Here is a 51,074-nt window from a genome sequence, read left to right on the forward strand (position 1 = left end):
AATAGTTTGTGAAGAAGTATTTGCTCCAATTGTTAGCCTTGTAAAAGTTAGTAGTTTCAAAGAAGCGGTAGAGAAAATGAATAATTCCCTATACGGCCTCCAATACTCAATCTTTACAAACAGAATCGACTTAATGCAAAAAGCAATTGATGATTTTGAAGCAGGTGGAGTTATAATTAATGATATTCCAACTCTTAGATTTGATATCCAACCATATGGAGGAATGAAATTCTCTGGAATCGGAAGAGAAGGAGCTAAATATGCTATTGAAGAGTTTACGGAGATTAAAACAATAATTATTAAATAGTTAAGCGTAACCCACAACCAGCTCCTCTTTTTATTTTTATATCTTGTGGGAGTTTTACATTTAAAGATAGACCATCTATCTCTTCAATGGAGTTAACTTTAAAAAAAGTAACTCCCTTAGCTCTTAATTTTTTAATCAAACTACTTGGAAGAGATTTTCCTATCAATAAATCAATATTATTAACTTCCACTTCAAATTCCAAATTAAAACTAGGTAAAACTTTACCATCAATTAATAAATCAGCTGGATAATCCGATATTTCCTTATCTTTTATTAACATTGCTACTTTCATCTAACTCCTTTAAAATATATTTACTAAATGCAAAACTAGCTGTAAATGCAGGAGACACTGCATTTAATATATGAATTTGATTTTCTTTTTTTTCTACCAAAAAGTCCATAACTAATTCTAAAGTATTTTTATTAAGTAACTGTGCCCTAATTCCAGGAGTCATAGGTTTAAATTCTCCTCTAAGTTTTTTAACAAGCTTTTTAGCTTCGTTTACAAGATTTTCTGGTATATAATATTTCATCTCATACATTGCTAAATCTCTAAATCCAAATGCATTTGTAAAGAAAAGTTTTGCTTCTAAACTTAAAATTTCTAAAAATTCATCTAATTTGAATCTATTAAATCCAGTATAATTTTCTCTCCAAAAAGCAGGAATTGCTGTTGGTCCTATTTTAATAGTATTATCAGCCATAAGAGTAAAATGAACTCCTAAAAATGGGTTTTTGATATTTGGGACCGGATATATTTGAGTTTTTATTTTATCAGGACCTAAGTATTTTCTATAAAGTCCTTTAAATGGGAGCATTGTATATTCAAGTCCCACTCCAAATTTGTGAGCTATTTTATCAGCATAAAGACCTGCTGCATTTATTAAAAAGTCATAGCTTTCTTGATATTTTTCAAAAGGCATATTAAAAATAAATTTTACTCCACTTTTTTCAAGTTCATTTCTTAATACTCTACATACAACTTTTGGATCAACTGTTGCTGTATTTGGAGAAAAAAGAGCATATTTATAAGTTTTTGCATTTGGATCAATTTTTTCGACTTCTTTTTCAGTAACAATATATGCCCCAGCATTATTAGCAATACTTCTTTTTGCAAGTTCAAATAAAGTTTGAACTTCATCTTCATTTTTTGCAACTACTAGTTTGCCTGTTTCATTTACGTTGATATGATGAACCTTGCAAAACTCTTTTATGAGTTTATTACCTTCAGCTGTAAGCTTTGCTTTTAAAGAATCAGTATTGTAATAAAATCCTGCATGTAAAACTCCACTATTTTTACCACTTGCATGAAATGCTTCATGAACTTCTTTGTCAATTATTGTTATTTCATCATTTGGATACTTTTTCCTCCACTCATAAGCTAACGTCATCCCTATAATCCCGGCACCAACTATTAATACTTTTCTCATAGCTTTCCTTTAAAATCCTAAATTTATTATCTTCCAAAGTTTTTCTATTTCATTATCACTAAAAAGTAGACTTTTTTTTTCGTTAAATAACAAATCTATTTTTTCTTGACAAAATCCATTTTCATATATACAATTTTCATGAGCTGGTAAAAAAGCCCTAGCTAAAGCTATTTTATTTGTAATTTGATTTTCACATAAAAAACATATCTTTTCTTTATGAAGTCTTCCTTCTTTTTCAAGTAATTTTACATAACTTTCAATTAAAAGTCTTTTTGCATCTCTTTTAGAAATTTTTTGTGTAATTTCTTGTAACAGTTCATAATAAAAACTATCAAGCTTAGTAACATCAAATAAATGCTTTTCTAATAAACTTATAAAATTTTTATAATAAAGTAGCCTCTTTAGATCAAACAAAAAATCAAATGGTATTTGAGTAACATTTCTTAATCTTTTTATAGTAGCCTTTGGAGTTTCTTCTACAATAAAATCAATTAAATAACCTACATTTATATAAGAATGTCTCGCACCATAAAATCTATAAAGTGTTAAAACTTCATTTTTTGTCAAAATCTTAACAATTAAATCTTCTTCTCTAACTTTTATAGTTTTTAATATAAATCCTCTCATTTCATAATTATACCTAAATTTAACATTAAGATTTTTTTGATATAATTTGACTATTTGTAAAATAGGATTAATAACCTCTTAAAGGAATAATATGTCAAAAATGATTGATTTTAAAGATAATTGTGGTTTTGGTGTAATAGCAAATATCAAGGGACTCCCGACTCACAAAATGGTAAATGATGCACTTACAGCACTTGAAAGAATGATGCATAGAGGTGCAATTGCAGCTGATGGTAAATCAGGTGATGGTAGTGGACTTTTATTTTCTCTTCCAAAAGATTTCTTTAGAAAGGTTGCAAACTCTTATGGAGTTGATTTACCTGAACAATTTGGTATAGGTGTAATTTTTTTAAAAAATGAAAATCATAAAAAAATAGTAGAAGAATTTTCAGAAAAAAACGATTTAAAAGTAGTTTTATGGAGAGAAGTACCTATTAATACTAACGCTTTAGGTGAATTTGCCCTAAAAACACTTCCAAAAATTTATCATGCATTTATAGTTCCAAACTCAATAATTGCTACTAGAAGATTTGAAGAACTTTTATATCTTACAAGAAAAGAGATTGAAAATGCAATTGAAGATAAAGATTTTTATATTCCAACATTTTCAAGCAAAAAGGTAGCCTACAAAGGGCTACTTATGCCTAATCATATTAAAGAATTTTATCCAGATCTTGCTGATAAAGATTTTAAAGTCTACTTTGCACTGTTTCATCAAAGATTTTCAACAAATACTCTTCCTGAGTGGAGATTAGCTCAACCATTTAGATTTATTGCACACAATGGAGAAATTAATTCAATTCAAGCAAACAGAATTAACGCTTTAATAAAAAGTGAATCTTTAAAATCTCCAATATTCTCAAAAGAAGAACTAGATAGACTTTTACCTATTATTAAATTTGATGAAAGTGATTCAAGCTCTCTTGATAGAATGATGGAATTTTTAATTATGAATGGTATGGACTTTTTTAAAGCTGTTCGTGCTCTTATTCCTATGCCTTGGCAAAATGCTCCATATCTTGATAGTGAACTTAAAGCATTTTATGAATACTTTTCAACTCGTTTTGAGGCATGGGATGGTCCAGCAGCTGTTAGTGTAAGTGATGGAAGATATATAGCAGTAGTACTTGATAGAAATGGACTTAGACCTGCAAAATACATCATTACAAAAGACAACAATATACTAATTGCAAGTGAATATGGAGTTTTAGATATTGCAGATAATGAAGAAGTAATAGAAAGAGGCAGACTTCAATCAGGACAAATGATTGGAGTTGATACAAAGTTTGGAATAGTTCTTAAAAATAAAGATATTCATGATTATCTAAAATCAAGTAATCCATATACAAAATGGCTAAATGAAAATATGGTTTACTTACAAGAATATATTGAAAACCCATATGCCATTGATAAAAAAATAGAAGTTGATGATTTAATATATAAACAAAGATATGCTGGTATTACAAAAGAAGTTATCAATACTATAATAAAACCAATGATTGAAGATGCAAAAGAACCAACTGGCTCTATGGGAGATGATACACCACTTGCTTGTTTTAGTGATTATCCATTTAGAAGCTTTAATGATTTCTTTAGACAAAAGTTTGCTCAAGTTACAAATCCACCAATTGATCCATTAAGAGAAAAAATTGTTATGAGCCTTAATACTGGTTTTGGTGAAGTTCATAATATACTTGACGAAGCACCAGAACATGCTAAAAGAATAAAAACTACAACACCTATTTTAACTCAAACAAAACTTGAAGTGCTTAAAAGTTTTGGTGATGAAGAATCTCCTAGATTTGAAAAAGATTATAAAAACGCAAGCTACTCAACTGCATATAAAGAAAATTTAAAAGAAGCTTTAGAAAACTTAACTGACAAGATAGTAGATGATGTAAAAAAAGGTGTTAGAATTATATTTTTACAAGACTACAATATAAATAAAGAATATAAATCAATTCCTATGACAATGGTAATAGGAAGACTTCATAAAAAACTTCTTGATAATAAAGTAAGACATTTAACAAGCATTGTAGCTGAAACTTGTGAAGTTATTACACCTCACGATGCTGCTGTAATGATAGCATACGGAGCAAGTGCAATTTACCCTTACCTTCTATTTAAAACTGTATGTACTCTATGTGAAGATATGAATATAAACAGAGATGATGCTCTATTTAATGTACATAGTGCACTAAATAAAGGATTACTTAAAATTATGTCAAAAATGGGTATTTCAACTGTTGCGAGTTATAGAAACTCAGCGCTTTTTGACATTATTGGTCTTAGTGAAACTTTAAGAGATGAATGCTTTATAGGAAGTAAAACTCTTCTTCCAGGTCTAGACTATGAAGATATAGAAGAAAAAATTAACAAAAAACACCAAGAAGCATTCAAAGAAGATAAATTAATAGCTGGTGGTATATATAAATTCAGAAAAAATGAAGAATATCATGAAATTTCACCTGAAGTTACACGTGCATTTGCAAAAATGCTTGAAGGGAAAAAAGAAGATTATGAAGCTTTTAAAACTTTAGTAGAAAATAGAAAACCTACTTATATTAGAGATTTCCTTGATATTAAATCTGATAGAAACCCTATTTCAATTGATGAAGTAGAACCTCGTGAAAATATTATTAAAAGATTTGTTGGTGCTGCAATGAGTATTGGAGCACTAAGTAAAGAAGCTCATGAAGTTTTAGCTGAAGCTCTAAATAGACTTGGAGCTAGAAGTAACTCAGGTGAAGGTGGTGAAGATAAAGTTAGAAATAAAACAATAAAACAATCTAAAATTCGTCAAGTAGCTTCAGGTAGATTTGGAGTAACACCTGAGTATTTAGTAAATGCAGAGGAAATTCAAATCAAAGTTGCTCAAGGAGCAAAACCAGGTGAAGGTGGACAGCTTCCTGGATTTAAAGTTACAACTTATATTGCAAAACTTCGTCACACTACTCCTGGAAAAACACTAATTTCACCTCCACCTCATCATGATATTTATTCAATTGAAGATTTAGCTCAACTTATTTTTGACTTAAAACAAATTAATCCTGAAGCAAAAATCAGTGTAAAACTAGTATCAACTGCTGGAGTTGGAACAATAGCAGCAGGAGTCGCTAAAGCATATGCTGACCATATTGTAATAAGTGGAAGTGAAGGTGGTACAGGAGCAGCTGCTATAACATCAATTCGCCACGCAGGAAACCCATGGGAACTTGGTCTTATTGAAGCACACAATTCATTAAAGCAAAATCACTTAAGAAACTTTGTAAGTTTAGAAACCGATGGTGGACTTAAAGTTGGAAGAGATGTAATAATTGCAGCACTTCTTGGAGCTGAGTATTATGCATTTGGAACAAGTCTTCTTATGGCAGTTAGATGTATATTCTGTAGAAGCTGTCAAACAAATAAATGTCCTGTAGGAATCACAACTCAAGATGAAGAATATAGAACTAAATTTAAAGGTGCAGTTGAAAAAGTTATGAACTACTTAAACTTTCTTGCTGAAGATGTAAGAGAATATTTAGCAAAAATGGGATACAAATCACTAGAAGAAATTATTGGAAGAAATGATTTACTTAACGTAAAAAATACTAATAAGACCCAAAAATTTGACTTTACTAAACTATTTGAACATACAGAGGGTTCTAATACAAAACAAAAAGAAAACGAACCATTTGATAAAAATGAATTCGAAAAAGAATTGCTAAAACAAGTAATGGAAACTATTAAAAATCCAAATCATAAATCTGTTGTAAAAGCGAAAATAAATAATCTAAACAGAAGTTTTGGTGCTCTAACAAGCGGTGTTATTGCAAAATACTATGGTGATAAGGGATTAGAAGAGGATAGTATTGTTTATAAACTTACAGGTATTGCTGGACAAAGCTTTGGAGTATTTTTATCTCGTGGTATGACACTTGAACTAAGAGGTGTTGCTAATGATTATGTTGGAAAAGGAATGGCTGGAGGAAAAATTATAATAATTCCGCAAAGACCTGGTTCAGCTGCTGGTAATACATGTCTATATGGTGCAACTGGTGGAAAACTTTTTATAGCTGGAGAAGTTGGTGAGAGATTTGCTGTTAGAAACTCTGGTGCTGTTGCAGTTGTAGAAGGCACAGGAGATCATCCTTGCGAATACATGACAGGTGGTGAGGTAATAATTTTAGGAAAAACAGGTATAAATTTCGGTGCCGGTATGACAGGTGGTGTTGCGTTCGTATATGACAAAGAACATGAATTTATTGATAAAATCAATCCTGAACTTATTGAAATTAGAAGAATTGATATAGATGAAAATGAAAAACCAAAACTATATCTTAAAAAAAGACTTATTGAATACTATAATGCAACCGGAAGCAAAAAAGCTAAGTTTATTCTAGATAATTTTAGAAGCGAAGTTAGACACTTCTGGCTTGTAACTCCAAAAGACAATAGACCTCCTCTTGATCCAAACGATATGGATTAATTCCTCTTTTGGAGGTTTTTTATGAAAATAGCTCTTCATGTGCCTTGCTATATAAACGAACTAAATCCAGAAATTGCAAAAAAAACTCTTTTGATTCTTAGACATTATAATCTAGAAGTAGTTGTTCCAAGAGAACAAACTTGTTGTGGCCAACCTTTTATTAATTCAGGTCAGCCTACTACTCTTCCTCAAGAGTTTAATGAAATATTCAAAAGTTATGATTATATAGTCTCTCCCTCAAGTAGCTGTACCTCAACTATAAAAAGTCAAAATTTAGAAACTAGCAAGAAAATATATGAATTAGTTGAATTTTTACATGATATTTTGCAAGTAAAAAATATAGCAAAAAATTATCCAAAAAAAATAGCCCTTCATAACTCTTGTCATAGCTTAAAGCATTTATCAGAAGGCTCCCCTAGTGAGCTAAACATTCCATATTTTAATAAAGTAAAAACTGTCCTTGGTGGAGAAATACTTGAAAGTAAAAGAGATGAGTGTTGTGGATTTGGTGGAGTATTTAGTCTTAAAGAAGGCTTTATTAGCTATATAATGGGCAGAAGTAAGCTTGATGATTTAATAAAAACCGGTGCAGAAGTTATTACAGGAGTAGATTTTTCTTGTCTTATGCATTTAGAGTCTATTGCTAAAAAAGATGGTGATAAAATTGAGATTAAACATATTAGTGAGATAATTTGGGAGTGTTTGGATGAAACACTATGAATTAGCTATAAAGTTCTATAAAAAGCAAGGTCCAAGACACGATAAGGCACTATGGACAATTAGACAAAAAAGAGACAAAGCAATAAAAGAAGTGGATGAATGGGAAAGTTTAAGAGATCAAGCAAGCAGTATTAAAGACTATGTAATTAACAACTTAAAAGAATTAGTAGATGAATTTATTACAAATACTAAAAAAGAGGGAATTGAAATTTTTTTTGCAAAAGATGCAACAGAACATAATAAAATAATTTTTGATCTTCTTAAAGAAATAAACGCTAAAAAAGTAGTCAAATCAAAATCAATGTTAACGGAAGAGTGTGGACTTAATGAATTTTTAGAAAAAGAAGGCATTGAAGTAATTGATACTGATTTAGGAGAGAGAATAGTTCAATTAAGAGGTGAAAAACCATCTCACATAGTTTTGCCTGCGATTCATACTACAAAAGAAGATGTAGCTGAGATCTTAGGTGAAGATAATACAGACCCTACTTTTCTAACTCATAAGATGAGAAAGCTTTTAAGAGAAGAATTTCTTAGTGCAGATGTAGGAATTAGTGGAGCGAATTTCCTAGTAGCAAATAGAGGATGGGCAGTAGTTTGTACTAATGAGGGAAATGCTGATCTAGGAGCAATTTTACCAAAACTTCACATAATAAGCGTTGGTATAGAAAAAATTGTACCCAGTATGCAAGATTTAGGAGTATTTTTAAGAATGCTCGCACGCAATGCAACTGGACAAAAAATCACTACTTATACTTCAATTTTTGGTAAAAAAAATAATGGAAAAAGAGTAATTATTTTAGTAGATAATGGAAGATTCGATAGATTAAACACAGAATTTAAAGAAACATTAAAATGTATAAGATGTAGTGCTTGTCTTACTACATGCCCTGTATTTAGAAGAAGCGGAGGGCACTCATATAGATATATAATTCCAGGACCAATTGGAAGTTTATTAGCACCTCTTGTTAATAAAGAAGAGTTTGCTGATTTACCTTTTGTTTGCACACTTTGTGGAAGTTGTGATATGGTATGTCCCGTTAAAATACCTTTTAACAAACAGCTTGTGAATATGAGACGGTATGTAAATGAGATTCCAAGTTCCAAGTTCCAAGTTCCAAGTAAAATTGCAGAAAAAGCAATGCATTCGCCTAAAATGTTTAAACTATTTAGCACTATACTTAGACTAACTCCAAAACCTATACTTGAATATGCGATTAAAGAATGGTCAAAATATAAAGCAATGCCACTAATTCCAAAAGAGAGGTTTATAAAATGAGTAGCCAAGTTCTAAATAAGTTCCAAAAATTTATAGAAAATCTAAAACTTGCTGGTGGAGAGGTTTTAGAAGAGATTCCTAATAACTGGTATGTTACTAATGCTCATTTTGGAGTAGCTGAAAATGGAGCTGTTTGGGTTAGTGAATATACAGATAAACTCTTTTTAAGCGAAAATGTAGTTGTTAAAATGCCTAAAAAAATAGTTGCAACAATGCATGAAGCAATGGACTTAATTGATACTCCTGGTGTTTTTATATCAGGTCCTAGCAAAACTGCTGATGTTGAAAGTTTTTTAGTATTTGGAGCACACGGACCTAAAAGGTTTGGAATATTTTTTGAGTAACTATCTATACTCTACCCTATTTCTACCTTTACTCTTTGCTTCATACAATGCTTCATCAACTCTTTGAATCAATGATTCAAATGAATCATTAATTCCAACAGACGTAATACCAATTCCAAAAAGCATATACTTCTATTTAAAAACTATGACTATATTAGAATTGGTATAATTATTCAAGTCTCTTTTGACAAACAATAAATCTCCATTACTTACTACTTTGTATTTTAAAACTCTTTGCATTACTCCCCTCATTATTTTACTAAAATAGTCGACTAATAAACTTGATATTTAATAAAATTTTAGCTATATTCAATAAAAAAGGGAAATAATGGAAAAAAAATTTGAAAACTTAAGCCAAGAAGAAAAAACAAAGGCAATAGAAGAGGTATTAAAAAAAGATATTTTACCAATGCTTGCATTTGATGGAGGATATGCAGAAGTTATTGATGTAAAAGATGCACAAAACAATGAAACTCATGTATTTATAAGATATGGTGGTGCGTGTGCTGCTTGTAGCAGTGCTGGAGGTGCAACACTTTTTGCTATTGAAGAAACACTTAGAAAAAGACTTGATAATGACAAAATAAGGGTTTTTCCAGTATAATTTCAAAAAAGGCTTTTTATGTCTATTAAAACCCTTAAAATTTTTCTTTTTGTAGCTATTTTAATTAATTTTTATCTCTCCTTAACTTTAACTCCTCTTTTTAATCTAGACGAAGGTGCATTTAGTGAAGCTACAAGAGAAATGCTTATTAATCATAATTTTATCACTACCTATTTAAATGGAGAACTTAGATTTGATAAGCCTATTTTAATATATTGGCTTCAAGCTATAAGTGTTAGTATTTTTGGTATAAATGAATTTGCTTTTAGATTGCCTAGTAGCATAGCCGCTACTTTTTGGGCCCTTGGAATTTATCTTTTTACAAGAAAACTTTATGAAGAAAAAACCGCTATTTTTGCTTCATTTTTTATGGTAACAGCACTTCAAATAGGTCTTATAGCTAAAGCTGCAATAGCTGATAGCTTACTTAATATGTTTATAGCTTTTTCAATGTTTAGCCTTTTTATTTATATAAAAAATAATCAAAAAAAATACCTTTATTTTGCTTTTACATTTATAGGATTTGGGTTTTTAACAAAAGGTCCAATAGCTATTTTAATTCCTCTTGCTACTTATTTTTTTTATTCTATAATAAAAAAAACTTTTAAAAGTTTCTTAAAAGACTTATTCAATCCAATTGGTATTATAATTTTTTCTCTAATAGCCCTTCCTTGGTATATTTTAGAATATTTAGACCAAGGTAATAAGTTTATTGAAGGTTTTTTTCTAAAACACAATCTTGCAAGATTTGAAACTAGTTTTGAAAAACACAAAGGAAGTATAATATATTATATTCCAGTTATTTTAATAGGATTACTCCCTTGGACTAGCGTTTTTATTAAATATTTAACAAACCTAAAAAATTATTTAAAACAAAAAGATGATTTTATTTTATTTGGATCTATATGGTTTATATTTGTATTTATTTTCTTTTCATTATCTGGTACAAAACTACCTCATTACGTAATTTATGGTTATACACCTTTATTTATTTTTATGGCTTTGGCATTTAAAGAGATAAAAAGTGAATTTTTACTCTCACTTCCTATTATTTTATTTTTAATTATTTTAATTAGTATTCCTTTCTTTTTACAAAAAAATATAGGAATGTTTGATGACTTTACAAAAACAGCAGTTATCACTCTTTTACCCTTATTTAATAAAACTTATTTTGCTGTTTTGTTAACTCTTTTATTTTTATCAATTTTTAAGTTTACTAAAGAAATAAAAGCAATTATTTTAGGGTTCTCTATGACAATTATTTTAAATTATATTGGCTGGATTTATGCTCATGTTAGAGCAATTCCAGTAAAAGAAGCTGCAAATTATGTAAAAAAACATAATATTAAAAAAGTAGTAATGTATCGCTTAAATACTCCTTCATTTAACGTATATGCAAAAATGCTAGTAGAAAAAAGAACTCCAAAGCCAGGTGATATTGTCCTTACAAAAGTTACAAATCTTAATGGATTAAACTTTGATATGCTATATAAAAGTGGTGTAATAGCTCTAATTAAAGTAAAACCAAAAAACAATAAAGAGCTTCCTTTTAATTATAAAAAGGATAGAGAATGAAAATTTTAGTCATAGGGGGAGGCCCTGCTGGAGCCACAGCTGCAAGGCTCTTAACAAAAAAATTTGATGTAACTTTAATCCAAGATAAAAATTGGGATAAACCATGTGGAGGAGGAGTAAAAAATTGGATATTTGACGAATTTAATTTAGATACTTCTTTAATAGAACATCTATTAGATAAAGTTCAAATAGTTTATAAAAATGAAAAAATAACTATCCCTCTAAAAGGCAAAAACTTAAGTTTAGTAAAAAGAGAAGAATTTGATTCATATTTAAGACAATTGGCTAAAAAAGAAGGTGTCGAACTTTATTTTGGTAAATTTAAAAAATTTGAAAATAAAAAAGCTGTAATTTATATTAATAATCAAAAAGTTTTATTTGATTTTGATATTTTAATAGCAGCTGATGGAGTAAATTCCTCGGTTAGAAAAGCCTTAAACCTTCCACCAGTACCAAAAACTATAACACATTATGCAAAAGTTAATACATATAAAACTAATACATGTGAATTTTTCTTTGACAGAAAACTTGGGGGAATATATTATGGATGGGCTTTTCCACACGAAAATTTAACTCATATTGGAAGTGTTGATGCAAAAAGTTTTGAAAATTTATGTAAATATTTAAATGTTAATATAAAACCAAAAGGCTATTTTATACCAACTTGGCAAGAAAATATAATTATTCAAAAAGACAATATCTACTTTGTAGGAGATGCAGCAGGACAAGTTATGCCACTTTCTTTTGAAGGAATTTATTATGCAATGAAATCTGCTAAAATTTTAGCAAATTCTATTATAAATAATCTTGACTATAAAAAAGAATGGAATAAAGTATACCTTAAAAAATTTAAGTTTATGAAGTTTATGGAAAGTTTAAATAAAACAAAATTGAGACACTTTATAATAAAGGCTCATAAACTAAGCTTTGTTAAAAATTTTAGTGTCTCACTTTGGACAAATGAAAAATAGTTTTTCACTTTTCATTTTTCATTTTCCATATCCTAAAACTCTCATCCATAGCTTTAGTAGGAGAGCCAAGATATGGAAAATGGCCATATTTTAAACTAAGCATACTTTTACCATCTTTTCCCAAATAGTCTAAATATAAAGCACTTGCAAGTCCAGTTCTATCGGCACCTGCTTTGCAATGGATTAAAATTGGTTTTTTGGAATTTTTTATAATATCTACTATTTTTTGCATAGTCTCAATACTTTGGACTTGTTTATCGCTTATTTTAAAGTCAATTAGGGTTATATTATGTTCTTTACAAAAATTTTTTTCATATCTATACCACTCTTTATTTGGTTTTGCTCCTCTTAGATTAAGTATAGTCTTAAAGTGATATTTTTCATAAATAAAAGGCATATTAAATTCATACAATTGAGCGCTTCTATAAACCCCGTCTATTACCTTATGAAAATTCCCCGAATATCTTAAGTATCCTATCCAAAAAGCTACAAATACCAAAATTACATAAAGAAATGTTACTAAAATCTTTAAAATTTTTTTCATTCTCAATTCTCCATTCTTCATTCTCAATTTTAGCTATAATTTTATCAAAAAGGAAATAGATGAAAATTTCAGTGGTAGTCCCACTTATGAATGAAGAAGACAATATTAAGTACTTGATTAAAGAAGTAGATAATGCTTTAAAAGACCTTAATTATGAACTAATTTTAGTAGATGATGGAAGTACTGATAATACTGTTACAGAAATAAAAAAACATATGAATGACAAAACCAAACTTGTTATACTTAACAGAAATTACGGACAAACCTCAGCAATGGCTGCTGGTATTGAAGTAGCAAATGGAGATATTATAGTTACAATTGATGGAGACTTACAAAATGACCCAAGTGATATTCCAATGATGATAGAAAAACTAAATGAAGGTGTAGACGTAGTTGCTGGAATTAGAGCAAAAAGAAAAGATGAACCTTTTAGAAAATTCTTAAGTAAAATAGCAAATAAAATTATCAGAAAAATCACAGGTGTTAAAATTAGCGATTATGGATGTACATTAAAAGTTTTTAAAAAAGATGTAGCAAAAAATTTACAACTTTATGGTGAACTTCATAGGTTCATCCCAATACTTGCTCAAATGTATGGAGCAAAAATTACTGAAGTACCCGTTAAACATCATGAGAGAAAATTTGGCAAAAGCAAATATGGTTTTAATAGAATTTTTAAAGTAATAAGTGACTTGATGTATCTTGTATTTATGCAGAGATTTGGTCAAAAACCAATGCACTTTTTTGGAACAATTGGATTTATAATGTTTAGTTTAGGAAGCTTAATTGATTTATATCTTTTTATTTTAAAACTATTTGGCGAAAATATTGGAAATAGACCTCTCTTAACACTTGGGACTATGCTAATACTAGGTGGTATTCAATTAATTACTACTGGATTTTTAGCAGAAATAATGATTAGAACATATTACGAAAGTCAAAGTAAAAAACCATATGTTATAAAAGAAATAATTCAAAAGTGACAAATTAAAAGTGAAAAGTGTAAAATTATTAATAAAAATTATTTTTATAATATCAGCCTTTTTTATCATTTCTCAAAAAATTAATATTCAAGAACTAAAAAATATAAAACTTCAATATCCATTCTTTCTTCTTTTAGCTTTTATTACTTTTAATATTTCTCAAATAATCTCGAGTATTAGAATTCATATGTATTTAAAAAATATAAATGTAACTCCAACCTTTAAAAAACAATTAATGTTATATTATGTTGGAATGTTTTATAATACCCTGCTTCCCGGTGGAATTGGAGGAGATGCATATAAAGCTTATAAATTTCAAAAATCATATAATCAAGGATACAAAAAAATAATAAAAGCCTTGCTTATTGATAGAATTTCCGGGCTTTTTGGTATTTTTTTTATAATAGGGATTTTAATTTTGTTTTCAAGTTTTAAAAATTTTTTATGGTTAGCTTCTTTTATTATTTTAGCACCAATTACACTTTATCTCATTCACAAATTTTTCTTTGTTGAGTTCGATTTTAAACCGTTTTTTCATTCAATTATTATTCAATCCTTACAAGGATTAGCATTTTTATTTATTTTATATTCACTTGGTGTTAATTATTATTTAGTGGATTTTGTAATTCTTTTTTTTATTTCATCAATAATTAGTGTAATTCCAATATCAATAGGAGGATTAGGTCTTAGAGAATTAACGTTTCTTTATGGACTTGAACTTTTAAATTTAGACCCTACTACTCTTATAGTTGCAGCATTTTTATTTTTTATAATTTCTATAATCTCTAGTATAATTGGTATAATGTTTCTAAAAGGAGTAAAAAATGTTTAATACACCAATATTCAAATTAGATAATATTTCAGTAAAAATTGAATACAAAAATCCAGCAGGAAGTATCAAAGATAGACCTGCTCTATTTATACTTAAAGATGCATTCTTAAATGGTTTTCGTGAAGTTGTAGAAGTTACAAGCGGAAATACTGGAATTGCTCTTACATTTTATGCTAAAAAATTTGAAATTAAACCAACTATTTTTATGCCAAAAAGTTATTCAATTGAAAGACAAAAACTATTAAAAGCATATGGAGCCAATTTAATTTTAACAGATGGAAATATAAGTGATGCTTTAAAAGAAGCTGAAAATTATGTCAAAAAAACAAATGCATATTTTGCAAAACAGTTCGAAAACCCATTAAATCCAGCATCTCAAGAAATTACAGCACTTGAGATACTAAATCAAATAAATAATATAGACTATTTTGTATGCGCAGTTGGAAGCGGAGGAAGTATTACAGGTATTGGAAAAATATTAAAACCATTAGGTGTTAAAATTATAGCAGTTGAAAGTATTAATTCTCCAGTTATTTATAATAAAATAAAAAACAAAAACCTTCCTATAAAACCTCATAAAATTCAAGGTATTGGTGCTGGATTTATTCCAAAGATTTTAAATCTAAACTTAATTGATGATGTCATTTTAGTTGATGATGAAGAAGCTATACAGTTTATGAAAAAAATGCCAAGTCTAGGCATTACAGGAGGTATTTCAACTGCTGCAAACATTCTTGCTAGTAAACAATTAAAAGGAAATATTGTAACTTTAGCACCTGATGGAATTGAAAAATATTTATCTATACTTTAACAAACAACTTCTTATGTTTTAAAACTTTTGGAAGATATCTTCTTCCTTCATCAGTTGGAAGTCTTTTAATAAGCCTATAATAAACTTCTCTTGGTGATAAATTATTAATAATAGAAATTGCCCTATCTCTTCTTAAACTAAAAACTTTAAATACATTACCAATTCCGGAATTATATGCACAAATAGCTAAATATTCTCTAGAAATAGGATTTTTTACTTTCGTTAAGTATCTGTAAAACAATATATTCAAATATGCAGTGCCTATATTTATGTTATTCTTTGGAATAAATAAAAATTCTTTACTTGGAATTTTTTTATATCCATAAACTCTTTCATATCCTTCAATTCCAGCAGTAGTTGGAACAATTTGCATAAGTCCAAATGCTGGAACATAACTTACTGCATATGGATTAAAATCACTTTCAGTCTTTATAATTCCTAAAATTAATGACTTATTAATTGAATATTTTTTTGAGTAAATTTCTACATAACGTAAATATTTTTTCTCTCGAATATTAGTAGAATTTTTAGCTAAATTAAAATTAACATAATAAACATATCTATTTCTTCTAAATCTTTTTTTTAATTTATGCCTTATTAACCAAGTAGCATATCTATTAGCTCTCCATTTATATAATACAGGTTTTTTCTCAAAATCATAAATTTGATATGCTAAAAAAGGTTTTCCATTTAAAGAAACTTTATCGCTAAATAGATCTACACTTCTTGGATCTTCTGGCATTAACATAGTGTTTACTAAAGCTTTTTTCATATATTCTTTTTTAAAAGTTTCAACAGTTATAATACCTTTTTCAAAATTTATTATTGCACGAGCTTTATAGTGCTGGGTATATTTTACGAATGTAGTTGTTGAAGGTTTTTTAGGATTTGGCCAAATTGAAATTGCTTTTGTAAACTTCTTTATTTCTTTATTAAAATTTCTAATAAAATATTTTATATCCTTTTTTAATGCATTTGGATGTGCTATATAATATTTTTCTTTTTGTTTTACAAAAGTGCGCAAAGCATAAGAGGGATTTTTTGAAATTGTTGCTTTAGTTATATAATGGTAATCACTAACACTACATCCAAGAAAAAATAATATTAAAACATATTTTAAAATAACAACCCTTTGATATTATATAGAATTATATATTAGAGTATATTAAGTGGAGCCGGCGAAGGGACTCGAACCCCCGACCTGCTGATTACAAATCAGCTGCTCTAGCCAGCTGAGCTACGCCGGCAAGTGGTGAAATTTTATCAAAAGAAATTATCATTTTCAAGATTTTTAATATTTAATATAAAGACTGTCATAATAAAAATAGTATAATACATAACATTTAAAATTAATTAATAAAAACATAAAGTTTTAGAGTCAAACACTTAATTAAGTATTAATAGTAATGGCTCCGGCGGTAGGACTCGAACCTACGACCCGACGGTTAACAGCCGTCTGCTCTACCGACTGAGCTACGCCGGAACATTTTTTGTAATGAAATTATACCAAAAAAATTTTTGAATACAAGATTTTTTTTGAAAATTTGAAAAAATTAGTTTAGTATATAACACCAATTCTAATTTAGTAAAAGGTACTGACTAAATAAAGCGAAACAATTGTAAACTTTAGCGAAAAAAGCTCTAAATTAATCATACCAAACCCGTTAGGGCGGCGTAGCCATTTGAGATTTTTAGCTTTACTTTCAACTTTTAAATTCTTACTATTAGTTTAAGTTCTATATTCAGCATTTATTTTTACATACTCATAGCTCAAATCACATCCATATGCCGTAAATTCTCCATCCCCTAAACCTAAATCAACATAAATCTTAAATTCACTTCTTTTCATAATTTCATGAGCTTTTTTCTCAGTTTCGCTATCAAAAAGAATTTTTCCTCTATCATAAACTACTACATCTTCAAATACTATTTTTAGTTTTTCTTCATCACACTCAATTCCACTTGCACCTATTGTAGATGCAATTCTTCCCCAATTTGGATCTTCACCAAACAAAGCAGTTTTTACAAGTAAAGAATTAGTTAAGGCTTTACCCGCAATTTTAGCTTCTTTTTCATTTTTTGATCCTGTAATTACAAAAGCAACTGTCTTACTAGCCCCTTCTCCATCTTTTACTATATCAAGTGCTAGTTTTTGCATAACTTGTCTTAGTGCTAGTTTAAAAGCCTCTCTTTCATAATCTCCTTCTCTTGTAGTCATTAAAAACACACTATCATTTGTAGAAGTATCTCCATCAACACTTATTGCATTAAAAGTAATTTCATTAATTTCTCTTAAAATTTCATTCATATCTTCTTCTGGAATATTTGCATCAGTAGTTATGAAGCAAAGCATAGTAGCCATTGCTGGATTTATCATACCAGCACCCTTAGCTACTCCCCCTATTCTAAACTTCCCAAAATCACCTTCAACTTCAAAAGAAATGAGCTTTGGGAAAGAGTCTGTAGTCATTATAGCTCTTGCGAATTTATTTGAATCTTTATCATTCAAATCAAACTTATCAATTGCTTTTTTTATTTTATCTTTATCAAGTCTCACACCAATAACACCAGTTGAACTCATTAAAGGATTAGTAACTTTAAACTTTTCAGACACATAGTTCATTAATTCTTCTATATCTTTTATACCATCAGCTCCTGTTAATGCATTTGCGTTTTTAGAATTAGCTAATATAAAATTAGTCTTAGTTATTTTATTTTGTAATACATACTTTATAGGAGCCGCTTGAAATTTATTTGTAGTAAAAATATATACAATATCCATTAATTTATCACTTCTTATAAATCCAACATCTAAGCCATCTTTTTTAAACCCTGCATTAACTCCACTAGCATATATTCCATTAACTGCACAAATTCCACCTTCTATTGGCGTTATTCTAAATTTCATATCAATCCTTTATCTATTTGATATATTGATATATTGGTTATTAGAGGTACTAGAGGTATTAGAAGTATTAGAGGTATTAAGGGTTCTAAAGGAATAATCTTTACTAACCTCTACAACCTCTATAACCTCTACTAACCTTTATAACTTACTTATTTTATATAAAATCTAGTTCTTTTGGTTTTATAGTGCTTCTAATAATTTTTCTGGCTTTTCTCATATCACGGGCAGTACCTATTATCAATAATAAATCTCCTGGCTTAATAGTCACATCTCCTTTGGGAATAGGAATAAACTTTCCACTCTCTTCTTTAATACCAACGACAGCTACATTAAAAAGTTCTCTTAAATGAGCTTCTTTTAGTTTCTTATAAGCTATCCATGATTTTTTACTTACTGTAACTTCTTCTAAATCAAGTGGTGTATCAATAGAATATACAAACTCTTCTAAAATATTTTTTACATCTGGGTCTACTGTAATTGCCGTCATTCTTTTTGCTATAAGTTTAGTAGGTGAGAGAACTTCATTTGCTCCTAGTCTTTTAAGCTTTTCTATTTCCTCTTCCGTATTAACAACAGATAAAATATAATAAGGATGTCTTTTTAGGTCTTTTTCATAAAGTCTAACACTACTTATTACTGCAATATTATCAGGAACATTTTTTGAAAGTGTAATTACACCTTTTGCACTACTTAAGTGAGATTTTTTTAATGCTAGCAGTGTATGAGGTTCAGCTTTTACATAAAAAGGATATTTATATTTTTTTGCAATTTCTTCTAAATTATCATTTGGATCTACTACTACAAATGGTATATGAGTATTACGAAGTTCTTTAGCCAATTCTATTGTATACTCATTATGATAACAAATAACTACATGGTTTTTAAGTCTAGCTATCTTATAAAGCATTCTATTCTCCTTAAGTAGCGCTAAAAGGCGACCTTTATTAATTGTATCAACTAAAACCCCAAGAACATATGAAAAAACAGCAAATCCTGCAATTATCAAAAATATTGTAAAAATTCTACCAAGTGGAGAAATTGGAGAAATTTCACCAAATCCTACTGTAGTAAAAGTAATACCTGTTTGATAAATAGCATCCATTAGTGAAAAATGATCTATCCATATATATCCAAGAGTACCAAAAAGCATTACTAAAATAGTAAGAATCATAGGAGCACGAAAAGGTTTTAATTCAGACCAAATTTCAGGAGACAAATCAACTTCAGGTTTTTTACTTCTTTCCCAATGTAGAAATTTTGCAAGTTTTTCAGCAAAAGAATGTTTATTTTTATAATTTTTCATAAATACCCCAAAAAGGGGAAGCTTACACTGATTTTTTCAAGCTTTTAAGGCAGCTTGTACAGATTTTAACTCTTTTTCTAACACCGTCTATTTCAATTCTTACACTTTGAATATTCGGGTCAAATTTATGTCTTGTTTTTCTGTTTGAGTGGCTCACTCTATTTCCAAACTGAGGACCTTTACCACAGATTTCACATCTTCTTGCCATAATCGTCCTTTTTTTCAATTTTAAGTTTGAAATTATATCAAAAAAACTTTAATTCTCTTTTATATAATTTCCTTTTAAAAAGGAATTAATGTAGTTCTTCATTTAACTTAACTTCACGTCTGCTTCTAAATGCAATCATTTTACCTTTTGTTGTATCAAATCTATAATGTATTCCATTAAGACCTGCTAACTCAAGTCCTTTAAAATACTCTTTATATTCTACATTCCATTCAGGATTTACCTCTTTTATTTTATTATACTCGTCTTCACTTATCCAAATTTTAGTACCTTCAAGTACTGCAATTCCAGCATCAACAATACATCCATCTCCTAGTGGAATTCCGGTAACTGAGTTTGCTCCAAGAAGAGTATTTCTTCCAATTGTAATTGGATTTCCATTTGTACCGCTAAGAACTCCTAAAATAGAAGCGCCTCCACCTACATCCGCTCCTTCTTTTACAACTGCACTAGAACTAATTCTTCCTTCAACCATTACAGGACCTTCAGTCCCAGCATTAAAGTTAATATAACTAGCTCCTGGCATTACAGTAGTTCCAGGGGCTAGTTGTGCTCCAAATCTAACTTTTGCAGTATCCAAAATCCTAATATTGTCTTCTGGTACTATATGAGATAAGTATCTAGGGAACTTATCTACATACTCAACTTCTGGATACGCATCACGAAGTTTTAACTCAATTTCATTTGCTCTTAAATAATCTAGTTCAATAGGAACATTTCCAACCCATGCGCAGTTGTGTAAGATTCCAAAAGCACCATTTAGGTTTATACTTCTTAAAGGCACTTTTCTAGTTGAAAGTGCATATAACTTTAAATACACAGATTCAACACTTTTTGGAGCAGCATCTTCAAAAAGAAAACAAATTCTATAATTATCATAAATATCATCACTAAAAATATCTTTTAATACTTTTAATACTTGAATATTTTTATGCTTTTCTCCTACTGCTTCAGATACCAGTTCTTCACCAAAATAATTTAATGCAGTTTCTACAAACTCTTTAGTAACAGGTGCAACAAACTCTGTATCATTAAAATCAATTTGTACACCATTTTCAATTAAACTTCTAATAAAGACAGCTGCACTTCCAAAATTTTCATTCCAATTTATAACTGGATATGTAGCTTGAAGTACTTTATCATGATTAAGTTGTCCTAAATCAACTCTTGCTATCCCAAATGCAAGAGGTTTTCTAAAACCATTTATATTTTCAACTAACTTTTCAAACATTCCTATCCTTTTTTTGCTAAATTATACCAAAATTATCTTTATTCAACAGTAACTGATTTTGCAAGGTTTCTTGGCATATCTACATCGCAGCCTTTCCTAATAGCAACTTCAAGTGCAAGTAACTGCGTTACTACCATCATTTCAAAAAACTCTACCATAGGATGAGAGGTATCATTAATTTTTATAAAATCATCTGTCATTTCAATATATTCACTTGAAATTGTTAAAATCGTAGCATCACGACTAGCAAGTTCTTCTATATTTGATTTAGTTTTTTCGTAAAGTATATTTTTGCTAAGAAGTGCTACTACAAAAAGCTGAGGGTCTGCTAAAGCAATAGGTCCGTGTTTCATCTCACCTGCCGGATAGCCTTCTGCGTGAAGATAACTAATCTCTTTTAGTTTTAAAGCCCCTTCTAGTGCTAAAGGATAAAAAATATCTCTTCCTATATAAAAAAATCCATGTCCATGAAGGTATCTTTTTGAGAGTCTTTTAATTTTTTCATGAAGTGAATTATCTACTTTTGTAACTTCAATAGCTTCATTTATTATTTCATATTCATTAATTCCTGCTAAATAATTACTAAGCATCCATAAAGTCATTACTTGTGTTGCAAAAGCTTTTGTAGAAGCTACACCTTTTTCTATTCCTGCCCTAAGTAAAATCGTCCTATCAGCCTCTCTTACTATAGATGAATTGTCTACATTGCAAAGAGCTAAAGTTTTAAGACCTGCTTTTTTTGCCATTTTAAGAGTTTCTAGCGTATCAGCCGTTTCACCACTTTGAGAAATTACTATAAATAATGTATCTTTACTTAAAATTGGATCTCTATATCTAAGCTCACTTGCTACTTCAACATCAGTTCGTATTTTTGCATATCTTTCTATCAAATATTTTCCAACAAGTCCTGCATGATAACTTGTCCCACATGCACTAATTATAATATTGTTTATTCCATCAAAAAACTCCTTATCAACTTCATCAAATTTTATACCATCTTTAGTATTGCGCCCTAGTGTATTTTCTTTTAAAACATCATATTGTTCATAAATCTCTTTTTCCATATAAAATCTATATCCTGCTTTTTTAGCTGATTCTTTGTTTGAAGGCAAAGATTTAAAAAAAGGTGAAATTTTTAATCCATCTCTAAACAAATAAATTTCTTTATCAACAAATCCATACTCTCCATCATCAAGATAATGAGCATTATTCGCGTGTCCTATAAGAGGAGCATCTGAAGAAGCAAAATATATTTTATCATCATTTTTTGCTACAATAAGAGGAGAGCCTTTTTTAGCAAAAAATATTTTATCTTCTTCTTTTGTAATTAATAAAATTGCATAAGCCCCTTCTAACTTTTTGAGTGTCTTTTTAAAAGCTTCAAAAGCATCACCATCATAATAGTATTCAAACAATTTCACAATTACCTCTGTATCAGTCTGAGATATAAACTCTACTCCAACACTATCTAAAAATTTCTTTAACTCTTGATAATTTTCAATAATTCCATTATGAACTACTGCACTAAATTTGCCTCTATGTGGATGAGCATTTATCTCAGTTGGTTTTCCATGTGTTGCCCATCTTGTATGTCCTATACCATATTTAGGTATATTTAAATTAATTTTTTGTAATTTGTCTTCAAGATTTTTAAGTTTTCCAACCGCTTTTATTATTTTTATATCGTTTTTATCTTTAACTGCAATTCCTGCACTATCATATCCTCTATATTCTAATTCTTTTAACCCATCTATCAAATATTCTATTGGATTACTAACCCCTATACATCCTACTATCCCACACATTACTTACCTTTAAACTCTTTTTCATAAAAATAATTAGTAGCTTCTATAAACCCATCAACGCTTCCACAATCAAATCTTTTTCCTTTAAACTTATATCCTATTACCATCCCATCTTTTGCTTGTTTAAGTAGAGCATCAGTTAATTGAATTTCTCCCCCTTTTCCTGGCTTTGTCTCTCTTAGCAAATCAAAAATATCAGGAGTTAAAATATATCTTCCTATAATTGCTAAATTACTTGGAGCTTTATCAATATCTGGCTTTTCCACCATATCCTCTATCATCAAAATACCATTCTCAATTACTTTTCCGAATACTATTCCATATTTGTTCACTTCATTTTTAGGAACTTCTTCAAGTGCTACAATTGTACATTTAAACTTTTTATATAGCTTTACCATCTGAGCTAACACATCTCCTTCACACAAGTCATCTGCTAAAACTACTGCAAAAGGATTATTCCCTATAAGAGGTTCTCCTGTAAGGACAGCATGACCAAGTCCTAACATCTCTTTTTGTCTAACATATGTAAAAGTACATTTATCTATCATTTCATTCGTTTCTTTTAAAAGTTTTGCTTTACTTGAGTCTCTTACTTTTTCTTCAAGTTCTGGTGCTTTATCAAGATAGTCCTCAATTGCTCTTTTGTTTCTTCCCGTTACAAACCCTATTTCAAAAATACCTGCATTCATACACTCTTTTATTCCATAATGAATAAGAGGCTTATTTACTACAGGCAGCATCTCTTTTGGTACTGATTTAGTCGCAGGTAAAAATCTCGTTCCATATCCTGCTGCCGGGAAAAGTGCTTTTTTTATCATCCTTTCTCCTTTAAATTTAGTTCACATCTAAGAGCCAATTCTATCAGTTTTTCTGCAAGCTCTTTACTTTTATCTATTACATAAACATTACGGTTTTTATAAAATTCTTTTTCTTCTTCTATATCAGTTAAAACAATAACATTTAAGTTTGGATTAATATCAAGTAAATTTTCTGCAATTAAATGGGTATGATCTTCATTTAATGTAGTAATTATAACAGCACTCGCATTTTCTACATTCAAACTCTCTAGTACCTTTTTATTTGCAGCGTTACCAAAAATCACATTATCCCCATTTTTTAATCCCTCTTTCACTAATTCTATTTGTTTATCAATAGCAACATAGGGTATACCTGTTTTAGTTAGTTTTCTTGCAATTCTTTTACCAATTTTATCATAGCCTATAAGAATTATATGTCCTTTAACCTTAGCAGAAGTAACATTAAACTCTTCAAACTCTTGAATATCTTTATCAAAAATATCTGCTATTTTATAAATATACCTTAGAATAAAAGGAGTTAAAATCATCGAAATAACTACAACTACTACAAGCTTTTGTAAAAGAGGACTTTCTACAAGATTATATTTTCCAAGTAATGCAAAAATTACAAAAGAGAATTCACCAATTTGAGAAAGAATAAAAGCACTTTTTATTGCTATACGGTTATGTTTTACAAAAAATTTTAACATCAAGTAAATTAATAGTGCTTTTATTCCCATAATAGCAATAGTTATTAATAATAATGTAAAAAAATTTTCAAATACAAAATGTATATTTACCATAAGACCAACTGAAATAAAAAACACTCCTAAAAGTAAATCTCTAAATGGCACAAGGTTTGCTTCAATTTGATATTTATATTTAGTCTCACTCAAAACCATACCAGCAAGAAATGCTCCAAGAGAGTAACTTAGTCCAAAAAAATGAGCAATTTCTGCTGCAGTAAGTACTACTAAAAGTACTGTTGCCATAAAAATTTCATCTGATTTTGTTTTAGTTGCATGAGATATAACAAATGGTGCAATTATTTTCCCGTATATATACATAAACGCACCTAAAGCTATAAAACCTCCTAATGTTTTTAAAATAAGCTGAGTAAGGTTAGCATCTTTATTTACAATAATAGAAATAGCTATAAGAATTGGAATTACTGCTATATCTTGAAAAAGCAAAATTCCAAGAGAGACACGTCCATAAGGCTTTGATATTTCTCTACTTTCATTTAAAAGCTTTAATACAATAGCTGTTGAACTAAGTGCAATTGCTGCCCCAATAATTAATGCTATTCTTATATCCATTTTAAAAACAAGCCATAATATTAAACCAAAAAAAGCTCCTACAATTGTCATCTCAGCTATACCAAATCCAAACACCTCTTTTTTCATAGATTTTAGTTTCTCAGGAGAAAACTCAAGTCCAATCATAAACATCAAAAAGACAATACCAAGTTCGGCTACTATTTCTATAGTATGCTTATCAAGATTAAAAATATTTGAAATGATAATACCAGTAAAAATATATCCTATAATTGGAGGAATTTTTAATCTTGCAAATGGGATATTAAAGCTCAGTGCAATAAAAAGTAAAATAATAACAATTAAAATAGGACTAATCATTAATTACCTTTATATGAACCTTTCTCTCTCTTGGACCATCAAATTCCACTAAATAAATTCCTTGCCATTCTCCTAAAACAACTTCTGCATTTTCTACAATAAGTGTCAAATTACTTCTTAAAAATGCAGCTTTTAAATGAGCTCTTGCATTTGAATGACTATATTCTCTAAAAGGAACAATATCTTTAAGCATACCAAGCAAGTCTCGTTTTAAAGTTCCATCACTCTTTTCAAAAACAATTACACTAGCAGTAGAATGAGGACAAAAAACACTAACTATTCCACTTTTTATACCACTTTTAATAACTGCTTCTTTTATCTCTTTTGTAATATCAACAACTTCTGATTTATAATTAGTTTTTATGCTTATTGTTTGCATTATGCTCCTTTAAAAATTCTTTTAATAGTTTATATTCTCTTTTGTCAAAGTATCTTGTTTTTGCCGTTGGAAGAGCATTTAAGGCAATCCAACCGTATGAAAGTCTTTTCAAATCCAAAACATCTCTTCCAAAATGTGCAAAAAACCTTCTAAGCTCTCTATTTTTGCCCTCACCTATCGCAACTTTTAAAGTAGAATATTTTGGATTATTTTTAATAATTTGATAACTAATAAAAGGTTTTAATTTAATTTTTTCTTGAGTAGTTTTTTCATGAGCACCTTCTATGCCAACTTCAACTCCATTAGTCATAGCTTGTTCCATTTCAGGAGTAATATCACCTCTTATCCTTAATTTATAAACTCTAGGTAAGTCTGAGTTCATTAAAGCATCAGCAACTTTTGGCGAGTCTGTTAATATCAAAAGCCCTTCACTTGCAAAATCAAGCCTTCCTACCGGAATAAAATGTTTATATTTTTTAGGAAGTGAATCATAAATTGTTTTTCTACCTCTATCATCTTTTTTTGTTACAAGTTCACCTCTTGGCTTATTGTATACAATACAAGTATATTTTGTACTTTTTTTTACAGGTCTATTATTTACTGCAACTTTATCTCCAGTCCCAACATTAAACGCCGGATTTGTTACTACTTTACCATTTACTTTAACTCTACCATCAAATATAAGTTTATCTGCTTCTCGTCTAGAGTAAGTCGTATGATGGCTTATAAACTTATTTAATCTCATTTCTATCCTTTATATAAATTTCTTTGGCTTTTTGGCTACTTAATGCCAGCTTCTACTAAGTCATGAATATGAATAACTCCTATTACCTTTTTATTATCATCAATCACAGGTAAAAGTTGAATTTTATTATCTTCCATAAATTTCAAAGCATCACTTGCTAAGACGCTTGGTTTTATAGTTTTTGGATTAATTGTCGCAAATTTGATTGCTTTTTCATTTAAATCAAAATTTTCTTTCATCATAGCTCGTCTAAGGTCCCCGTCACTCAAAACCGCTTTAACTTTTCCATTATCTAAAAAAAGAATATGACCAATTTTACCCTCAGTCATTTTAATAATTGTCTCTTTTAAGCTATCTTCATCATTAGCTACAGGGAAAGATTCTTTCATTAAGTCTTTAACCTTTACAAAAAGTCTCTTTCCTAGACTTCCACCTGGATGAAATGAAGCAAAGTCCTCTTTTGTAAAGTTTCTTTTCTTCATCAAGCAAACTGCGAGAGCATCACCCATTGCAAGAGTTAGCGTGGTTGAACTTGTAGGTGCTACATTTAGTGGACAGGCTTCTTTGTCTACATGAATATTCAAAACTACATCTGCATATTTTGCAAGAGTAGAATTTTTATCTCCAGTCATAGCAATCAAAGGCACATCGAATCTTTTTATATGAGGCAAAATTTTTATAAGTTCCTCACTTTCTCCAGAATAACTAATAGCCAAAACAGTATCTATTTTTGTGATCATACCAAGATCACCATGAAGAGCCTCAGTTGGATGAATAAAAAAGCTTGGGGTCCCAGTACTTGCAAGAGTGGCTGCAATTTTACTACCAATAAGACCTGATTTTCCAACTCCAGTTACAATTAATTTTCCTTTAGTATTGTAGGCTATTTCAACTGCTTTTTCAATGCCACTTACATCTGCTTTTAATATTTCATTAGCTTCAATATAAAGTACTTCTTTTGCAATTTTTCTAAAATCCACCTTTAGCCTTTTTTACTAAAATTATATCAAAATAGTTAATTTTAAATAAATGTAACTTTTTTACACACTATTTTTTTAACACCACAGTCTAAATGTAACATTTCGTAATTAATAGATTAAAATTTCAATAAAAAAGGAAGTATTATGAGCTTTATTGAAGAATACAAAAAACATACAGAAGAGAGAGCTAAACTTGGAATTCCACCACTTCCTCTAACTGCAAAACAAGCAGCTGAGCTTGTAGAACTTTTAAAACAAAACCCTATTGAAAATGAAGAATATTTAATGGACCTTTTCCTAAATCACATAAACCCTGGTGTTGACGAAGCGGCATATGTAAAAGCTGCTTTTTTAAATGATATTGTTCAGGGAAAAGCAAGTAGCCCTGCAATTTCTCCAAAAAGAGCAGTTGAAATTCTAGGTACTATGCTTGGAGGGTATAACGTAAAACCTCTAATTGATGCATTGTCTCTAGATGAAGAAATTGCAAAAGAAGCTGCAAATCAACTTAAAAATATTCTACTAGTATATGATGCATTCCATGATGTAGAAGAATTAGCAAAAGCTGGTAATCAATATGCAAAAGAAGTATTAGAAAGTTGGGCAAATGCTGAATGGTTCACTCATAAAAAACCTCTTCCTGAATCAATTAAAGCAGTAGTTTTCAAAGTACCTGGAGAGACTAATACAGATGACCTAAGTCCTGCTAGCGAAGCATTTACAAGAAGTGATATTCCTTTGCATGCACTTAGTATGCTAAAAGCAAAAATGCCAGATGCAATTGAAAAAATCAATGAACTTAAAAAAACTGGTCTTCCAGTAGCATTCGTTGGTGATGTTGTTGGAACTGGTTCAAGTAGAAAATCAGCAGCAAACAGTGTAATTTGGCATATTGGTGAAGAGATTCCTTATGTACCAAATAAAAAAAGAGGTGGTATTGTAATTGGTGGAGTAATTGCACCAATCTTTTTTAACACTTGTGAAGATGCAGGAGCACTTCCAATCGAAGCACCAGTTGATAAACTTGAAATGGGTGATGAAATTGAAATTAGACCATATGAAGGAAAAATTCTTAAAAACGGTGAAGTTGTAAGTGAATTTAAACTTAAACCAAATACTCTTCCTGATGAAATAAGGGCTGGTGGTAGGGTTCCATTAATTATCGGTAAAAACCTAACAAAAAAAGCAAGAGAGTCTCTTGGAATGGAACCAGAAGCGGATATCTTCATCAGACCTGAACAACCAGCAGAAAAAGAAGGCGTTGGATATACTCTTGCTCAAAAAATTATAGGTCGTGCTTGTGGAATGGAAGGTGTTAGACCTGGAATGTATGTTGAGCCTACTGTTACAACAGTTGGAAGCCAAGATACAACTGGTGCAATGACAAGAGATGAAATTAAAGAACTTGCAGCACTTGGATTCAATGCAGACCTTGTAATGCAAAGTTTTTGTCATACAGCTGCTTATCCAAAACCTGCTGACATTAAACTTCATCATACTCTTCCAGATTTTATTACAAGTAGAGGTGGAGTTGCATTAAAACCTGGTGATGGTGTTATCCACTCATGGCTAAATAGAATGCTACTCCCTGATACTCTTGGAACAGGTGGTGACTCACATACAAGATTCCCAATAGGAATTAGTTTCCCAGCTGGTTCAGGACTTGTTGCATTTGCAGCAGTTACTGGATCTATGCCACTAAATGTACCTGAAAGCGTATTAGTTAGATTCAAAGGAGAACTTCAACCTGGAATTACTTTAAGAGACTTAGTTAACGCAATTCCATATTTTGCAATTAAACAAGGTTTACTTACAGTTGAAAAGAAAAACAAAAAGAATATCTTCAACGGAAGAATATTAGAAATTGAAGGTGATATTATTAGAAAACTAACAATTGAACAAGCATTTGAGCTAGCTGATGCAAGTGCTGAGAGAAGTGCAGCAGCTTGTACAGTTGATGTAAGCGAAGAACAAGTTGCAGAATATTTAAAATCAAATATCAAGCTTCTTGAAGAAATGATTAAAGCTGGATATGAAGATAAAAGAACTCTTCAAAGAAGAATTGACAAAATGAAAGCATGGTTAGATAAACCTGAACTTCTAAGAAGAGACGAAAATGCAGAATATGCAGCAGTAATTGAAATTGATCTAAATGAAATCACTGAGCCAATTGTTGCTTGTCCAAATGACCCAGATGATGTTGCAACTTTATCTGAAGTATTAGCAGATTCAAATAGACCTCACAAAATTGATGAAGTATTTATTGGAAGCTGTATGACAAATATAGGACACTATAGAGCAGCAGGTGAAATACTTAAAGGCGAAGGACAAGTTCCTGTTAGACTTTGGATTGCACCTCCTACAAAAATGGATGAAAGAGAACTTATAGAAGAAGGATATTATGCAATCTTTGGTCAAGCAGGTGCAAGACTAGAAGTTCCTGGATGTTCACTTTGTATGGGTAACCAAGCAAGAGTTGCAGATAATGCAAATGTATTCTCAACATCAACTAGAAACTTTGATAACAGAATGGGTAAAGGTGCTAAAGTTTACCTTGGAAGCGCAGAACTTGCAGCAATTACAGCTCTTCTTGGAAGACTTCCAACAAAAGAAGAATATCTTGAAATTATGGAGAAAAAAATAGCTGGAAAAGAAGATAAAATTTATGACTATCTATATTTCCACAAAATACCTGGATGGCATCTTGAAGAGAGAAATAGATAATTTCTCTTCTTTTTATTTTACCTTTTTGATAAAAAAAATGGCTTTAATAAAAGAATTTAAATTAACTAATAAAAACATCAATATATCTTCTGAAGTAGTAGCAGATTATTCATTTGATCAAAATTTTTTCGAAATAAGAACTTATAAAAAAGGTGATATAGAGAGAAAAGAAAGCACTAAACAAAATATACAATTAAATAAGCAAAAAGCCAAATAATTAATTGCTCTCTTGAATAATTTTATAAATCAATCTTAACTTATCTTTCACTATATGTAACATTTAAAGATAAATACCTAAAAAAGAAAAACACTCCAATTAATACAACATATAGTCCGATAACTTTGAAAGATTTATTAGTAGTAGTAGCAATTAAAAGTTCTCTTATAAAAAAAATTATACTAGCATCTATCATATAACGAATTTTAATTCTTTGTTTTTTAAAAAACACAAAAAGCATTTGAGTTATTTCAATTATTACCATAAATTCAAGTATTAAAGACAAAACTTTATAAAAATCATACTTCATAATTAAAATAAACCCAAAAATAATACTTGCTAAAATAATATCAGCATATTTTTTAAACATCACCATAATTCCTTTTTTATCAGAATTATGGTTAAATTTAATTACAATTTAATAACAATAAAATATTGCACAAATCCTATCATACCACCAAGAAAAGCACCCGCAAAATTTATAAACGAAAAGTGTTTTTTCATCAAAGAAAAAAGCATTTCTTCAAGGGTTTTTTCATCAAAAGAAGCAACTTTTTCTTCTACAATTTTATCAATATGAACTTTTAAGAAAATTCTTGGGACTTCTTTTTCTAAAAATTCAAAAATTTCTTTCTTTAAAACCTCTTTTACTTTATCTTCGCTTATTAGTTCATTAATTTGTAAAGAAAATTCTAGATTATTTAAAACATTTTTTAACAAATCTTCATTTACAAAGCTTGCAAACATTGGGAATTTTTCTTTTACAATTTTTGAAATTATTAAAGAAAATTTATTAATGAGTTCTTCCTTTGTCAAAAATTCATTTATGTCTTTATTCAATAACTCTTCAATTTTACTATCCAAAAACTCACTAATCTCTTCTTTTACTTCATAACTAGTTATAATCTTTGTAATTTCTTCTTCACTTAAAATATAGTCCTTTACAACAACTCCTACTTTTTTAGCAAGAGCCTTTTTTTCTCTTGGAATTACTCCTTGAGGAAAAATGGTCAAGTTACCAACTTTTATTTTTTTATAAGGTCTAAAAAGCATTTTTATTGCAATATAATTTGTTATATATCCAATAGTTGCTCCAATACCTACACTACCTAAAAGAGCTAAGCTCATCCAAAAATCTTCTTATACTTATCTTCATCAAACCCTACTACTACTTCACCATTATCAAGTTCAATTACAGGTCTTTTGATAAGTAAATTCTCTTTACACAGCCACTCTTTTTTACCTAGTTCATCAAGGTTTAACTCTTTTAGTTTTAATTGTCTATATTTTGTACCCCTATTATTAAAAAGCACATCAATTCCAACTTTTTTTATCCATTCTTCTATTTTGTCACATCCAACTGGAGTTTTTTTGAAATCAACAAACTCATATTCAATACCTTTTTCATTGAAAAATTTCAAAGCTTTTTTAACACTCCCGCAAGTTTTTATTCCATATACTTTCATTTCTTCTCCTTAATTTCTTTTACTTTTCATTTTAATCTTTTATTGGTTTATAATTTAATACTTCACTAATATAAAAAAAACCTCCCTTTAAAGCTTTTGCATTAAGTCCAACTTCTTTAGCTAGTTTTTCAGCTTCATATACTTTATCTCCTCTTAAGTCCATAATTCCATATTTTTTATTCTTATCTAGCATCATTAATTTACTTGCAAAATATTTATCAAAAGGAATATTAATAGAATTTGGATATTTTCCATAATATTCAACCTCTTCTTCATCTCTAATATCAATAATTGTTAAACTTTTAACCTCTTCATAATCAGGAAATGGGTCTTTTTTGGGTTCTACATAATTTTGTGTTTTATTCTTTAAAAAATTTAGCATCAATATCCTTTATAATTATTTACAACTTTAATTACCCTATCAACATCACTAGACTCCAAATGTTCTCCTATTGGCAAAGATACCAAAAATTTATCCTCTTTGCAAGCTTTAAATTTCTTACAATCAAAGTCTAAATGCTCATATGCTTTTAATTTAGGAAGTGCTATTGGATAGTGAATTCCTGTTTGAATACCATTTTTATTCATATAATATATAAATTTTTCCCTATTTTCTACTTGAATTACAAAAAGATGCCAAGCATGATAGATATTATCTATAACCTTTGGAAGTTTAATTAAAGGGTTTTGAATCTCACTTAAATATCTATTTGCAATCTCGTTTCTTTTCTTTAACCACTTATCTAGATATTTTAGTTTTACATCTAAAATTGCAGCTTGCATTCCATCAAGTCTTGTATTTCTACCTTCAAACTCATGATTATATTTTTCACTTCTTCCATGATTTATATATTTTCTAATTTTTTTAGCCAGTTCATCATCATTTGTAACAACTGCTCCTCCATCTCCATAAGCTCCAAGATTTTTACCAGGATAAAAACTAAAAGTAGCTACATCTCCAAAAGTTCCACACTTTTTAATACTTGGAACTTGAAACTTGGTTACTTGGCTACTTATAATTCCTGCTCCATGTGCCTGAGCACAATCTTCTATTACTTTTAAATTATACTTTTTTGCTATATCTAAAATCTTTTTCATATTTGAAGGATGTCCATAAAGATGCACAGCAATTATTGCAGAAGTTTTATCGGTTATGTTTTCCTCAATGCTTTTTGTGTTTATTTGATAGTATTTATTACAATCTACAAATCTAACTTTTAAATCATTCCTTGTAATAGCTTCAGCAGTAGCAATAAAAGTATTAGCAGGAACTATTACTTCACTACCCTTTGGCAAATCAAGCGCCCAAAGAGCAACTTCAAGTGCGTCTGTACCATTACCTACACCTATTGTGTGTTTAACTCCAATATATTTAGCAAAGTTTTCTTCAAACTCATTAACAAATTTTCCACCAACAAATGCTGAACTTTCAATAACTTCAAAAATAGCTTTATCAATTTCTTCTTTTATATTTTCATATTGTTTTTTTAGATCCAAAAATTTAATCATCAATTTCCCTTAAAAATCTTGCAGGATTTCCTGCATAAATTCCACTTTTGTTTATATCTTTTGTAACAACACTCCCAGCACCAATAACTACATTATCACAAATTTTAACTGGCAAAATTGTAGCATTACTTCCAATTGATACATTATCTCCAATAACAGTTTCTTTCCATTTACTTTTATCTCCTCCAGCAGGTTTTCCATCTTTAAACAAATCATTTACAAATATAACACTATGACCTATAAAACAACTCTCTCCAATAGTAACAAATTCACATATAAAAGTATGCGACTGAATTTTTGTATTTTTTCCAACTTTTACACCCTTTTGAATTTCACAAAAAGGGCCAACAAAAACATTGTCTTCCAAAACACACTCATACAAATTAACAGGCTTTACTATCTTAACATTTTTACCAAACTTAACATTTCGAATCTGAGCTTCATAAAATATTGGTTTCATAAAACTCCTTTATCTCTTGTGCAATGCTTTTTAAAGTACAGTCTCCTTTACAAAAAAATCTTTTATTATTAAACTTTTTACCAATATTTTTTTTAATATATCTATAAGCCGCATCAACATCATTTGTCCAAAATAACAGATTATTATCAATTAAATATTTATCATGAATTAACCAAATTGATCTCATTGAAATTGTGGGGATTCCAAAATATACAGCTTCAAGAGTCATAGTCCCCCCACCACCTACAAAAAAATCAATAAATGGATAAAACTCATCCGGATTTAATTTTTCTTCAATTACATAGGCAAAAGGAAACTCTTTTTTTAAATACTCACTCTCATATCTTGGCATTATTACAATATTAAAATCTTCATGTTTTAATTTTTTAATTAATTCATAAATAAAAGGCTTTTTCTCTTTTATATAATGAGCTTTATACTCCTCTTCTCGGATCAAAATAGTATACCTATTTGGAATATTAAATCTATTCCTAAAATTTTTGCTTTCATCTTTTTTTATATCTTTCATCCACAAACATACATCAATAAAATCATAACTTTTTGCATTTATATTATTTTTCTCAAAAATCTTTTTTGGAATTACAAATGGATAGTAAGTTTTTTGTGCAAATGGAAGAGTTAATTTTGATACAGGAGTAAGATTATAGTGAATCTTTTTATAGTTAGGTTCTAATACAATTGGAGTATCATAAAAAGTAATTATTGGAATACCAACTCCATAAGCAAATTGTGTACTATCTACAACTGCTCCATTAATTAAAAGTTTTGGGTATCCAATTTTTTCAAATAGTTCTAAAAACTCTTCCTGCCTTTTAAGTCTTGATAAAAATTTTTCTTTTTTACTACTTCCTCCATAATTGCCAACGATATGATAATTAAATCCATAACTATCTAAAATCTCTTTAACCTCTTTATAACTATCAGAATACCTTGCAGTAATTATAACCTCATCTAAATATGGAATAAGTTTTGCAAAAAAGTGAGCATATTTTGGAGTTGCAATATCAATCCAAATCATCTTCCTATTCTCGCTTTTTTTAACTCTAATTCATCAATAACAATCTCTTTATTCTTCTCAATACTCTCATACATAGCATTCATAACTTTAACTGACTTAACTCCCTCTTCCATCTCACAAATTCCCCGCTTATTAGTCTTAATTGACTCAATCACATCCTTATAAAACTCTATATGCCCATAACCATAAACATTATCTGGATTTTGAGAAAATTTTTTTACATTAATCTCTTCTTCAACCTCCCACTTTACAATCTTATTTGCAGCAAATCCACCAATTTCTACCATACCTTTACTTCCTAAAACTGAAATGCTTCCTTCAATATCTTTTGGTCTTGTAGCAGTTGTTGCTTCAAAAGTTCCAAGAGCACCACTCTTAAATCTTATTGTAGCAACTGCAGTGTCTTCTGCTTCTATTTTTGCAAAAGCATTAATACTTTTTGCATAAATACTCTCAATATCTCCTACGAGATATAATAGTAAGTCTAAATGATGAATTGCTTGATTAGCTATAACTCCTCCATCAAGTTTCCAAGTCCCTCTCCAACTATCCATATCATAATATTTCTGTGTCCTTGCCCACCTCACACGAGTAGTTGCTAAAAAAATTTCTCCTAATTTTTTACTTTCAATAATCTCTTTTAATTTTTTTATTGGTAAATTAAACCTGTTTTGCTTAACCGTAAAAATTTTAACTCCAAGTTTTTTCGCTCTATCCACCAAATCTTCCGCTTCAAAATATCTCAAAGTTATTGGTTTTTCAATAATTAAGTGCTTTTTAAACTCTAAAATATCTAATGCATGAAAATAATGCATTCCACTTGGAGTAAGAATTGAGATTATATCAATATCCTCCTTTTTTAACATCTCTTTATAATCTTTATAATATGGTACTCCAATTTTTTTTGCCCTCTCTAAATTAATATCACAAACTGCTACTAACTCTAAGTCATTCTCTTTTATTGCTTCTAAATGTTTTTTGCTTATTCTTCCACATCCAATAATTGCAATTTTAAGATTTTCTCGCAATAACACCAATACCACCTTCTAACACAACAAATTTTTCTATTTTAAATTCAGGAACATTTCTAAAAAACTCTTTAACTTCTTCTACAGAATATCTATCAGCAACATCTGGATAAAACCAATCAAACATCACATTATGATTATCTTCAAAACTCATATGTTCATTCCAAAAAAGTTTTAAAAATTTATAATAAATAAGCCTTTGTAAATTATATTTACCTTTTTTTATATCCAAATATGGTATATCTTCTGGTACTTCTATTTCATATTTATAAAACTCTTGTGCTAACTTTGTTAAAGGCTTTAAAGCTTCATCAGCCTCTTCAGGAGTTAATTGTCGCATCTTTTTTCTAATAAATTCATCAGTAAACTCTCTAATAGGTGTTGCTTTTTTATAAAAATCTACAAACAAAATACCATCTTTTTTTAAAACATCTCTAAAAACTTTCAAAGCTCCAAGTGGGTCACCTGTATGTTGAATAATTGCATGACATAACACTATATCAAAACTCTCATTCTCAAAAGGAGGATTTAATAAATTAGCTCTAAAATATTTTATATTATTAAACTTGTTTTTTAAATGTTCTCTTGCTTTGTATACTGATACTGATAAATCAGTTGCATAAACTTCCTTTGCATACTTTGCATAAATATACTCCATTCTCCCGCTACCAATTGCTGGGTCCCATACAATTTTATTTTTTATGTAGTTACTAAACTCTTCTTCATCCATCGCATATCTATCAAATAAAAGCTGTTTGGTATATTTTAAAGATCCTTCATTATGTCCTGTATTTCTTATAGTCCATTGATACCCAAAAGCTTCAATAGTATCTTTAATCTCTTTCTTATATTCCTCTTCAGTTAGAAAAAAACAATCAATTACCCCTTTATAAACTGGATACTCAACTAAACAGCTAGTGCAAATCAATTTTTCTTTATTTAAATATTTTTCAAAATCTATCTTTGAATTGCATTTCAAACATCTCATATACATTTTATTTCCTTTTTCAATTCATTAAATATTGCAAGTCTAAATTGAAACAAATTTTTCCCCCACCATTTTTTATCCGGAGCTTCAAAGCCAATTTTATCAAGTCTATAAACTATTTTTTTTGGTAAAAATTTTTTAGCAAACTCTCTTAAAAAATATTTACTAAGTCCATTCCTAAATCTATAATTTATCGGCAAATTTAAGGAAAACTCAATAATTCTATAATCTGTAAAAGGAGTTCTATTTTCAATTGAAAAAGCCATAGCATTTCTATCTTCATACCTTAAAAGTTGTGGCAAATTCAGTGAAAAAACTTCATCTTTTAAAGATTTTTTTATATTAGAAGAATACTTTTTTAAAAGTAAATCATAATTTGGTTCATAATTATTCAATAATTCTCTTAGTATCAAAAAATTTTCTTTATTATCTTTTTTTAATAGTTTTAGTTTTAAAAATTTCGGAAGCAAAAGTTTCTTTCCTATCTTCAATTCTTCTAGCGCTTTTTGTTTATAAATTTTTACTCTATTAATAAATTCTTTCTCATTTTTTGCAATAATCCTCGCAACATGATGATAATATCCTCCAAATAACTCATCAGCACCCTGTCCACTTAGCATAACTTTTACTTTTGCTTTTTTAAAAATATAATATTGATTATAAATAGAAAGACTTCTAAAAATATCAAATTGTGTTTTTATAAGTTTTCTAAATTCTTGTTTATCAAATTTTGGAGTTAAATATTTTATTTTTAAATTAAGTTTCTTTTCTAAAATTTTTATATAATAACTCTCATCAATCGTTTCATCTTCAAAAACTATACTATAAAAATCCATATCTTTTGCATAATAAGCAATTATACTACTATCAATTCCCCCACTAAGCATCGCTCCAACACGTACATCACTTCTTAGCCTAATATTAACTGCATCTTTTATTAAATGTTCAAATTCTTCTAAAGATTCTTTAAAAGATTTTATTTCTCTTTCTCTTAAGGAATACCACTTATTGATTCTTATTTTATTATTCTTTAAATTAAATTCAATATAATGACTAGGTTTTAAATTATAAATATTTTTATAAACAGTAAACTCATCATCATCATTTATTGAAAATAAAATCGCATTGCCAACTTTTTGAACATTAAATCCACTAATAAATTTCTTTAACGTTTTAATCTCACTTGCAAAAACAAATCTTTTTCCATCGAAAAAATAATAAAATGGTTTATTTCCAACTCTATCCCTTGCACAAAAGAGCTTTTTTCTTTTTTTATCATAAATACAAAATGCAAAATCTCCATTTAATTTATGTAAAAAATCCTTTCCCCACTTATCATACGCATAAAGCAAAACTTCAGTATCAGAAGTTGTTTTAAAATTATATTCATTAAGTTCTTTTTTTAATTCTAAATAGTTATAAATTTCTCCATTATAAACTAAAACATAATCTTTATAAAAAAATGGCTGTTTTGCATTAGCAAAGTCTAAAATTGATAGTCTATTATGAAAAAGAGATACAAACTTATCTTTATATTCTCCATAATCATCTGGTCCTCTATGGATTAAACTATTATCATAAAAGAAATCAAAATTTGCTCCAGCAATTCCACACATTATATTCTCTCAATCACCTTTACATAATAATCTCTATCTTCCTTAATAGCTTCTCCATGCCTCATATCATATTTCCATCTGTTAAGCATCCATTTTTTCTCAGAAATTGAAGGTTTTGGAATTTCTGTTGTTTTTATAAAGTCAATATCGTACCCAAAAAAATCACATAATTCTTTGAAACTAAATTCTCCCACATCAAAAAATTCGGCATACTTTTTTGAAATTTTCACATTCATAAGCATACCCATTTTTTCTAAATCTTCTTTTGTCACTTTCTCTAAAAGATTTGCATTCACAATTTTTCCAAAACTTTTCACATTCCACTCTTTTAATTTTATTGAACAATATTTTCTATAATTATTACTTAAATACCATTCTCTTAATTCTTCCGTAGATATAGTATAACCTATTTTTTTAAAAATATTTTTTACAGTCTCAAACGGATTTTTCACTAACTCTTCATATTTAACGACTATTACTTTTTCATTTTTCATATATTTTGCTAGTTTGGCATTATCTACAAGCCAAGTCAATAAAGAGATATAATCAGGAAAACCTCTTCTTTTTAATGATTTGTATACAAAAATTGGATTTCTTACTATTGCTATAAAAAAAGAATCAAAATGGTCTAAAAACTCTTTTATTGTATTTAAATTTTCAGGAGTTTTTTCAAATAATATGCCATTTATATCTTTTCCTCTTAAAGCTAAATATTTTAATTTAAAAATATTTACAAATTCTTTTAAACTATTTGAATTTTCTAAAATCTCTTTAAACTCTTTTAAATTAAGTCCATATTTATGCAAAAAATTAAAATAAATTTTGCCATAACTATGCAGAAAAGACAACTTAAATCCTCTATCAATATTATTTTTATAATACTCAAAGTCCCTATAAATGTTTTTATTAGCAAAAATTTTAGTCTCCTCCCCACATACACTAAAAGAAGTACTATCAAGTAAATCTGCAAGCAAAGTACTCCCACTACTTGGAACAGAACCTACCAAATAAAAATTCATCTTAAATACCTTTTATGTATCCAAATATATTTTCAACTTATTTTTATATTACAATAAATTTAAAAACTCTCCTTTGTCAAACTTATTTACAATCTTTATTCTTTTTTTAAAAATCTCTCCAACATCTTTTCTATATTTTTCATCTCTTATAAACTTGTTTGCTAATTCTACATACTCTTTTTCATCATCAGCTAATAGTTTTTTATCAGTTATTTTACTAAGAGAATTAATAAATACATCAGGATAATATTTTTTCATTCCAACAACTACTCCTCCTTTTGCCTCAAACTCATTCCTACTTTGACCTTGGAGTAAAGGAAAACTATCCAACCACACATCAATAACCCATCCAAAAATATGAGGATTAATATGACCTGTAAATATAAATCTATTTTCATCAATATTATATTTTTTCAATTTTTCTATTATTTTTTCTTTATTACCAACTCCACATGCTAAATAAATAGTATTTGGATTCTCTCTCATAATTTCAGCAACAACTTTTAAATACTCATTACTATCTATTTTTATAAGTCTTCCTATTGTTCCAAGAATTACAGTATCCTCTCCAAATTGTTTTAATAAACTTTCTTTTAAAATTTTCCCTCTTTGTTTATCTTCCTCATTCCCTACTAAAAATTCTTCAGCTATAGGTACATTAAAAATACTCCATTCAAATTCTGTGCATTCTTGAGAAAAGTGAGAAATTCTTAAATCAATGTTTTCAATTTTACTTGTGCAATTTCCATGTGACCAAAAAATTTGTTTTGGCGCACTTCTATTTGAAAAAATAAAGTTTGGTATATCATATCCAAATCCACTAATTAAATAATCAATCTTATCTTCAATGATTTTCTCTCTTAAATGAAGAGCTTTTTGTAGATGTGGATAATAATATCCATAATTTTTAAACATTTCATAATTTGAATAATATTTAATTCCCATATTTTTCAAAATATTAATCCAATATTCATCATCTTGACATTTATCAATATAATTCATAGAATACACATAAATCTCATAATTGTTTCTAAAATCCTCATTTTCAAGTAATGCTTTAAATAAAGAATAAATAACCATAAACGGAGAATTTAACACTACTCTATCAAATAAAAATCCTATTTTTTTCTTTTTTGTAGAAACTCTTTTTTTTGGTTTAGATAGGTTATACTTTTCTCCCCAATTTTTATAAAAAATACTAGCTGGTTTTTCTACTTTTTCACTAAATACTCCCCATTCATCAATCGTATGAATATTATTTCCATAAATATGATAAGTAAAAAAATGAACATACATCTCCTCTTCTATCATATCTTTTTTTATTAGTATATGAATTAAATTCACTAACTCATCAAAAATTTCAAGCCAAATTTTATTGTTAAATATACTTGGTGAGTTCCAAAGCATAGATAATCCATTAACAAAAATGCTTCTTCTCTCTATTTCAGAAAAAGTAAAGAAATCTACAATTAAACTTCTAAAAGAGTCTATTAATATTTTTTCATCTAAATAATTTTCCGTTAAAAAATTTATAAAAATTTTTACTTCTTTATTATTCATATACGCAAAATGCGATAAAGTAAGCCCTTTTCTTATATAATCAAACAATCCTTTTTTATACATTCCATTTAAAATATCTAAAATAAAAATCACATTATTTAATAAAAATTTTTCTTCTTCGCTTGCTCCATCATAAAAATATTTATTTAAAAAATTTCTTTGTTTTTCAAGATAATTATTTTTTTTAATAGAAATATTTTGAAATTTAAAAAAAAGATTAATATAATAAGAAGGAGGAATGTCTCCATCTTTAAAATATAAATCCTCTACTCTTCTTTGAATTAGACTTGCTAGTTCTTCATCAAATTTTATATTTTCTTGTATTATTTCATTTATTAAAATATCCAAATCTTCTTTATATCTAATTTCCATTATGAACCTTTTATAACTATAAGCAAAAACAATTCCATAAAATTTTATCAAAAATAACCGATATAAAAAACAAAAAGGTACAAAATGTCTATTTTTGAAAAAAATATAAAAGCTCTTTTTGATAAAAATCCAATACTTGCAAGCAAAATTTTTGGAAGTAGTAATAAAAAATTTGAAATTTTTGCTCATCAAAATGATAACGCTAATCTTAACTTTATAGATATCAAAAAAAAACTACCATTATATGAAACAATACCTCTTCAAGAAATAGAAACAAAACTAAATGAACTAAATGATAAATATAAAAACTACCCCGTTTTATTTTTTTTTGGTATAGGAAATGGTATTTTATTAAAACTACTTCTTTCTAATCCAAATAGAAAAAAAATAGTTGTAATAGAACCTGATATAGAAATACTTTATATTGTTTTAAATTTTATAGATTTTTCAGAAGAAATCTTACAGAATAGATTAATAATTTTAACAAATGAACAGTTGCAATATCCAGAAGCTCATAATATTATTTCTCACCCAGATGTAATTTTATTTGTGAGAAGTTATGAATTAATTATCAATACTCCATATTATGAAAAACTATATAAAAATGAAATATTAAGAATTAATCAAACTTTTATAAGAGCTATTAAGCAAGCTATTATAGGATTTGGAAATGATACAATAGATAACTTAATAGGAATAGAACACTCTATTCAAAATTTCCCAGAAATGCTAAAAACCCCCCCTATACAAAATTTAAAAAACAAGAAAAACTCAGATATTGCTATAATAGTAGCTACAGGTCCTTCTCTTACAAAACAATTACCTTTACTAAAAGAAATTCAAGATTATGTAACTATTATAAGTGTTGATGCGAGTATGCCTATTTTAGAAAAATGGCAAATAGTTCCAGACTTTGTAACTTCTCTTGAAAGAGTAAAAGAGACTGCAAAGTTTTTTAAATCTACTTCTAAAGAATTTCAAGAAAAATTTATCACCATCCATGCCTCTTTACAACATGAAGAAGTCTTAAAAAATTCATACTCCCCAAAAATTTTAAGTATGAGACCATTTTTATACAATAAATATTTTAACCTTCCAAAATATGGATACTTAGGAATTGGAATGAGTGCTGCTAATATGGCATATGAACTGGCTTTTATGCTTGGATTTGAAAAAATAGTTTTGATTGGTCAAGATTTAGCATATAGTGAAGATGGTAAATCTCATGCAAATGGACATGTTTATGGAGAAGATGAAGTAAAATATAAAGAAACAGACATTTTTGTAACAAAATATGGAGGAAACGGCGTAATAAGAACCACTAAAGTTTGGAATATGTTTAGAAATTTTTTTGAAAAAGATATTAGTATTTTAAATCAAAAAGGTATTATTACTATAAACGCTACTGAAGGTGGTGCAAGAATTGAAGGTGCAATTGAAATGCCTTTTAAGGAAGTTATAAATAAATATCTCCCAAAAAATAAAAAAACTAAAATAAAATTAAAATATCCTACACAAAAAAACATCGATAAAAATCTTTTAAAAGTTTACAATAAAACATTAAGAATGCTTAAAAAAGGTGAAAAAGTTCAAAAAAAGGTAGAGAAGTTATTTTTAAAAGTAGCAAAAGAATTTGATACATTAGTAGAACTAAATAAAAATAACCAACTTGATAAAATTAATTTTAATAAGCTTATAAAACTATCAGATGAAATTGATAAAATAAAATCACTTATAGAAGATAAAAGCTTTTTCAGTATGTATGGAGAAGCTATTGCTTCATATCTGATAAATAAAGAAACCGCACTAGCTCAAATCCAACTCAAAAATCCAAAAACAGATATAGAAAAAAAAGCAAAGCTTATTGATTGGATAATGAACCATAAAGATTGGTTATTCATGTTGGCGGGAATTATTAACTCTCAAAGAATAGTAATAAATAGAACTCTACCAAAACTGGAAAAAGCCCTAAAAGAAAGAAAAATTTTATAGGGCTATTACTTTATTTGTTTTTCTACGTTTTCAAAAAAACTTTTTTATTGTTATTGCAATAATTTCATTACATTTTGTTGAACAGCATTAGCTTGAGATAATGCATAGCTTCCTGATTGAGCAAGTAAGTTGTATTTTTGGAAATTAGCTGTCTCTTGAGCAAAATCTACATCTCTAATTTGACTCTCAGCTGCTTTTACATTCACTTGTGTAACTGAAATATTATTAATTGTACTCACTAACTGATTTTGAACTGAACCAATGTCAGCTCTAATTTTATCTAATATTTTAGCCGCTGATTGAGCTATATCCATCACAGCCATAGCTCCCCTTAATGTTGTAACACCAGCACCAAGTCCCTTAGCATTATCTCCTGCTATTTGATTATTAGCATTAGCTCCTATAGCACTTGCTTGGTCTGCACTAAACTCACCTTTTATTGTTCTTAGATTAATTGTAGCCTCTGCCATTTGTGATTTAAGCATTCCTATTTTACTTAAATTTCCTGCAGCCCCTCCAACACTACCTGAAATTTTTATATCTCTTGCATCAAGTCTTGTAAGTGTTAGTCTTCCTACTATTACATCACTTCCTGCCCCATTACTTACCTGAGCAAAATCTCCTTTTCCAAGAATATTTGCTCCCCCTGATGAAAATGAAGAAATATCTATAGCTCTACCATCCAAACTTCTTAGATTTAACCTTCCTTGCTCATCAATAAATGCTTCCACTCCTGTTTTATCTTTAACGGCATTAATTGAGTTAACTAAGTTACCATCACTATCTGCTTTTTGTACTGTAATATCACCTATTGTTACTCCGTTAATTGTTAAACCTTTTATCGTACCCGATTGAACTTCAGTAGAACCTGTACCTTGTACTTGCCAAGAAGCTCTAACACCTGTTAAATTACTGTTTTTATTAATTACCTCTGCTAATACCCCTATACCTGTCCCAGCACTTGTTGAAATTTTTACAGTTTCAAGTTGAATATCATTAACACCATCAGCTGCAACAAATTTTAATGCAACAGAAGTTAAAGCATTAACTCCTTGAGAAATTTCAATAATACCTTGAGTTTCAAATCTTGTATTACCTATTTTATCAGATGAAGTAGCACCAATACTTGCTTGTACAGTTTGGTTTGAATAAGCACCAATTTGGAATTTTTGATTAGTGAAACTACCACTAAGTAAGCTTTTTCCATTATATGTAGTAGTACCAGCGATATTATCAAGTTCTTCCAATAATCTAACAATATCTTCTTGAAGTGCTTTTCTGGTATCAGTTGTTTGACCATCTTGAGCTGCCTGTGTAGCTTTTACTTTAATTGTATTTAAAATTTTTACTTGCTCATCCATTGCTTTATCTGCAATCTGAAAAAGTCCAATAGCATCATTTGCGTTTCTAATTGCTTGACCTAAACTTTCAGCTTGATCTCTTAAACTATCTGCAATTTGAAGACCTGAAGCATCATCAGCCGCTTTATTAATTCTAAGCCCTGTACTTAGTTTTTCAAGAGAGTTACTCAAATTTCTATTATTTGTTACTGCAGCAGCATGCGCTGTAAGCGCAGCTACATTAGTATTTATCCTAAAACCCATATCAACTCCTTTTATTTTTAAAGGAGAAGCAAAATATGTTCCAAAAAAATAAATAATACTATTTTTTTACAAATAAAAATTTTAAAATAATATTAAGATAAAATATTGAAAATGGCACTGACTAAATGGCAATTTTATGACCTTTAAGATTAAGCTCAGCAAAAAACATAGCGAGTCTTCTATTAAGCCATTCAAAAGATTTAGCATGTGCTTTTCTCTAAGAGAATGATTGCTTCGCAACCGCTTCGCTTCATTAGTTTTCCTAACAAGATAAGACACTTTATTCCTCTTTTGAGAATTCAAATTTTCTACTAAATTTGTATATTTTGATTTCTCTTGAATTACTTTATCTTCATAAACATTTGAATATGCAAAATGACCATCTGTGTAATATCTTTCTACCTTTGGCAAATCAAAATTAAACGATAATAAACTTTCAATATCTTTTTTTTGGATAAAAAATAAAAATAAAATTTTCTTCCTGTTTTAGTAACTCCCACTGTTGTCCATACATAAACTTTATTATCTTTTTTACCATAAAAAGTATAAAGTTCATCTAAACAAAGATATGAAAACACTAAATTAGCTTTTTTCAAAAGATTTACAAATAGTTTATACAACTCTTCATACTCCATAAGTTTTTTTTAAATGATATTGAACTGTTCCTAATTCTACTCCAATAACTCTTGCTATTTTTCTTAATTCCATTTTTTCTGAGAATAATACCAATTCCAAGATGTTTAGACACTTCAGTATAATAAAATTTAGTTAATCAAATACAACCAATTAAAGCATATACTTCTATTTAAAAACTATGACTATATTAGAATTGGTATAATTTAAAAATCATTTCCTTTTGTTCTTGAGTTAATCTTTTATATTTTTTATATTTTTTCCCTTTATTAAATCCAACTTTCATAAGATTAACCTTTTTCTAAAAAAAAGCAATTTTTGTTCCTATTTAGTCAGTGCCTTGAAAATAGTAAAGTTGTAAAAGCTTTACTTACCTTTACTTGAAAAGGAGACACTTATAATAAGCAGTATGTATTATATGACTTTATAATATATAAAACTTTTTACTTTCTTTTTTAAGAATTAATATATGTAAAAGAAAAAGGCAAAAAGCCTTTTATTGAAGTAATCTCATTACATTTTGCTGAGCCGCATTAGCTTGAGATAATGCATAGCTTCCTGATTGAGCAAGTAAGTTGTATTTTTGGAAATTAGCTGTCTCTTGAGCAAAATCTACATCTCTAATTTGACTCTCAGCTGCTTTTACATTCACTTGTGTAACTGAAATATTATTAATTGTACTCACTAACTGATTTTGAACTGAACCAATGTCAGCTCTAATTTTATCAAGTAATTTCATAGCACTATCTGCAATATCCATTACAGCCATAGCTCCCCTTAATGTTGTAACACCAGCACCAAGTCCCTTAGCATTATCTCCTGCTATTTGATTATTAGCATTAGCTCCTATAGCACTTGCTTGGTCTGCACTAAACTCACCTTTTATTGTTCTTAGATTAATTGTAGCCTCTGCCATTTGTGATTTAAGCATTCCTATTTTACTTAATGCATTCGCTCCACCAACAGTTCCACTTATTCTAATATCTCTTGCATCAAGTCTTGTAAGTGTTAGTCTTCCTACTATTACATCACTTCCTGCCCCATTACTTACCTGAGCAAAATCTCCTTTTCCAAGAATATTTGCTCCCCCTGATGAAAATGAAGAAATATCTATAGCTCTACCATCCAAACTTCTTAGATTTAACCTTCCTTGCTCATCAATAAATGCTTCCACTCCTGTTTTATCTTTAACGGCATTAATTGAGTTAACTAAGTTACCATCACTATCTGCTTTTTGTACTGTAATATCACCTATTGTTACTCCGTTAATTGTTAAACCTTTTATCGTACCCGATTGAACTTCAGTAGAACCTGTACCTTGTACTTGCCAAGAAGCTCTAACACCTGTTAAATTACTGTTTTTATTAATTACCTCTGCTAATACCCCTATACCTGTCCCAGCACTTGTTGAAATTTTTACACTCTCTAATGTAATATCATTTGTACCATCTACCGATGCAAATTTTAATTTAACTTCTTCAAGTGCATTTGCACCCTGAGAAACTTTAATAACACCTTGAGTTTCAAATCTTGTACTACCTATTTTATCAGATGAAGTAGCACCAATACTTGCAGTAACTGTTTGGTTTGAATAAGCACCAATTTGGAATTTTTGATTAGTGAAACTACCACTAAGTAAGCTTTTTCCATTATATGTAGTAGTACCAGCGATATTATCAAGTTCTTCCATAAGTCTAACTATATCTTCTTGAAGTGCTTTTCTAGTATCACTTGTTTGACCATCTTGAGCTGCTTGTGTTGCTTTTACTTTAATTGTATTTAAAATTTTTACTTGCTCATCCATTGCTTTATCTGCAATTTGCATAACACCTATTGCATCATTTGCGTTTCTAATCGCTTGTCCTAAACTATCTGCTTGATCTCTTAAACTATCTGCAATTTGAAGACCTGAAGCATCATCAGCCGCTTTATTAATTCTAAGCCCTGTACTTAATTTCTCTAATGAACTGTTTAAATTTCTATTTGTAATTTGTAGTGCAGTATGTGCATTTAGTGCAGCTACATTTGTATTAATTCTTAATCCCATTTTAACTCCTTTTATTTTTTTGGTGGCTTCCTTGCCACTTCAATATAATAATCGACATTAATAAAAAATATTTAATATTAAAAATAAAATTTTAATAAAGCAAAATTTATTAAAATAATAAAAAAACTTGCCCAACCTGCGTAAGCTGGTCTGGGTAGATAATAAAAAGTTTATTGATTATACCAATTCTTAATTAGTTAGTTACTTTATAAATGTTTAAAATTTCCTTAATTTCAATACTTTTCATCATTTTCCATTGTCAATTGGTATAAATTTTATTATACTGAAGTGTCTAAACATCTTGGGATTGGTATTAGAGTATTGGGAGATAGGTATATTAGTAAAATATGTAGAATTAACAATTAGAAAAAGAGAGATATATAATAGATTAGGACAGGTAATATAATAAAATTAATTTTATAATTAAAATAATAATTAAAATAGACATTAATATGAGAGAAATAAAACAAATATCCAAGAGAAGTAAAAGATAGAGCCGATATATATAGTGCCAGACTCTTTGTTATGTTATAAAAGTTATACACTGAAAAGCGTAGCAGGGACCTACTTTCCCACATCCGTAAGGATGCAGTATCATCAGCGCTGTAGGGCTTAACTTCCTGGTTCGAAATGGTTCAGGGTGTTTCCCCTACGCTTTTCCCACTACGCTTGTCACTATATAACTAAAGTTAGCTGTTAAAAGCCTTGTCCACGCACTTACAGAAGCCAATCGGGTTATTAGTACTGGTCAGCTCAACCCCTCGCAGGGCTTACACCCCCAGCCTATCAAGCAGGTAGTCTTCCTGCACCCTTCAGGGAAGGCTCATCTTGGAGTGGGCTTCCCGCTTAGATGCTTTCAGCGGTTATCCCTTCCGTGCTTGGCTACCCAGCACTGCCCTTGGCAAGACAACTGGTACACCAGTGGCACGTCCAACCCGGTCCTCTCGTACTAGGGTCAGCTCTCCTCAGCCTTCCTACGCCCACGGCAGATAGGGACCGAACTGTCTCACGACGTTCTGAACCCAGCTCGCGTACCGCTTTAAATGGCGAACAGCCATACCCTTGGGACCTGCTCCAGCCCCAGGATGCGATGAGCCGACATCGAGGTGCCAAACCTCCCCGTCGATGTGAGCTCTCGGGGGAGATCAGCCTGTTATCCCCGGGGTACCTTTTATCCTTTGAGCGATGGCCCTTCCACTCAGAACCACCGGATCACTAAGACCGACTTTCGTCTCTGCTCGAGGTGTCTCTCTCGCAGTCAGGCTGGCTTATGCCTTTACACTCTTCTGGCGATTTCCAACCGCCATGAGCCAACCTTTGTGAGCCTCCGTTACTCTTTAGGAGGCGACCGCCCCAGTCAAACTACCCACCAGGCACTGTCCCCCATGAGGATTACTCATGCGGGTTAGTAGGCAGGATATCCAAGGGTGGTATCTCAAGGGCGGCTCCACCTGAGCTGGCGCTCAGGCTTCTAAGCCTCCCACCTATCCTGCACATGGATATCCCACCTACAATGCCAAGCTGTAGTAAAGGTCCACGGGGTCTTTCCGTCTTGCCGCGGGTAGGAGGAATTTTCACCTCCACTACAATTTCACTGGATCCCTCCCTGAGACAGCCCCTCACTCGTTACGCCATTCATGCAGGTCGGTATTTAACCGACAAGGAATTTCGCTACCTTAGGACCGTTATAGTTACGGCCGCCGTTTACCGGGGCTTCGGTTCACCGCTTCGCCTTTCGGCTAACGGATCCCCTTAACCTTCCGGCACCGGGCAGGCGTCACACCCTATACTTCCTCTTACGAGTTAGCAGAGTGCTGTGTTTTTGGTAAACAGTCGGCAAGAGCGCTGCGCTGCGACTCCTTTCGGCTCCAGGAGCTAAGTCCCTTCACCTACTCGGAGCACACCTTATCCCGAAGTTACGGTGCCAGTTTGCCGAGTTCCTTAGGGAGGGTTCTTCCACGCGCCTTAGAATACTCATCCCGCCTACCTGTGTCGGTTTACGGTACGGGCTACTAACAGCTCAAACGGCTTAGAGGCTTTTCTCGGCCCGACGGTATCACCGATTCTCTCTCCCTCCCGAAGGAGTTTGAGAGCCTGTCAGGTCTCGGAGTTTTGCTAGGCGGATTTGCCTACCTAGCCTCCTACACCCTTCGAGCCACTATTCCATCAGTGACCTCGGCTAACCCTAGGCGTCCCCCCTTCGCCTCGCTGTTAGTAGGTAACGGAATATTAACCGTTTTCCCATCGACTACGCCTTTCGGCCTCGTCTTAGGTCCCGACTAACCCTACACTGACGAGCATCGTGTAGGAAACCTTAGGCTTTCGGCGAGTGGGATTCTCACCCACTTTATCGCTACTCATGCCTGCATGCTCACTTCCTGCCGCTCCAGTGCTCCTCACCGGTACACCTTCAGCGCTGACAGGAACGCTCTCCTACCACTCCCCCTCCACAGGGAGTCTACGGCTTCGGTGTAAGCCTTTAGCCCCGTTATATTTTCGGCGCCAACCCGCTCGACCAGTGAGCTGTTACGCTTTCTTTAAAGGATGGCTGCTTCTAAGCCAACCTCCTGGTTGTCTAAGCAGGTTGACCTCCTTTTCCACTTAGGCTTAACTTTGGGACCTTAGCCGGTAGTCTGGGTTGTTCCCCTCTCGACATAGGATTTTATCACCCTACGCCTCACTCCCAGGATTCCACCATAGGTATTCGGAGTTTGACAGGGTTTGGTACAGCTGTGGGCCGCCCTAGCCCTATCAGTGCTCTACCCCCTATGGCTACCTCCTGAGGCTGCACCTAAATGCATTTCGGAGAGAACCAGCTATCACTGAGTTTGATTGGCCTTTCACCCCTATCCACAGGTCATCCGAAGGCTTTTCAACGCCTACCGGTTCGGTCCTCCAGCGGGTTTTACCCCGCCTTCAACCTGCCCATGGATAGATCACTCAGCTTCGGGTCTGCAGCCACTGACTTAACGCCCTGTTCAGACTCGCTTTCGCTTCGGCTCCGGGTCTCCCCTTAACCTCGCCAGTGACCACAACTCGCAGGCTCATTATGCAAAAGGCAGTCCGTCACCCTGTCCAAAGGACATAGGGCTCCGAATGATTGTAGGCAAGCGGTTTCAGGTTCTATTTCACTCCCCTCACTGGGGTTCTTTTCACCTTTCCCTCACGGTACTTGTGCACTATCGGTCTGGCAGGAGTATTTAGCCTTGGAAGGTGGTCCTCCCATATTCACTCAGGATTTCACGTGTCCCGAGCTACTCGCAAGGCCTCTGCTTAGTCCCACCAACAAAC

The 51,074-nt window shown here is 30.1% G+C and carries 44 protein-coding genes, 2 tRNA genes and 2 rRNA genes (2 of these 48 cut by a window edge); 14 read left to right on the forward strand and 34 right to left on the reverse strand.

What is annotated here, in order from left to right; all coding sequences use genetic code 11:
• On the forward strand, nucleotides 1-307 hold the 3' end of the coding sequence (locus ACYQ1U_RS05615; RefSeq protein ID WP_459885191.1) for an aldehyde dehydrogenase family protein. The gene continues 1,163 nt to the left of window position 1, outside the view; 307 of the gene's 1,470 nt are visible here — the last part of the coding sequence; its start codon lies off the left edge, out of view; it ends in the stop codon at nucleotides 305-307.
• Here the strand turns inward: ACYQ1U_RS05615 and ACYQ1U_RS05620 are convergent.
• Genes ACYQ1U_RS05620 through recO form a run of 3 tightly spaced genes read right to left on the reverse strand, consistent with a single transcriptional unit; the run spans nucleotide 300 to nucleotide 2,364 of the window.
• Complete coding sequence (locus ACYQ1U_RS05620; protein WP_459885193.1) at nucleotides 300-599, reverse strand: hypothetical protein; 300 nt, start codon at nucleotides 597-599, stop codon at nucleotides 300-302. The genes ACYQ1U_RS05615 and ACYQ1U_RS05620 overlap by 8 nt on opposite strands.
• Nucleotides 571-1,737, reverse strand: coding sequence for an NAD(P)/FAD-dependent oxidoreductase (locus ACYQ1U_RS05625; protein ID WP_459885195.1), 1,167 nt, complete (start codon nucleotides 1,735-1,737; stop codon nucleotides 571-573). Before ACYQ1U_RS05625 ends, ACYQ1U_RS05620 begins: the two co-directional genes overlap by 29 nt.
• Before the next feature lie 9 nt (nucleotides 1,738-1,746).
• Nucleotides 1,747-2,364, reverse strand: a complete 618-nt coding sequence (gene recO / locus ACYQ1U_RS05630) for a recombination protein RecO (RefSeq protein WP_459885197.1) — start codon at nucleotides 2,362-2,364, stop codon at nucleotides 1,747-1,749.
• A gap of 91 nt (nucleotides 2,365-2,455) precedes the next feature.
• Here recO and gltB point away from each other — a divergent pair, with 91 nt between their 5' ends.
• The 4 genes from gltB to ACYQ1U_RS05650 are packed head-to-tail and all read left to right on the forward strand — an operon-like array spanning nucleotide 2,456 to nucleotide 9,178.
• Complete coding sequence (gene gltB / locus ACYQ1U_RS05635; protein ID WP_459885199.1) at nucleotides 2,456-6,835, forward strand: glutamate synthase large subunit; 4,380 nt, start codon at nucleotides 2,456-2,458, stop codon at nucleotides 6,833-6,835.
• Nucleotides 6,836-6,856: 21 nt separating this feature from the next.
• Nucleotides 6,857-7,555, forward strand: coding sequence for a (Fe-S)-binding protein (locus ACYQ1U_RS05640; RefSeq protein ID WP_459885201.1), 699 nt, complete (start codon nucleotides 6,857-6,859; stop codon nucleotides 7,553-7,555).
• Nucleotides 7,542-8,834 carry a lactate utilization protein B gene (locus tag ACYQ1U_RS05645; RefSeq protein ID WP_459885203.1) on the forward strand — a complete coding sequence of 431 codons (1,293 nt, stop codon included), beginning with the start codon at nucleotides 7,542-7,544 and terminating at the stop codon, nucleotides 8,832-8,834. The genes ACYQ1U_RS05640 and ACYQ1U_RS05645 overlap by 14 nt, the downstream gene beginning before the upstream one ends.
• Nucleotides 8,831-9,178: an LUD domain-containing protein gene (locus ACYQ1U_RS05650; protein ID WP_459885205.1), complete on the forward strand. Its 348-nt coding sequence runs from the start codon at nucleotides 8,831-8,833 to the stop codon at nucleotides 9,176-9,178. Before ACYQ1U_RS05645 ends, ACYQ1U_RS05650 begins: the two co-directional genes overlap by 4 nt.
• On the opposite strand, the gene ACYQ1U_RS05655 is transcribed toward ACYQ1U_RS05650, so the two are convergent.
• Nucleotides 9,179-9,304 carry a diguanylate cyclase domain-containing protein gene (locus ACYQ1U_RS05655; RefSeq protein WP_459885207.1) on the reverse strand — a complete coding sequence of 42 codons (126 nt, stop codon included), beginning with the start codon at nucleotides 9,302-9,304 and terminating at the stop codon, nucleotides 9,179-9,181.
• A gap of 202 nt (nucleotides 9,305-9,506) precedes the next feature.
• Between ACYQ1U_RS05655 and ACYQ1U_RS05660 the strand changes: the two genes are divergently transcribed.
• From ACYQ1U_RS05660 to ACYQ1U_RS05670, 3 genes are read left to right on the forward strand one after another with little or no spacing between them, the layout of a single operon-like run.
• Nucleotides 9,507-9,782: a NifU family protein gene (locus ACYQ1U_RS05660; protein WP_459885209.1), complete on the forward strand. Its 276-nt coding sequence runs from the start codon at nucleotides 9,507-9,509 to the stop codon at nucleotides 9,780-9,782.
• An 18-nt stretch (nucleotides 9,783-9,800) separates the two neighbouring features.
• A complete protein-coding gene (locus ACYQ1U_RS05665) occupies nucleotides 9,801-11,357 on the forward strand; it encodes an ArnT family glycosyltransferase (RefSeq protein ID WP_459885211.1) in 1,557 nt (518 codons plus the stop codon).
• Nucleotides 11,354-12,328, forward strand: coding sequence for an FAD-dependent monooxygenase (locus ACYQ1U_RS05670; protein ID WP_459885213.1), 975 nt, complete (start codon nucleotides 11,354-11,356; stop codon nucleotides 12,326-12,328). Before ACYQ1U_RS05665 ends, ACYQ1U_RS05670 begins: the two co-directional genes overlap by 4 nt.
• A gap of 4 nt (nucleotides 12,329-12,332) precedes the next feature.
• On the opposite strand, the gene ACYQ1U_RS05675 is transcribed toward ACYQ1U_RS05670, so the two are convergent.
• The gene (locus ACYQ1U_RS05675; protein WP_459885215.1) at nucleotides 12,333-12,872 is read right to left on the reverse strand and encodes a fused DSP-PTPase phosphatase/NAD kinase-like protein; all 540 of its coding nucleotides are present in this window, start codon (nucleotides 12,870-12,872) and stop codon (nucleotides 12,333-12,335) included.
• Between the two features lie 59 nt (nucleotides 12,873-12,931).
• On the opposite strand from ACYQ1U_RS05675, the gene ACYQ1U_RS05680 reads away from it, so the two are divergent.
• The 3 genes from ACYQ1U_RS05680 to ACYQ1U_RS05690 are packed head-to-tail and all read left to right on the forward strand — an operon-like array spanning nucleotide 12,932 to nucleotide 15,498.
• Nucleotides 12,932-13,855: a glycosyltransferase family 2 protein gene (locus tag ACYQ1U_RS05680; RefSeq protein ID WP_459885217.1), complete on the forward strand. Its 924-nt coding sequence runs from the start codon at nucleotides 12,932-12,934 to the stop codon at nucleotides 13,853-13,855.
• Nucleotides 13,856-13,865: 10 nt separating this feature from the next.
• Nucleotides 13,866-14,687 carry a flippase-like domain-containing protein gene (locus ACYQ1U_RS05685; RefSeq protein ID WP_459885219.1) on the forward strand — a complete coding sequence of 274 codons (822 nt, stop codon included), beginning with the start codon at nucleotides 13,866-13,868 and terminating at the stop codon, nucleotides 14,685-14,687.
• The gene (locus ACYQ1U_RS05690) at nucleotides 14,680-15,498 is read left to right on the forward strand and encodes a PLP-dependent cysteine synthase family protein (RefSeq protein ID WP_459885221.1); all 819 of its coding nucleotides are present in this window, start codon (nucleotides 14,680-14,682) and stop codon (nucleotides 15,496-15,498) included. Before ACYQ1U_RS05685 ends, ACYQ1U_RS05690 begins: the two co-directional genes overlap by 8 nt.
• On the opposite strand, the gene ACYQ1U_RS05695 is transcribed toward ACYQ1U_RS05690, so the two are convergent.
• From ACYQ1U_RS05695 to ACYQ1U_RS05755, 13 genes are all read right to left on the reverse strand, one after another.
• The gene (locus ACYQ1U_RS05695; RefSeq protein ID WP_459885223.1) at nucleotides 15,488-16,522 is read right to left on the reverse strand and encodes a murein transglycosylase domain-containing protein; all 1,035 of its coding nucleotides are present in this window, start codon (nucleotides 16,520-16,522) and stop codon (nucleotides 15,488-15,490) included. The genes ACYQ1U_RS05690 and ACYQ1U_RS05695 overlap by 11 nt on opposite strands.
• A gap of 146 nt (nucleotides 16,523-16,668) precedes the next feature.
• Nucleotides 16,669-16,745, reverse strand: a tRNA-Thr gene (locus ACYQ1U_RS05700).
• A 160-nt stretch (nucleotides 16,746-16,905) separates the two neighbouring features.
• A tRNA-Asn gene (locus ACYQ1U_RS05705) sits at nucleotides 16,906-16,981 on the reverse strand.
• A 246-nt stretch (nucleotides 16,982-17,227) separates the two neighbouring features.
• On the reverse strand, nucleotides 17,228-18,406 hold the full coding sequence (argJ, locus tag ACYQ1U_RS05710) for a bifunctional glutamate N-acetyltransferase/amino-acid acetyltransferase ArgJ (RefSeq protein ID WP_459885225.1): 1,179 nt from the start codon (nucleotides 18,404-18,406) through the stop codon (nucleotides 17,228-17,230).
• Nucleotides 18,407-18,560: 154 nt separating this feature from the next.
• Nucleotides 18,561-19,709, reverse strand: a complete 1,149-nt coding sequence (locus ACYQ1U_RS05715) for a potassium channel family protein (protein WP_459885227.1) — start codon at nucleotides 19,707-19,709, stop codon at nucleotides 18,561-18,563.
• Nucleotides 19,710-19,731: 22 nt separating this feature from the next.
• Entirely contained in the window at nucleotides 19,732-19,917 is a 186-nt protein-coding gene (rpmB, locus tag ACYQ1U_RS05720) for a 50S ribosomal protein L28 (RefSeq protein ID WP_459885228.1), read from the reverse strand.
• Between the two features lie 85 nt (nucleotides 19,918-20,002).
• Nucleotides 20,003-21,166 carry a tetrahydrodipicolinate N-succinyltransferase N-terminal domain-containing protein gene (locus ACYQ1U_RS05725; protein WP_459885230.1) on the reverse strand — a complete coding sequence of 388 codons (1,164 nt, stop codon included), beginning with the start codon at nucleotides 21,164-21,166 and terminating at the stop codon, nucleotides 20,003-20,005.
• Nucleotides 21,167-21,204: 38 nt separating this feature from the next.
• Nucleotides 21,205-22,971 carry a glutamine--fructose-6-phosphate transaminase (isomerizing) gene (gene glmS / locus ACYQ1U_RS05730; RefSeq protein WP_459885232.1) on the reverse strand — a complete coding sequence of 589 codons (1,767 nt, stop codon included), beginning with the start codon at nucleotides 22,969-22,971 and terminating at the stop codon, nucleotides 21,205-21,207.
• The gene (gene galU, locus ACYQ1U_RS05735; protein ID WP_459885234.1) at nucleotides 22,971-23,789 is read right to left on the reverse strand and encodes a UTP--glucose-1-phosphate uridylyltransferase GalU; all 819 of its coding nucleotides are present in this window, start codon (nucleotides 23,787-23,789) and stop codon (nucleotides 22,971-22,973) included. The genes glmS and galU overlap by 1 nt, the downstream gene beginning before the upstream one ends.
• Nucleotides 23,786-25,405: a cation:proton antiporter gene (locus ACYQ1U_RS05740; protein ID WP_459885236.1), complete on the reverse strand. Its 1,620-nt coding sequence runs from the start codon at nucleotides 25,403-25,405 to the stop codon at nucleotides 23,786-23,788. Before ACYQ1U_RS05740 ends, galU begins: the two co-directional genes overlap by 4 nt.
• On the reverse strand, nucleotides 25,398-25,784 hold the full coding sequence (locus ACYQ1U_RS05745; RefSeq protein ID WP_459885238.1) for a secondary thiamine-phosphate synthase enzyme YjbQ: 387 nt from the start codon (nucleotides 25,782-25,784) through the stop codon (nucleotides 25,398-25,400). The genes ACYQ1U_RS05740 and ACYQ1U_RS05745 overlap by 8 nt, the downstream gene beginning before the upstream one ends.
• Entirely contained in the window at nucleotides 25,759-26,529 is a 771-nt protein-coding gene (locus tag ACYQ1U_RS05750; RefSeq protein WP_459885240.1) for a pseudouridine synthase, read from the reverse strand. Before ACYQ1U_RS05750 ends, ACYQ1U_RS05745 begins: the two co-directional genes overlap by 26 nt.
• Nucleotides 26,530-26,564: 35 nt before the next feature.
• Nucleotides 26,565-27,509, reverse strand: a complete 945-nt coding sequence (locus tag ACYQ1U_RS05755) for a KpsF/GutQ family sugar-phosphate isomerase (RefSeq protein WP_459885243.1) — start codon at nucleotides 27,507-27,509, stop codon at nucleotides 26,565-26,567.
• Nucleotides 27,510-27,653: 144 nt separating this feature from the next.
• On the opposite strand from ACYQ1U_RS05755, the gene acnB reads away from it, so the two are divergent.
• Together acnB and ACYQ1U_RS05765 are read left to right on the forward strand one after the other, a co-directional pair.
• Nucleotides 27,654-30,233: a bifunctional aconitate hydratase 2/2-methylisocitrate dehydratase gene (acnB, locus tag ACYQ1U_RS05760; protein WP_459885246.1), complete on the forward strand. Its 2,580-nt coding sequence runs from the start codon at nucleotides 27,654-27,656 to the stop codon at nucleotides 30,231-30,233.
• Nucleotides 30,214-30,450: a hypothetical protein gene (locus ACYQ1U_RS05765; protein ID WP_459885249.1), complete on the forward strand. Its 237-nt coding sequence runs from the start codon at nucleotides 30,214-30,216 to the stop codon at nucleotides 30,448-30,450. The genes acnB and ACYQ1U_RS05765 overlap by 20 nt, the downstream gene beginning before the upstream one ends.
• A 40-nt stretch (nucleotides 30,451-30,490) precedes the next feature.
• Here the strand turns inward: ACYQ1U_RS05765 and ACYQ1U_RS05770 are convergent, their stop codons facing one another.
• From ACYQ1U_RS05770 to ACYQ1U_RS05825, 12 genes are read right to left on the reverse strand one after another with little or no spacing between them, the layout of a single operon-like run.
• Entirely contained in the window at nucleotides 30,491-30,820 is a 330-nt protein-coding gene (locus ACYQ1U_RS05770) for a phosphate-starvation-inducible PsiE family protein (RefSeq protein ID WP_459885252.1), read from the reverse strand.
• A 41-nt stretch (nucleotides 30,821-30,861) separates the two neighbouring features.
• A complete protein-coding gene (locus ACYQ1U_RS05775; RefSeq protein ID WP_459885255.1) occupies nucleotides 30,862-31,578 on the reverse strand; it encodes a DUF445 domain-containing protein in 717 nt (238 codons plus the stop codon).
• Nucleotides 31,575-31,916, reverse strand: a complete 342-nt coding sequence (locus ACYQ1U_RS05780; RefSeq protein WP_459885258.1) for an arsenate reductase family protein — start codon at nucleotides 31,914-31,916, stop codon at nucleotides 31,575-31,577. The genes ACYQ1U_RS05775 and ACYQ1U_RS05780 overlap by 4 nt, the downstream gene beginning before the upstream one ends.
• Nucleotides 31,917-31,947: 31 nt before the next feature.
• Nucleotides 31,948-32,298, reverse strand: a complete 351-nt coding sequence (locus tag ACYQ1U_RS05785) for a rhodanese-like domain-containing protein (protein ID WP_459885261.1) — start codon at nucleotides 32,296-32,298, stop codon at nucleotides 31,948-31,950.
• Complete coding sequence (locus ACYQ1U_RS05790) at nucleotides 32,298-33,425, reverse strand: DegT/DnrJ/EryC1/StrS family aminotransferase (protein WP_459885264.1); 1,128 nt, start codon at nucleotides 33,423-33,425, stop codon at nucleotides 32,298-32,300. The genes ACYQ1U_RS05785 and ACYQ1U_RS05790 overlap by 1 nt, the downstream gene beginning before the upstream one ends.
• Nucleotides 33,418-33,885, reverse strand: a complete 468-nt coding sequence (locus ACYQ1U_RS05795) for an acyltransferase (protein ID WP_459885267.1) — start codon at nucleotides 33,883-33,885, stop codon at nucleotides 33,418-33,420. The genes ACYQ1U_RS05790 and ACYQ1U_RS05795 overlap by 8 nt, the downstream gene beginning before the upstream one ends.
• Nucleotides 33,866-34,924, reverse strand: a complete 1,059-nt coding sequence (locus ACYQ1U_RS05800; RefSeq protein WP_459885270.1) for a DUF354 domain-containing protein — start codon at nucleotides 34,922-34,924, stop codon at nucleotides 33,866-33,868. Before ACYQ1U_RS05800 ends, ACYQ1U_RS05795 begins: the two co-directional genes overlap by 20 nt.
• Complete coding sequence (locus tag ACYQ1U_RS05805; RefSeq protein WP_459885273.1) at nucleotides 34,921-35,958, reverse strand: Gfo/Idh/MocA family protein; 1,038 nt, start codon at nucleotides 35,956-35,958, stop codon at nucleotides 34,921-34,923. Before ACYQ1U_RS05805 ends, ACYQ1U_RS05800 begins: the two co-directional genes overlap by 4 nt.
• On the reverse strand, nucleotides 35,936-36,946 hold the full coding sequence (locus ACYQ1U_RS05810) for a class I SAM-dependent methyltransferase (protein WP_459885276.1): 1,011 nt from the start codon (nucleotides 36,944-36,946) through the stop codon (nucleotides 35,936-35,938). Before ACYQ1U_RS05810 ends, ACYQ1U_RS05805 begins: the two co-directional genes overlap by 23 nt.
• Nucleotides 36,937-38,556 carry an asparagine synthase (glutamine-hydrolyzing) gene (asnB, locus tag ACYQ1U_RS05815; protein WP_459885279.1) on the reverse strand — a complete coding sequence of 540 codons (1,620 nt, stop codon included), beginning with the start codon at nucleotides 38,554-38,556 and terminating at the stop codon, nucleotides 36,937-36,939. The genes ACYQ1U_RS05810 and asnB overlap by 10 nt, the downstream gene beginning before the upstream one ends.
• A complete protein-coding gene (locus ACYQ1U_RS05820; protein WP_459885282.1) occupies nucleotides 38,556-39,575 on the reverse strand; it encodes a sulfotransferase in 1,020 nt (339 codons plus the stop codon). The genes asnB and ACYQ1U_RS05820 overlap by 1 nt, the downstream gene beginning before the upstream one ends.
• Nucleotides 39,576-39,623: 48 nt before the next feature.
• Complete coding sequence (locus ACYQ1U_RS05825) at nucleotides 39,624-41,507, reverse strand: hypothetical protein (RefSeq protein WP_459885285.1); 1,884 nt, start codon at nucleotides 41,505-41,507, stop codon at nucleotides 39,624-39,626.
• A gap of 84 nt (nucleotides 41,508-41,591) precedes the next feature.
• Here ACYQ1U_RS05825 and ACYQ1U_RS05830 point away from each other — a divergent pair, with 84 nt between their 5' ends.
• Nucleotides 41,592-43,499, forward strand: coding sequence for a motility associated factor glycosyltransferase family protein (locus ACYQ1U_RS05830; RefSeq protein WP_459885288.1), 1,908 nt, complete (start codon nucleotides 41,592-41,594; stop codon nucleotides 43,497-43,499).
• Nucleotides 43,500-43,549: 50 nt separating this feature from the next.
• Here ACYQ1U_RS05830 and ACYQ1U_RS05835 read toward each other — a convergent pair whose 3' ends face one another.
• The 4 genes from ACYQ1U_RS05835 to ACYQ1U_RS05850 form a co-directional block, all read right to left on the reverse strand.
• Nucleotides 43,550-45,103: a flagellin A gene (locus tag ACYQ1U_RS05835; RefSeq protein ID WP_459885291.1), complete on the reverse strand. Its 1,554-nt coding sequence runs from the start codon at nucleotides 45,101-45,103 to the stop codon at nucleotides 43,550-43,552.
• 1,129 nt (nucleotides 45,104-46,232) lie between these two features.
• Nucleotides 46,233-47,783, reverse strand: coding sequence for a flagellin A (locus ACYQ1U_RS05840; RefSeq protein WP_459885294.1), 1,551 nt, complete (start codon nucleotides 47,781-47,783; stop codon nucleotides 46,233-46,235).
• 551 nt (nucleotides 47,784-48,334) lie between these two features.
• Nucleotides 48,335-48,451 (reverse strand): 5S ribosomal RNA (rrf, locus tag ACYQ1U_RS05845).
• 49 nt (nucleotides 48,452-48,500) lie between these two features.
• Nucleotides 48,501-51,074 (reverse strand): 23S ribosomal RNA (locus tag ACYQ1U_RS05850); it runs 335 nt beyond the window's last position.

This window comes from Caminibacter profundus (assembly GCF_054657155.1).

Coding starts and splice junctions, on each gene's coding strand:
- ACYQ1U_RS05620 (WP_459885193.1), bottom strand. CDS start 599: ATGAAAGTAGCAATGTTAATAAAAGATAAGGAAATATCGGATTATCCA.
- ACYQ1U_RS05625 (WP_459885195.1), bottom strand. CDS start 1,737: ATGAGAAAAGTATTAATAGTTGGTGCCGGGATTATAGGGATGACGTTA.
- recO (WP_459885197.1), bottom strand. CDS start 2,364: ATGAGAGGATTTATATTAAAAACTATAAAAGTTAGAGAAGAAGATTTA.
- gltB (WP_459885199.1), top strand. CDS start 2,456: ATGTCAAAAATGATTGATTTTAAAGATAATTGTGGTTTTGGTGTAATA.
- ACYQ1U_RS05640 (WP_459885201.1), top strand. CDS start 6,857: ATGAAAATAGCTCTTCATGTGCCTTGCTATATAAACGAACTAAATCCA.
- ACYQ1U_RS05645 (WP_459885203.1), top strand. CDS start 7,542: ATGAAACACTATGAATTAGCTATAAAGTTCTATAAAAAGCAAGGTCCA.
- ACYQ1U_RS05650 (WP_459885205.1), top strand. CDS start 8,831: ATGAGTAGCCAAGTTCTAAATAAGTTCCAAAAATTTATAGAAAATCTA.
- ACYQ1U_RS05655 (WP_459885207.1), bottom strand. CDS start 9,304: ATGCTTTTTGGAATTGGTATTACGTCTGTTGGAATTAATGATTCATTT.
- ACYQ1U_RS05660 (WP_459885209.1), top strand. CDS start 9,507: ATGGAAAAAAAATTTGAAAACTTAAGCCAAGAAGAAAAAACAAAGGCA.
- ACYQ1U_RS05665 (WP_459885211.1), top strand. CDS start 9,801: ATGTCTATTAAAACCCTTAAAATTTTTCTTTTTGTAGCTATTTTAATT.
- ACYQ1U_RS05670 (WP_459885213.1), top strand. CDS start 11,354: ATGAAAATTTTAGTCATAGGGGGAGGCCCTGCTGGAGCCACAGCTGCA.
- ACYQ1U_RS05675 (WP_459885215.1), bottom strand. CDS start 12,872: ATGAAAAAAATTTTAAAGATTTTAGTAACATTTCTTTATGTAATTTTG.
- ACYQ1U_RS05680 (WP_459885217.1), top strand. CDS start 12,932: ATGAAAATTTCAGTGGTAGTCCCACTTATGAATGAAGAAGACAATATT.
- ACYQ1U_RS05690 (WP_459885221.1), top strand. CDS start 14,680: ATGTTTAATACACCAATATTCAAATTAGATAATATTTCAGTAAAAATT.
- argJ (WP_459885225.1), bottom strand. CDS start 18,406: ATGAAATTTAGAATAACGCCAATAGAAGGTGGAATTTGTGCAGTTAAT.
- ACYQ1U_RS05715 (WP_459885227.1), bottom strand. CDS start 19,709: ATGAAAAATTATAAAAATAAACATTCTTTTGCTGAAAAACTTGCAAAA.
- rpmB (WP_459885228.1), bottom strand. CDS start 19,917: ATGGCAAGAAGATGTGAAATCTGTGGTAAAGGTCCTCAGTTTGGAAAT.
- ACYQ1U_RS05725 (WP_459885230.1), bottom strand. CDS start 21,166: ATGTTTGAAAAGTTAGTTGAAAATATAAATGGTTTTAGAAAACCTCTT.
- glmS (WP_459885232.1), bottom strand. CDS start 22,971: ATGTGTGGGATAGTAGGATGTATAGGGGTTAGTAATCCAATAGAATAT.
- galU (WP_459885234.1), bottom strand. CDS start 23,789: ATGATAAAAAAAGCACTTTTCCCGGCAGCAGGATATGGAACGAGATTT.
- ACYQ1U_RS05740 (WP_459885236.1), bottom strand. CDS start 25,405: ATGATTAGTCCTATTTTAATTGTTATTATTTTACTTTTTATTGCACTG.
- ACYQ1U_RS05745 (WP_459885238.1), bottom strand. CDS start 25,784: ATGCAAACAATAAGCATAAAAACTAATTATAAATCAGAAGTTGTTGAT.
- ACYQ1U_RS05750 (WP_459885240.1), bottom strand. CDS start 26,529: ATGAGATTAAATAAGTTTATAAGCCATCATACGACTTACTCTAGACGA.
- acnB (WP_459885246.1), top strand. CDS start 27,654: ATGAGCTTTATTGAAGAATACAAAAAACATACAGAAGAGAGAGCTAAA.
- ACYQ1U_RS05770 (WP_459885252.1), bottom strand. CDS start 30,820: ATGTTTAAAAAATATGCTGATATTATTTTAGCAAGTATTATTTTTGGG.
- ACYQ1U_RS05775 (WP_459885255.1), bottom strand. CDS start 31,578: ATGAGCTTAGCTCTTTTAGGTAGTGTAGGTATTGGAGCAACTATTGGA.
- ACYQ1U_RS05780 (WP_459885258.1), bottom strand. CDS start 31,916: ATGAAAGTATATGGAATAAAAACTTGCGGGAGTGTTAAAAAAGCTTTG.
- ACYQ1U_RS05785 (WP_459885261.1), bottom strand. CDS start 32,298: ATGCTAAATTTTTTAAAGAATAAAACACAAAATTATGTAGAACCCAAA.
- ACYQ1U_RS05790 (WP_459885264.1), bottom strand. CDS start 33,425: ATGATTAAATTTTTGGATCTAAAAAAACAATATGAAAATATAAAAGAA.
- ACYQ1U_RS05795 (WP_459885267.1), bottom strand. CDS start 33,885: ATGAAACCAATATTTTATGAAGCTCAGATTCGAAATGTTAAGTTTGGT.
- ACYQ1U_RS05800 (WP_459885270.1), bottom strand. CDS start 34,924: ATGATTTGGATTGATATTGCAACTCCAAAATATGCTCACTTTTTTGCA.
- ACYQ1U_RS05810 (WP_459885276.1), bottom strand. CDS start 36,946: ATGTATATGAGATGTTTGAAATGCAATTCAAAGATAGATTTTGAAAAA.
- asnB (WP_459885279.1), bottom strand. CDS start 38,556: ATGTGTGGAATTGCTGGAGCAAATTTTGATTTCTTTTATGATAATAGT.
- ACYQ1U_RS05820 (WP_459885282.1), bottom strand. CDS start 39,575: ATGAATTTTTATTTGGTAGGTTCTGTTCCAAGTAGTGGGAGTACTTTG.
- ACYQ1U_RS05825 (WP_459885285.1), bottom strand. CDS start 41,507: ATGGAAATTAGATATAAAGAAGATTTGGATATTTTAATAAATGAAATA.
- ACYQ1U_RS05830 (WP_459885288.1), top strand. CDS start 41,592: ATGTCTATTTTTGAAAAAAATATAAAAGCTCTTTTTGATAAAAATCCA.
- ACYQ1U_RS05835 (WP_459885291.1), bottom strand. CDS start 45,103: ATGGGTTTTAGGATAAATACTAATGTAGCTGCGCTTACAGCGCATGCT.
- ACYQ1U_RS05840 (WP_459885294.1), bottom strand. CDS start 47,783: ATGGGATTAAGAATTAATACAAATGTAGCTGCACTAAATGCACATACT.